The organism is Halomonas sp. PAMB 3232, assembly GCF_031954225.1.
Lineage (GTDB): Bacteria > Pseudomonadota > Gammaproteobacteria > Pseudomonadales > Halomonadaceae > Vreelandella.
In genome coordinates, this window is sequence record NZ_CP134865.1 from 2,807,257 (window position 1) to 2,864,927 (window position 57,671).

The 57,671-nt window shown below is 58.0% G+C and carries 49 protein-coding genes (2 of these 49 only partly in view); 8 read left to right on the forward strand and 41 right to left on the reverse strand.

Going from position 1 to position 57,671, the window contains the following annotated elements:
* Window positions 1-174, forward strand: the 3' end of a protein-coding gene (locus tag RN346_RS12855; RefSeq protein WP_311961327.1) for a PLP-dependent aminotransferase family protein. Its footprint begins 849 nt before the window's first position; 174 of the gene's 1,023 nt are visible here — the last part of the coding sequence; the start codon falls outside the window, past its left edge; it ends in the stop codon at window positions 172-174.
* Here the strand turns inward: RN346_RS12855 and RN346_RS12860 are convergent.
* The 9 genes from RN346_RS12860 to RN346_RS12900 all read right to left on the reverse strand — a co-directional run bounded on the left by RN346_RS12860 (window position 168) and on the right by RN346_RS12900 (window position 9,436).
* Window positions 168-488: a PQQ-dependent sugar dehydrogenase gene (locus RN346_RS12860; protein ID WP_311961328.1), complete on the reverse strand. Its 321-nt coding sequence runs from the start codon at window positions 486-488 to the stop codon at window positions 168-170. The genes RN346_RS12855 and RN346_RS12860 overlap by 7 nt on opposite strands.
* Window positions 489-732: 244 nt before the next feature.
* Entirely contained in the window at window positions 733-1,797 is a 1,065-nt protein-coding gene (locus RN346_RS12865) for an Ldh family oxidoreductase (RefSeq protein WP_311961329.1), read from the reverse strand.
* Between the two features lie 84 nt (window positions 1,798-1,881).
* A complete protein-coding gene (locus tag RN346_RS12870) occupies window positions 1,882-2,559 on the reverse strand; it encodes a FadR/GntR family transcriptional regulator (protein WP_311961330.1) in 678 nt (225 codons plus the stop codon).
* Window positions 2,560-2,705: 146 nt separating this feature from the next.
* Window positions 2,706-3,503, reverse strand: coding sequence for an NAD(P)-dependent oxidoreductase (locus tag RN346_RS12875; RefSeq protein WP_311961331.1), 798 nt, complete (start codon window positions 3,501-3,503; stop codon window positions 2,706-2,708).
* Between the two features lie 51 nt (window positions 3,504-3,554).
* On the reverse strand, window positions 3,555-4,415 hold the full coding sequence (locus RN346_RS12880; RefSeq protein WP_311961332.1) for an amidohydrolase family protein: 861 nt from the start codon (window positions 4,413-4,415) through the stop codon (window positions 3,555-3,557).
* A gap of 44 nt (window positions 4,416-4,459) precedes the next feature.
* Window positions 4,460-5,371 carry a 5-dehydro-4-deoxyglucarate dehydratase gene (gene kdgD / locus RN346_RS12885; RefSeq protein WP_311961333.1) on the reverse strand — a complete coding sequence of 304 codons (912 nt, stop codon included), beginning with the start codon at window positions 5,369-5,371 and terminating at the stop codon, window positions 4,460-4,462.
* Between the two features lie 151 nt (window positions 5,372-5,522).
* Window positions 5,523-6,242 carry an oligogalacturonate-specific porin KdgM family protein gene (locus RN346_RS12890; RefSeq protein ID WP_311961334.1) on the reverse strand — a complete coding sequence of 240 codons (720 nt, stop codon included), beginning with the start codon at window positions 6,240-6,242 and terminating at the stop codon, window positions 5,523-5,525.
* A 141-nt stretch (window positions 6,243-6,383) separates the two neighbouring features.
* The gene (locus RN346_RS12895) at window positions 6,384-8,177 is read right to left on the reverse strand and encodes a sodium:solute symporter family transporter (RefSeq protein WP_311961335.1); all 1,794 of its coding nucleotides are present in this window, start codon (window positions 8,175-8,177) and stop codon (window positions 6,384-6,386) included.
* A gap of 104 nt (window positions 8,178-8,281) precedes the next feature.
* A complete protein-coding gene (locus RN346_RS12900; protein ID WP_311961336.1) occupies window positions 8,282-9,436 on the reverse strand; it encodes a mandelate racemase family protein in 1,155 nt (384 codons plus the stop codon).
* Between the two features lie 1,300 nt (window positions 9,437-10,736).
* Here RN346_RS12900 and RN346_RS12905 point away from each other — a divergent pair.
* The 3 genes from RN346_RS12905 (at window position 10,737) to RN346_RS12915 (ending at window position 15,131) form a co-directional block, all read left to right on the forward strand.
* The gene (locus RN346_RS12905; protein WP_311961337.1) at window positions 10,737-12,965 is read left to right on the forward strand and encodes a right-handed parallel beta-helix repeat-containing protein; all 2,229 of its coding nucleotides are present in this window, start codon (window positions 10,737-10,739) and stop codon (window positions 12,963-12,965) included.
* Between the two features lie 124 nt (window positions 12,966-13,089).
* Window positions 13,090-14,013 (forward strand): alpha/beta hydrolase, encoded by a 924-nt coding sequence (locus tag RN346_RS12910; protein ID WP_311961338.1) that lies wholly within the window; start codon window positions 13,090-13,092, stop codon window positions 14,011-14,013.
* The gene (locus tag RN346_RS12915; protein WP_311961339.1) at window positions 14,010-15,131 is read left to right on the forward strand and encodes a dienelactone hydrolase family protein; all 1,122 of its coding nucleotides are present in this window, start codon (window positions 14,010-14,012) and stop codon (window positions 15,129-15,131) included. The genes RN346_RS12910 and RN346_RS12915 overlap by 4 nt, the downstream gene beginning before the upstream one ends.
* 87 nt (window positions 15,132-15,218) lie before the next feature.
* On the opposite strand, the gene RN346_RS12920 is transcribed toward RN346_RS12915, so the two are convergent.
* From RN346_RS12920 to RN346_RS13055, 28 genes are all read right to left on the reverse strand, one after another.
* The gene (locus RN346_RS12920) at window positions 15,219-15,962 is read right to left on the reverse strand and encodes an ABC transporter ATP-binding protein (RefSeq protein WP_311961340.1); all 744 of its coding nucleotides are present in this window, start codon (window positions 15,960-15,962) and stop codon (window positions 15,219-15,221) included.
* Window positions 15,959-16,804, reverse strand: a complete 846-nt coding sequence (locus tag RN346_RS12925; RefSeq protein WP_311961341.1) for an ABC transporter ATP-binding protein — start codon at window positions 16,802-16,804, stop codon at window positions 15,959-15,961. The genes RN346_RS12920 and RN346_RS12925 overlap by 4 nt, the downstream gene beginning before the upstream one ends.
* 9 nt (window positions 16,805-16,813) lie before the next feature.
* Window positions 16,814-17,590, reverse strand: a complete 777-nt coding sequence (locus tag RN346_RS12930) for an ABC transporter permease (protein WP_311961342.1) — start codon at window positions 17,588-17,590, stop codon at window positions 16,814-16,816.
* Between the two features lie 131 nt (window positions 17,591-17,721).
* On the reverse strand, window positions 17,722-18,738 hold the full coding sequence (locus tag RN346_RS12935; protein WP_311961343.1) for an ABC transporter permease: 1,017 nt from the start codon (window positions 18,736-18,738) through the stop codon (window positions 17,722-17,724).
* Between the two features lie 38 nt (window positions 18,739-18,776).
* A complete protein-coding gene (locus RN346_RS12940) occupies window positions 18,777-20,387 on the reverse strand; it encodes an ABC transporter substrate-binding protein (protein WP_311961344.1) in 1,611 nt (536 codons plus the stop codon).
* Window positions 20,388-20,738: 351 nt separating this feature from the next.
* Window positions 20,739-21,491 carry a FadR/GntR family transcriptional regulator gene (locus RN346_RS12945; protein WP_311961345.1) on the reverse strand — a complete coding sequence of 251 codons (753 nt, stop codon included), beginning with the start codon at window positions 21,489-21,491 and terminating at the stop codon, window positions 20,739-20,741.
* 290 nt (window positions 21,492-21,781) lie between these two features.
* Window positions 21,782-23,062, reverse strand: coding sequence for a TRAP transporter large permease (locus tag RN346_RS12950; protein WP_311958472.1), 1,281 nt, complete (start codon window positions 23,060-23,062; stop codon window positions 21,782-21,784).
* Window positions 23,063-23,065: 3 nt separating this feature from the next.
* Window positions 23,066-23,602: a TRAP transporter small permease gene (locus RN346_RS12955; protein ID WP_311961346.1), complete on the reverse strand. Its 537-nt coding sequence runs from the start codon at window positions 23,600-23,602 to the stop codon at window positions 23,066-23,068.
* A 60-nt stretch (window positions 23,603-23,662) separates the two neighbouring features.
* Window positions 23,663-24,655 (reverse strand): TRAP transporter substrate-binding protein, encoded by a 993-nt coding sequence (locus tag RN346_RS12960; RefSeq protein WP_263586418.1) that lies wholly within the window; start codon window positions 24,653-24,655, stop codon window positions 23,663-23,665.
* 939 nt (window positions 24,656-25,594) lie between these two features.
* On the reverse strand, window positions 25,595-26,605 hold the full coding sequence (gene yiaK / locus RN346_RS12965) for a 3-dehydro-L-gulonate 2-dehydrogenase (protein ID WP_311961347.1): 1,011 nt from the start codon (window positions 26,603-26,605) through the stop codon (window positions 25,595-25,597).
* A 142-nt stretch (window positions 26,606-26,747) separates the two neighbouring features.
* Window positions 26,748-28,325 carry an aldehyde dehydrogenase (NADP(+)) gene (locus tag RN346_RS12970; RefSeq protein WP_263586416.1) on the reverse strand — a complete coding sequence of 526 codons (1,578 nt, stop codon included), beginning with the start codon at window positions 28,323-28,325 and terminating at the stop codon, window positions 26,748-26,750.
* Window positions 28,326-28,482: 157 nt separating this feature from the next.
* Window positions 28,483-29,997, reverse strand: coding sequence for a tripartite tricarboxylate transporter permease (locus RN346_RS12975; protein WP_311961348.1), 1,515 nt, complete (start codon window positions 29,995-29,997; stop codon window positions 28,483-28,485).
* 35 nt (window positions 29,998-30,032) lie between these two features.
* A complete protein-coding gene (locus RN346_RS12980) occupies window positions 30,033-30,539 on the reverse strand; it encodes a tripartite tricarboxylate transporter TctB family protein (protein ID WP_311961349.1) in 507 nt (168 codons plus the stop codon).
* A gap of 94 nt (window positions 30,540-30,633) precedes the next feature.
* Window positions 30,634-31,572 carry a tripartite tricarboxylate transporter substrate binding protein gene (locus RN346_RS12985; protein WP_311958478.1) on the reverse strand — a complete coding sequence of 313 codons (939 nt, stop codon included), beginning with the start codon at window positions 31,570-31,572 and terminating at the stop codon, window positions 30,634-30,636.
* Between the two features lie 68 nt (window positions 31,573-31,640).
* Window positions 31,641-32,981 carry an enolase C-terminal domain-like protein gene (locus RN346_RS12990; RefSeq protein WP_311961350.1) on the reverse strand — a complete coding sequence of 447 codons (1,341 nt, stop codon included), beginning with the start codon at window positions 32,979-32,981 and terminating at the stop codon, window positions 31,641-31,643.
* A gap of 95 nt (window positions 32,982-33,076) precedes the next feature.
* Window positions 33,077-33,994 carry a 5-dehydro-4-deoxyglucarate dehydratase gene (gene kdgD / locus RN346_RS12995; protein WP_263586411.1) on the reverse strand — a complete coding sequence of 306 codons (918 nt, stop codon included), beginning with the start codon at window positions 33,992-33,994 and terminating at the stop codon, window positions 33,077-33,079.
* Between the two features lie 257 nt (window positions 33,995-34,251).
* Window positions 34,252-35,757 (reverse strand): tripartite tricarboxylate transporter permease, encoded by a 1,506-nt coding sequence (locus tag RN346_RS13000; protein WP_311961351.1) that lies wholly within the window; start codon window positions 35,755-35,757, stop codon window positions 34,252-34,254.
* Window positions 35,757-36,257, reverse strand: a complete 501-nt coding sequence (locus RN346_RS13005; RefSeq protein ID WP_311961352.1) for a tripartite tricarboxylate transporter TctB family protein — start codon at window positions 36,255-36,257, stop codon at window positions 35,757-35,759. Before RN346_RS13005 ends, RN346_RS13000 begins: the two co-directional genes overlap by 1 nt.
* Window positions 36,258-36,308: 51 nt before the next feature.
* The gene (locus tag RN346_RS13010) at window positions 36,309-37,274 is read right to left on the reverse strand and encodes a tripartite tricarboxylate transporter substrate binding protein (protein ID WP_263586408.1); all 966 of its coding nucleotides are present in this window, start codon (window positions 37,272-37,274) and stop codon (window positions 36,309-36,311) included.
* A gap of 403 nt (window positions 37,275-37,677) precedes the next feature.
* Window positions 37,678-39,003, reverse strand: a complete 1,326-nt coding sequence (locus tag RN346_RS13015; RefSeq protein ID WP_311961353.1) for an enolase C-terminal domain-like protein — start codon at window positions 39,001-39,003, stop codon at window positions 37,678-37,680.
* Window positions 39,004-39,049: 46 nt separating this feature from the next.
* Window positions 39,050-40,618 carry a galactarate dehydratase gene (garD, locus tag RN346_RS13020; RefSeq protein WP_263586406.1) on the reverse strand — a complete coding sequence of 523 codons (1,569 nt, stop codon included), beginning with the start codon at window positions 40,616-40,618 and terminating at the stop codon, window positions 39,050-39,052.
* Complete coding sequence (locus RN346_RS13025) at window positions 40,599-42,161, reverse strand: tripartite tricarboxylate transporter permease (protein ID WP_311961354.1); 1,563 nt, start codon at window positions 42,159-42,161, stop codon at window positions 40,599-40,601. Before RN346_RS13025 ends, garD begins: the two co-directional genes overlap by 20 nt.
* 19 nt (window positions 42,162-42,180) lie before the next feature.
* Window positions 42,181-42,615 (reverse strand): tripartite tricarboxylate transporter TctB family protein, encoded by a 435-nt coding sequence (locus tag RN346_RS13030; RefSeq protein ID WP_263586404.1) that lies wholly within the window; start codon window positions 42,613-42,615, stop codon window positions 42,181-42,183.
* Between the two features lie 111 nt (window positions 42,616-42,726).
* Window positions 42,727-43,701, reverse strand: coding sequence for an ABC transporter substrate-binding protein (locus RN346_RS13035; RefSeq protein WP_263586403.1), 975 nt, complete (start codon window positions 43,699-43,701; stop codon window positions 42,727-42,729).
* A gap of 388 nt (window positions 43,702-44,089) precedes the next feature.
* Complete coding sequence (locus RN346_RS13040; RefSeq protein ID WP_311961355.1) at window positions 44,090-44,851, reverse strand: metallophosphoesterase; 762 nt, start codon at window positions 44,849-44,851, stop codon at window positions 44,090-44,092.
* Between the two features lie 67 nt (window positions 44,852-44,918).
* A complete protein-coding gene (locus RN346_RS13045) occupies window positions 44,919-46,631 on the reverse strand; it encodes a thiamine pyrophosphate-dependent enzyme (RefSeq protein ID WP_311961356.1) in 1,713 nt (570 codons plus the stop codon).
* A gap of 384 nt (window positions 46,632-47,015) precedes the next feature.
* On the reverse strand, window positions 47,016-47,546 hold the full coding sequence (gene speG, locus RN346_RS13050) for a spermidine N1-acetyltransferase (protein ID WP_263586400.1): 531 nt from the start codon (window positions 47,544-47,546) through the stop codon (window positions 47,016-47,018).
* Window positions 47,515-48,768, reverse strand: coding sequence for an FAD-dependent oxidoreductase (locus RN346_RS13055; RefSeq protein ID WP_311961357.1), 1,254 nt, complete (start codon window positions 48,766-48,768; stop codon window positions 47,515-47,517). Before RN346_RS13055 ends, speG begins: the two co-directional genes overlap by 32 nt.
* Before the next feature lie 133 nt (window positions 48,769-48,901).
* Between RN346_RS13055 and ltaE the strand changes: the two genes are divergently transcribed.
* On the forward strand, window positions 48,902-49,912 hold the full coding sequence (ltaE, locus tag RN346_RS13060; RefSeq protein ID WP_311961358.1) for a low-specificity L-threonine aldolase: 1,011 nt from the start codon (window positions 48,902-48,904) through the stop codon (window positions 49,910-49,912).
* Between the two features lie 30 nt (window positions 49,913-49,942).
* Here the strand turns inward: ltaE and fhuB are convergent, their stop codons facing one another.
* Complete coding sequence (fhuB, locus tag RN346_RS13065) at window positions 49,943-51,922, reverse strand: Fe(3+)-hydroxamate ABC transporter permease FhuB (RefSeq protein ID WP_311961359.1); 1,980 nt, start codon at window positions 51,920-51,922, stop codon at window positions 49,943-49,945.
* Window positions 51,923-52,096: 174 nt separating this feature from the next.
* Here fhuB and RN346_RS13070 point away from each other — a divergent pair, with 174 nt between their 5' ends.
* Window positions 52,097-52,864, forward strand: coding sequence for an ATP-binding cassette domain-containing protein (locus RN346_RS13070; protein ID WP_263586396.1), 768 nt, complete (start codon window positions 52,097-52,099; stop codon window positions 52,862-52,864).
* A 108-nt stretch (window positions 52,865-52,972) separates the two neighbouring features.
* Window positions 52,973-53,740 carry a siderophore-iron reductase FhuF gene (fhuF, locus tag RN346_RS13075; protein ID WP_311961360.1) on the forward strand — a complete coding sequence of 256 codons (768 nt, stop codon included), beginning with the start codon at window positions 52,973-52,975 and terminating at the stop codon, window positions 53,738-53,740.
* Between the two features lie 63 nt (window positions 53,741-53,803).
* Here the strand turns inward: fhuF and RN346_RS13080 are convergent, their stop codons facing one another.
* The 3 genes from RN346_RS13080 to RN346_RS13090 form a co-directional block, all read right to left on the reverse strand.
* Entirely contained in the window at window positions 53,804-55,465 is a 1,662-nt protein-coding gene (locus tag RN346_RS13080) for a multidrug ABC transporter permease/ATP-binding protein (protein WP_311961361.1), read from the reverse strand.
* Between the two features lie 189 nt (window positions 55,466-55,654).
* Window positions 55,655-56,212 (reverse strand): cytochrome b, encoded by a 558-nt coding sequence (locus tag RN346_RS13085; RefSeq protein WP_263586393.1) that lies wholly within the window; start codon window positions 56,210-56,212, stop codon window positions 55,655-55,657.
* 62 nt (window positions 56,213-56,274) lie between these two features.
* Window positions 56,275-57,147, reverse strand: a complete 873-nt coding sequence (locus RN346_RS13090; protein WP_263586392.1) for a LysR substrate-binding domain-containing protein — start codon at window positions 57,145-57,147, stop codon at window positions 56,275-56,277.
* A 130-nt stretch (window positions 57,148-57,277) separates the two neighbouring features.
* Here RN346_RS13090 and RN346_RS13095 point away from each other — a divergent pair, with 130 nt between their 5' ends.
* Window positions 57,278-57,671, forward strand: the beginning of a protein-coding gene (locus RN346_RS13095) for a DMT family transporter (RefSeq protein WP_311961362.1). It continues 485 nt past the right edge of the window; the window shows 394 of its 879 coding nt (coding positions 1-394); the start codon lies at window positions 57,278-57,280; its stop codon lies beyond the right edge, outside the window.

Below are 57,671 nucleotides of genomic sequence, written 5' to 3' on the forward strand. Positions count from 1 at the left end.
AGACCACCGATAAAAAGCAGTGAAGTTCTCGAAGAGCGCGCCCGCGATTGCGGCGTGGCGTTATCGCCAGGCCTGCTTTTTTTACCTGAGTCTGACGGTACACCCTGGCGTCGATTGAACGTAGCCTATATGCAGCACGAGAGCGTTTTGACATTCATTCGCACCTTTCAATGAAGTCGGGCACCCGAAGGTGCCCAATGCGATCCCGATTCCACGTTCGTCATTACTTCAGAGACGTTTTGTGGCTCGATGCGGTAAAGTCCGCCGTTATCTTCATCGGTGAACACGTAGAGAAAGCCGTCCAGGCCTGGATGCACATCCCGGATGCGTGCGCGAGTATCCGCCAGCAGCATCTCCTCATGAATGACTTCGTCATCATTATCGAGCACCAACCGGTACAGCTGCTCGTGCTTCAAAGAGCCTGCGAACAGGTTGTTCTGCCACTCGCTGACATCGCCGGTGTAGAACGTAAGACCTGAGGCCGCCATGAACGCTTCTCAAATTTGGATAGCCGGCGTCATACCACGCCTCGCGCCCAAAATCGATATGCTCATTGGTGGTGTACTCGGTGTCGATGGCGCTAAACGTCCTTCCCCCTTTGGCTCAATCATTCTCTACTCATTTAGATACGATTAGCGCACCTCAAGCGCATCTACAGCTTGGAGGAGCTTTCAGAACGACAAAAATGGCGCTTTGTTAATAAAGAGAATGCCCTTTTTACTTTATAGCGATTCAATTCATCAGCGAGTTCAGTTCGTCAACGAGAGTTTTGGGGAGGCTCATCCCGTATCGCATCGTACGCTCGCGAGCCTCAAAACGCCGCTGAGAGGGTAAGCGCGCTCCTTGACCGAGGATATCGTCGAACAGGGTTTCCGCATGGCGTAAGTGATGATCGGCTTCACTGCCCAGAAAGGCTTGCGGACACAGTGCAACGACGAGTTCGCCGTGTAACGGCTTGCCGGTTCCTTCGGTATTGGCTGGTGTGGTCTCGTGACCTAACACGTCGCCGATCAAGGGCCCGGCCATTAGCTCGATCATGGTGGAAAGCGCTGAGCCTTTGTGTCCCCCGAAGGTGCGCATGGCGCCAGCTAATGCTTTGGTGGGGTCGCTGGTGGGGTTGCCTTCGGCGTCCATCGCCCAGTGAGTAGGAATGGACTCGCCAGCCCGGCGACGCAGCTCGATCTCACCTCGGGCCACTTCGCTGGTCGCAAAATCGAAAGTATAAGGAGGGCTTTCCGGTCGCGGCCAGGAGAACGCTAGCGGGTTGGTGCCCAGAAGTGGCCGTGTGCCGCCGGCTGGCGCCACGAATGGATGAGTCGGCGTCATGGCAATACCGACCAGCCCTTGGCTCGAGATCGCCTCCACTTCCGACCATAGCGCCGAGAAGTGAAAGCAGCGATTGATCGCCATGGCAGCCAGGCCTTGGCGCCGAGCCTTTTCAATCAGCATCGGCAGCCCCGTCTCGAAGGCAAGCAGTGAGCAGCCGCGCTGAGCATCGATTCTCACCACACCGGGGGCTTGATCGATAACGTCAGGCAGCGCATGTGTGTCAACGCCACCGTTGCGCGCCGTTTCCACACAGCCGATCAACCGATACAGGCCATGGGAGTGGCACTCGTCTCGCTGGGCGGCGAGAACACTTCGTGTGATCGCTTGGGCATGCGCCGGACTAAAGCCATTGTGCTGAAGAACGGTCAAACTCAAAGACTGCGCCTCTTCTAGCGAGAGGAGAACTGTTTCGCTCATGCGTGTTTTCTCACGTTCTTGTCGGTTATCAGCATTAAAAAAGCAGGTCATCGACCTGCTCGGTTACTATCTTTTTCAAGGCCAAGGTAGACCTTTCTTCTTTCAGCTCGCACAGGGCGGCGTCTTTAAATACTTCTACTTATAGGAGTAGTACGTCTTGTAGGCCCGCTTCAAATGCCGATGCATGGCGATATTGGCCGCTTTGGCGTTGCGCGCCAAAATCGCTTCCAAAATGTCGTCATGCTCCTGCCCCACTTTTTTCAAATACTGGAAACTGGTTTGGACGTCCGCCTCTACCAAGCCCAGCTTGGCCCGAGGAATGGTGCCAACATCCCATTGTTCGTAGATAGTCACAAAGGCCGGATTATGGGTGGCTCGAGCAATAGCGGCATGAAACGCCAGATCTTCGTCCCGTGCCTGAGTCGTCTTAAGACAGGCCTGAAGAAATGCTTTATGTAGTTCGGTCAAGCGCTCTTGATCCTGCTGATCATATCGGCTGGCCGCCAGAGCGGCCGCTTCCGGTTCGATCGTCAAGCGCAGCTCGAGTATGTTCAGGATATCGTCAATAGTGCGCAGTCGGATCTTTTTTTCTGGCGTGCGATTTTCAGGAGTCGAGCGCAGGATTCGGGTACCGATCCCACGCCGCGTTTCGACCAGACCCTGAGACTTGAGATGGGTGATAGCCTCGCGTATGACGGTTCGACTGACGCTGAACATGTCGCACAGCGCACCTTCGGGAGGGAGCTTTTCCCCGACCAGAATTTCCTGACGGGCAATGATACCTTCCAGTTGCTGAGATACCTGCCGCGACAAGCTCCCTCCGTGCACCAGAGGCTGTATGCCTAAACGTTTCATACGAAACCCACTCTCACTCAGATCGATAACTCAGGGTCTTTAGCGCCCTCCCATGCCTGGTACTATAAAGTATTTACCGAGCTTTTTAATGGTACGTATGACGATCAGTCGTCCGGATGGCCCGAGGAAGCGAACTTGCCACCTTGATAGACCACCTCTGGATCATCAGCTGCGGGAACGTCCCCTCTCGCCTCGACCTCTTCACGCCACTGCTCAGAGCTGTACTTGGGCTTCCAACCCAGAAACGATACTTGTTGGTTATCCCACCACTGCTCCGCATTGTCGGAAACACCGTAAACCACGGTATTACCGAGCTTGGGCGCCAGAAACGCACGCTCGAACAGGCTCATCAGATCTTCTACGTGCAGCCAGGTCGCTAGCATGCGCGTATCCTTGGGCTCGGGGAAACAGGAGCCAATACGCACGCTTAGCGTCTCGATACCAAACTTATCGAAATAGAGGCTGGCAAGATCTTCACCAAAGCATTTTGACAGACCGTAAATGGAGTCCGGACGATGCGGCACTTGTGTATCGATCTTATGAGTACGCTCGTAAAACCCAATGGTATGGTTGGAGCTGGCGAAAATAATACGTGGCTTGCCTGAATGGCGGGCGGCTTCATACAGGTTGTAAGTACCCACGATATTAGCCTGCAGAATTCCCTGCCAGGGTTTTTCAAGTGACACGCCGCCTAAATGAATAATGCCGTCACACCCTTCAACCAGTGCCTTGACACCTTCATAGTCGGCCAGATCGCAGGTCACGATCTCTTCATGCGACGCAGGATTGTCGATATCGGAGATATCGGAAAGGCGAACGTTGTTAGCCAGCTTTTGAAGATAAGGGCGAATTGCCTTGCCTACGCCGCCAGCAGCGCCTGTCACCAGTAATCTATTGAGCATGTTGGTTCTCCTTGGTAAATGTTCTCGTTCGGTGGTGAATCGTTCTGGTCGTTAAAAGTCGTAAAGAAACGCCGGATTATCGACCAGTATTTTCTTGCGAGTCTTTTCGTCGGCCCAATCAAGCAAAACGTCGAGCTGTTCGGCATCGCTTGGATAGTGAGCGCGGTTGACGCCTACATGCGGCCAGTTGGCTCCCCAGATGATGCGATCTGGCGCATGGTCGATCACGCGCTTGGCGATAGGCGCCACATCGGAATACTCCGGCCCGCCGGTCTTGCTGGTTTCATAGGCGCCGCAAATCTTGAACCAGGCGTTACCTTTGTCGATCAGGCGGAGAATATCATCGACGCGTCGATCATCGGCGGGCACCGGATCGATGAACTTGCCAATATGATCGATGATGTAACGACCCTCGATTTTTTGCAGTTCATTGTAATAATCGTCCAGATCGCGGCCGTTGAACTGCACCATCAGATGCCATCCCATGTCCTGAATGACCTTTTCCACGGCCAGCATTCGATCGATACCTACCGCGCCACCGGGCAGTTGCATGATGCGAGCACCGCGCACGCCCTGTTCATGAAGGCGCTCAACGTCCTGACGAGAAGCGTCGGGTGTAATGACCGCAATGGCACGGGCGACCTCAGGGCCAAACTGTTTCAGTGCTTCGACCAACGCCGAGTTGTCAGCTTGGTAAGCATTGGGTTGAGTAACGACCACACGCGACAATCCCAACCACTCCTGCAGTTTGCGATAGTTTTCGACCGTTGCCAGCTCCGCGATGGGCGGACCGCCTTCCTGGGACTCGAACCCCGGTAAGAAGATATGAGCATGACAATCCGTGGCGCCGGCCGGCGCTTTCAAACACGGAGCGGGACCGGTTAACGGGCGAGTGTTTTCGGGTATCGACATCCAGCCTCCTGCTGATTGAATAAGACCGCTTGGCAAGCTTGTGGTTATTTCACCGCATCGATCAATTTGGTTAGCTGCTCACGTTCGGACGCGGTCGGCATCACTAAAGGCGCACGCACGTCTCCAGCGGGTTTTCCAACGATGTTGGCGCCCAACTTTATCAGGCTGACGGCATAGCCCTGTTTTCGATCGCGCAGGTCGACGAAGGGAATGAAGAAGTCCTGCGTGAGTTTTTTTACGGTCTCGTGTTCGCCGGCTCTCAAGGCCTTATAGAACGTCGACGCCATGTCGGGAACAAAATTGAAGACTGCCGAGGAGTACGTATTGACTCCAATAGAGAGGTAGGCTTCGGCAAAAATTTCAGCGGTGGGAACGCCGCCAATATAAGCAAGTCGGTCACCAACGGTTTTGACGATCTTGTTGAGTGCCTGAATATCGCCCTTCCCATCCTTGAGTCCGATAAGGTTCGGGCACGCCTCAGCCAGGCGTTTGACGGACCCAGCATCCATGACGCCGTTACCGCGATTGTAGTAAATAACGTTCAGCGATGTGCTCTCACAGATTTCGCACGCATACTGAACAAGTCCTTCCTGAGGGCACTCTGTCAGATAGGGGGGCATGAGTAGAATGCCGTCGGCCCCGGCTTCTTCGGCGATTTTTGCCTGAGCCTTGGCTTGTTCGACACTTTGGCCAGCACTTGCAACAATAGGTAGCTGGCCGCCGATCGTCTCGACCGCTGTGGTCACCACTTCACGAAAGTCCTCAAGCGAAAGGCTGAAAAACTCTCCCGTACCTCCAGCCACAAACACCGCTGAAATTTCATGACTGACAAACCATTTCAGGCGTTCCTGATAGCTGTCGCGAGCGAATCGGCCCTGATTATCGAAATCCGTAACTGGAAACGACAATAAACCATCCGAAATGGACGCCAGCGTTTTTTCACGTGAGAAGTGCATGAAAGATTTCCTATATGATGTCTGGTTAAAATACATCACACAAACACAAGAGGCAGTCGAAGCTGGATCAATACAAACCAACCGAGTCTGGCAAGGGTTCAGCCTCAGAGCGTTAGCAGGCGGCCAGCTTCGACCAGCGGTAATAATACGCTTAAAAACGGTAGCTGTAGGTCAACTGGACCGCATCGTTGTTTTCGCCCGCATTATAAGTAGCACCATCACGAATTTCGTCCTTACGTTTGTACGTCAGCGCCAGCGTATTGGCTTCGTTGACCCTATAAGCGGCGCCCAATTCATGCTCCCAACGGTCGCTGTTTCCGGTATACATGCTACCTGTATCGCCCAGCACATAGGCATAGCTGGTATTCCATGCCAGACCTATATTGTCGGTCAGCGCATAGCCGATATACCCGTCGAAACGATTCACACGAGAGCGGTCCCCCCCCCCTTCACTGAAGGTCTGATACTCGTAGCGATAGCGTGCACCAACACGCCAGTCATCACTGACTCGGTAATTGAGCCTTACCATAGGCCGCATGGTTTCCGAGCCGGGGTTGAATTTGTACTCGATCTTGGGCTGAATCGACCACCGCTTAGCTTCGTCCAACGTGTAGGTATAGCCTAGACCAAAAAGGTTTTCTGCCAACTCGGGGCGACCACTGATTTCGTCTCGCCAGCGGCGCTGATGTTCATAGGCAATACCGATATCGTTATCGAAAACATGGCCTATTCCAAACTTCACCTTGAAGTCCTGGTTTTCTCTAAAGGTTTGCTCGTACTTGGTTGAAATAGTGGTTGAGCTTGCCTGGCTCAGACTGCAGGAGAACATGGCTAGGGTAGCAAACCCAATTACTAACGTTTTATTTTTCATGAAAATCACCTTGGTAAAAATTTTTGTTATTGCTGATGTGTCTGGCGTATTCAGGGGACCTCACTCCCTTCGTAGTATTTATGACATATGACTTTTATGAAGGTCCCGGCTAACCAAAGCCGGGACCTGCTGTTGTGATGGTTACTTGTAGGCGACTTGCGCCTGGATCTCTTCGGCTTCTTTCATGGCGCGCTTACTGGAGCGTGCGGAAAGGAGCATGAGCATGGCAGGAATCATGAGAAGCGCGCCGCACAGCAGCATGATCAGACGCCCGTTTGTGGAGTTGGGTAGAAGTGAAAGTCCCATGACCATGACGCTACCGATCAGAATCAAACGCCCCAGAATGATCTTCTGCCCATAGTCCACTGCGTCGGCGGCCGGGTCGGCATCGGTGCTTTCCACCGGTGTTTCCCAACGGCGCCACATTTCCTCTCGTTCGGCAGCGCGCTCAGTAGAGTGTGCTTGTGGCTTATAGAACAGGCTACTGAGCAAGAAGAAGCCACCGGTGATAACGGCGTGAGCTCCGATTGCAAAGGCGACGCGAAAATCGGACCACTCACGCGTAGTGATATCCATGCCCATGACGCTGCTCACAAGCTCCGGGCTCAACCAGGCGCCAACGCCGTAGGAGACCATGCAACCCACTACGAGCGTGCCCCACCCCGACCAGTCCGGCGTTTTACGAACGATCAAGCCAAGCATGGCCGGAATAGTGATCGGGAAGGTGATCAACGCGCTGGCCGTCAGCAGGATTTCAAACAGGCTCATGCTCTTGAGCGAGTTGATAAACAGACTGATCCCAATGATGATGGCACCAAAAATCAAGGTGACCATACGCGATACGCGTAGCATTTCCTGCTCGTTCGCATGGGGTTTGATGATCGAAAGGTAGAAGTTGCGTACGAAGAAACCCGCGTTGCGATTCAGCCCCGAATCCATCGAGGACATACTAGCCGCGAACATGGCCGCCATGAGCAGCCCCAGCATACCTGCAGGCATGTATTCACTAACGAAGCCCACGAAGACCGCTTCATTGGCGCTAGCGCCTAACGTGCTAAAGTTCTGAGCGAAATCAGGACTGTATGCGTGCATGAACCATGCAGGGAAGAACCACACAATCGGGCCGACCAGTGCCAGACAAAGCGTGAACAGCGCGCCCAAGCGGGCATTCTTGCTGTTTTTGGCGCACATGTAGCGATAGCCGTTGAGCGTATTGTTCATCATGAAAATCTGCTTGATGATGAGCATGAATACCCAGAAACCAAAGAGCCACGCGTAGCCGTAGCCGCTGCCGGTCAAGAACTCACCGTCGTAGCTGGAAACGATGCTGCCAATGCTTTCGGTGTTGCCCCAGGCAACGATAAAGCAAACGAACGTGACCGACATGATGATCAACATCTGAACATAGTCAGACGCTACTACGGCCCAGGCACCGCCGGTTACCGACATTGCCACCACGGCGATGCCCGCTAGCAAAATGACCGTTTGAAGCGGCACGTCGAATACTGCCGAGGTGATGATAGCGAGAGCGCTCAACCACGTGGCCGCCGATACCAAGCCATCAAACATGCTGAACCAGATAAAGGTCTGTTCGCTTGGCTTACCAAAACGCATTTTCAACGCCTCGGCCGCCGTCACCACACGCAGCTGCCTGAACCGTGGCGCGAAATAGACATAGTTGAGGAAATAGCCAGCAGCATTGGCCATGAACAAGAAGATGATGGCGAAACCACTGACATAGGCCTGAGAGGCGGCACCCGTAAAGGTCCACGCAGAAAACTGCGTCATGAAGGCGGTCGAGCCCACCAACCACCAGAGCATGTTACCGCCGCCGCGAAAGTAATCACTGGTATTGGTGTTGAAGTTTTTGAAAACCCAACCAATAACCACGAGAAAAACGAGGTAAATCAGTATTACCCATACATCGATACTCATGATGAGCCCCTTTTACTTTATTGTTTGAATATCGGCTTTGCCGAAGTGGTGCATCTGGCGCGTCGGCTCATGAATGCTGAAAGAGCCAATCGAATCTGGTTGGTTTAATAGCTCTCCAGTATGTTGTCCTTGATGTAATCGAAATTGATGCTTTCGCCCAATCCCGGACGATCCGGCAGGTGAACGAAGCCTTGCTCGTCCATTTCATCGACGATGACGTTGAGATAGCCAGGCGCTTCGTCGTAATCCATGTGCGGGTGTAACAAGCCGCGCTCGTACCACTGGCAGTTGGTAATGGCGCCCACTACTGCCAGATTGGGTGCACCATTACCATGAATTTCACAGTCCATGCCAAACGCTTCTGCCAAGTGTGCAGCCTTGATACAAGGCGTAATACCGCCGCCATTGGCAACGCCGGCACGCAATATGTCGCAGGCATTGTGCTGAACCCAGCTGGCACGACTCTGATGCTTGCCGCCCAAGGTTTCCGGACCGATGACAGGAACATCTACCTGCTGTGTCAACCAGCGGTAGGACTCCATGGAGTCTTCAGGCATCGGCTCTTCGAACCAGGCGAAATCCAGCCGAGAGAGTGCGCGGCCGATTTTCAGGGCATCCAGTCGGTTGTACCAGTGATAACCGTCCAGCATGAGCGCAATGTCAGGCCCTACGGCTTCACGCACGGCTTCACAGGCGCGAATATCCATCTCCACGCTGGGTGCGAAGCTGACCGGCGGCATCCAGGTATGCAGCTTGATCCCCTGATAACCGCGCGCGACCAAATCCTGTGCGAATTGGGCGTACTCTTCCGGAGTCGATAAGCCTCCCCGGGTTTCATCACCACACATGGTGCTGGCGTACGCCTTGACTTTGTGACGGGCGCCGCCGAGCAACTGGTAAACCGGCACACCCAGCTGCCGGCCGGCCAGATCCCAAAGCGCCTGATCCAGAATGGCCATGGCTCGGTCGGTGAGCTGGGCCCCGCTACCGCGCTGACGAAGCCAAAGATCCTGCCAGATCAATTCCCTGCAGTGGACTGGCTTACCCAGGGCCGCCTTCTTGAAATACTGCTCCACGATGTAAGGGCGGATCAGCTCTTTGGGCGCGAAAGCGTAGCCCTTGTTGCCATCCTCGGCTGTAACGCTGAGCATGGCAATCTGGGCTTCACTGGCCTTACCGGCGTGGGCATGGCCTGCGCTATCCCGCGCTAACCTGGACTCATAGCGGATTACATCTACTGAAATTTTTTCGATCTTCATCGTGTCTGGTCCTGTTTTTGTGTCGGTCGATGTTTAGCCTTACGCGCAAGGTAATACATAATATGTTTAACATTAAAGAGACCTTATCTACTCAACAACATAGACAATGGTATGAAGCAGATCCTAATTTCGTGACAGATACCAACTATCCCATTGAATGAAAAAGATTTAATGACCGAAAACAAACAACCATTTTTCGTTTTCTGCGCGATATATATGAGACTACTGAAACTCTGGATGAGCAATTCCGACACAAGGATCACACATGGTTGCCGTGATTTTTAGAAATCACGTGGTGCCACGTCGCTTCTCCTAAAAAGCCATTTCTTCATTTTCTGTGTCGCAATTGATGAACAAGAAATTTACAGCGCTGTGAGAATACGCTACTTGCTAACAAGCATCCTTATACCGCCACTTTAACAATTGATATCTATTAGCCCTCTCTTTCATCGCTTACCGCGTTTTCATTTAGTATTGGCTAGATCAGTATTGGCCAGAATGGCCACATCACTTCAACCGCTCTGTCAAATTCTGATATCACGAACGCGCATACGCGTTCCACCTCACATTGCTTTGAACTCACGCCAGCCATACCTCTCAAAAACCTTTATATATTAATGACAAGACTTATAAATGGAGCAAGAAGGAAGCGGTTTCAAACCGCTCATGTCGGTTATCGAACACGAGCTTTTAAAGAGCAGCGGACCACAGGATATCGTTTGCCACCCCACTTTACCCATTTCCCGCATGAACGATAAATATAAGGTGTCGATCAATACTGTTCGTTACAAAACTGAGGATTTGACTCTGCTTCTAGTAGTTTTTCTACCGGTACAGAAAATATTTATAAAGCTCGAATATGCATATTTCGTTCGATAGGTACCTTCTTCTCTCCCCTAAAAAGAGAGCCTTGCCAAGACCTTTTTGTGTTCAACGTAAATATCACGCTCACCTTAAAACTTCTTACTGGCTAAAAAACGCTCATAAAAATTCAAAATTCCTACACACAGCGGCTACCTCTTAGCAGCCGTACAATTGCCAGACCATATTGTTAGTTATCGCCTGAATAATCAGACAAGCATTTTTACCACATCGATTTTTTGAGGTAAGCAAAAACCCGGGTCGGGTAGAGACACAACAGGACGGCTTGCAAAAGCGGGAAGACTTATACTTTAAGCTAATATTAGCAGTCAAACATACTATGTATTATTTTTAATCAACAAAGCACATGGACTGCCATAAAGCTATTAGTGGCTTGGCTAAAACAATCATAAATACAGTTATAAACATAAGGTTTTTCATGAAAAAAATCGCAACGCTTGTCTTTACTTTTGTCTCACCTGCACTAGCGACTTCGCTTGTTCATGCCGATGACGTCTCAGAGCTGGTTTGGGAAAGTATTACGTTTGGTCAATCCACCGATTTGAATTTTGGCTCTACCATCCTTCCCGATAAAGTGGGTACCAACGAGGTAACCCATGACGGTGAACCTGTCGCATCGGGTGCTCTGCTCGAGCATGTCACAATAGAGAGTCGCGGCGGTAAATTAGCCAACTCTCATGAGGGGGGAACTTTTTATTATACAACGCTACCGACCGACCAGAATTTCGTACTTAGCGCAACGCTCACGCTCGAGCAGTTAGGTCCCGAGACGGGCGCCACCCCCAATCGACAGGAAGGCGCCGGGATCATCGTGCGCGACGTACTTGGCGCCCCACGCGCTAACCCTCAGCCCGTCGGCCACGAAGAGTTTCCGGCAGCTTCCAACATGGTCATGAATCTGTTGCGCTCGCATAGCCGTGAAAACGATGGCCTGACAAACGCAACAGCAGTGTACCGCGTAGGCATTCAGGACCCTTGGGGAAATCCTGGCAACCTGCTTAGCAAGGAAGATTACGCCGAAGGAATGGAGTATGGGGGCGAACATCGCTATCACATGAGTCTAGCGCGTACCGATGAGCACTTTAGCGTTAGCTTCGATGATGGTGATCAGGTCCATCGTCATGAATTAAGTGACGCCCCCGCCAACCTGGTCAAGATTCAGGACCCGGATCATCAGTACATCGGCTTTTTCGCCGCTCGAAACGCGCGGCTTGGCGTATCGGATATCACCCTCGAGCTTTCCGACGCCGACACCCAACAAGCCAAGGCCTATGAAGCGCCACCGATGCCGCTGGTCTGGTCCGTCGCCTCCCCCGAGCTCGTTACCACGGATGATTACGCGCTTCAGGCGATAGCCAATTACGCTGGAACATATAGCGTTTCTCGAGAAGGAGAAGCGCTCGGCGAGGCGCAAAAGTTAGACGCCGGGGAGCTTTATCGCTTGCCGCTGGAAGTCAACGAGCTTATGGAAGTGGCGCTGACGTTCGACCCTTCGGATGGGCCGGGCACTACACAGGAAATCTCCTTAACGCTCGAACCGGCCAGCGTTGCCGACCCCTACAACCTGTACGTATCGCCGGAAGGCCGCGAAGACCAACCAGGCGATCTTGAGAACCCCTTGGATCTGGCCTCGGCTATTACTCGCGTTGCGCCGGGCGGCACCATTCACATGGCCGATGGTGAGTACGAAGCGATCGAGATTCCGCTTGGCGCCAGCGGCTCGCCCGGGGCATTAAAACGGCTTTCCGGTGAAGGCGCGGACGTACGCTTTACCGGTATGGTGTCGCATAACGCACACTATTGGCAGCTGGACCACTTGGAAGTCGACGGCGAGCGATTGATCGTTCATGGCAGTCATAACGTCTTTGAACATATCGTGACCCACGGCGCGCCGGACACAGGGTTTCAGATAACCTCACCCGATGACGTGGGTCGCGCGCTCTGGGCAAGTCACAACACCGTGCGCTACAGCGAAAGCTATAACAACGAAGACGCCTCGGGTATCAATGCAGATGGATTTGCCGCCAAAATGCGTATTGGTGACGGCAATTCATTCGACCACTGCCTTTCCCACCACAATATCGATGACGGCTGGGATCTGTTCAACAAGGTCGAGGATGGCCCCAACGGCGTTGTTACTATTACCAACTCCATCGCTTTCAACAACGGTCAAACACTGAACAATCAGCAGGCTGGCGGTAATCTGGGTAATGGTTTCAAACTGGGCGGAGAAGGCCTGCCTGTCGCGCACACCGTGGAAGGCAACTTGTCGTTCAACAACGGTATGGATGGCTTTACCGACAACTTCAATTCCGGGCCGCTTACTATCAGCAATAACGTGGCAATCGACAACGCGCGGTTTAACTTCATCGTTCGCCAAAGTCCTTATGGTGATCAGCTCGAGCCGGCCACGCTGACGGACAACGTGTCACTTCATCTCTTGAGCGAAAGCCAGTACCACGATAGCGTCCATGGCGATATCAAAAGCGGTAACTGGTTTATCCAGGAGGATGACGTCTCAGACGCAGACGCCCCGTTCGATAAGCAAACCCTTGATGACATCAAGACATTACTGCAGCGTGATACCGGTACGGTAAGCGAGCAGCGCGAGCGGGCGCTGCAACTACAGCGATTGGTTTTCGATTGAATTAAAAGAGCGCCTGAAGCCTTTGCTTCAGGCGCTCTTTTAATGAGAACCCCGTCAAACTGCGCCCTGATTCTTGCCCATCACGGTGAAGTCCTGGCGCAGTTTGTCCGCTTCAGGAGCCTTCATGAGCAGAACACTTCAACATGAAACCGTACTCCCCCTCTGGAACGAGCCTCCTGCAGGTACGCCAGAAAATCTGCAGCCGAACGTGGAAGAACGCTCAGGCAATCCATTTCGTGCGAACCGAGCGCTTACCGGTGTCGTGACCCCCAGCCTGACAGCCTGGGTACCCGAGCAGCCAAACGGCGCCTCGATCATCATCGCTCCCGGGGGCTCATATCGCCGAATTGTGCTGGATAAGGAAGGGCTCGAACTCGCCCGACTTCTGGCACCGCTGGGCGTGACCTGCTTTCTGCTGACCTACCGTCTACCCGGAGAAGGCCACGCAAACCGCGCCGACGCGCCACTGGCCGATGCGCAGCGCGCGATACGTATGCTCAGAATCCACGCCGACGAGTGGCGTCTGGATCCCAAGCGAATCGGCTTTCTGGGATTTTCCGCCGCGGGCCATCTAGCCGCGTCGCTTGCCACTAACCATGACCGAAACACGTATCCCCTTCTTGAAAAGGAGCAAGGCGTGTCTGCGCGCCCCGATTTTTTGGCACTGGTTTATCCGGTCATCACCATGCAGGACTCGGACGTACATACCGGCTCCCGCGACGCTCTGCTGGGCGAAACGCCCTCTTCCTTACAAAAGGATGAGCGCTCACCGCAACTGAACGTTACCCGCCAAACGCCCGAAACCTTTATCGTGCATGCCGATGACGATCCATCGGTATCACCCATGAACGCCATAACGTTTTACTGCGCGCTCCATCGCGCTGGCGTGAAAGCGGAGCTGCACCTTTTTCGCGACGGCGGCCACGGCTTCGGTATCGCCGGCGCGCAGGCCCTGCCAGTTGCCAAATGGCCCGATCTTTTATCCGACTGGCTGATGCGAATCGGTGCGCTAGCTGTCGGCAATGAATCCTTTGGGAACGACCAATGAAAAGACTTTCGACGATAACGTTGGCGCTGGCGGCCTTGCATACCGCTCAGGCCGACCCACAGGGCGTCACCGAGGACAACCTCCCGCTTTTTCATCAGGCGCTCAAGGAGCGCATGACATTTCCGCTTGCTTACGAGGGCGGCGACCCAAGCACTTGGCGTGAACGTGTGTTGCCCGAGGTACGTGCCAGTATCCTGCCCTACACCGCCTCTCGTCCGTTCGACGCCAAGCTCATCGACGAGGTCGATCGAGGCAGCTTCGTTGCTCGTCGTATCGCCTTCAACGTCACTGATGAAAGCCGTATAACGGCGCTATTGCTCGTTCCAAAGGGGGAAGGCCCTTTTCCGGCAGCGCTGATGCTGCATGACCACGGCTCGCGCTTTGATATCGGCAAGGAGAAGTGGATTGCCCCCTGGTACGACGAACAGCGGCTAAGCTCGGCCACTGAGTGGGCAGCCCGATTCTTCTCAGGCCGGTTTCCCGGCGAGGAATTGGCCGAGCGTGGCTACGTCGTCTTGGCTGCGGACGCGCTCGGCTGGGGAGACCGTGAAGGCAACGGCTATGAGGCACAGCAGGCGCTGGCGGCCAACCTGTTCAACCTGGGCTCTTCGCTGGCGGGGCTGATCGCCCTCGAAGATGTGCGCGCCGCGGCGTTTCTAACAGAGCTTCCCGACACCGACCCGAACCGGGTCGCTGCGGTCGGCTTCTCGATGGGTGCGTTCCGGGCATGGCAAGTGGCCGCGCTCTCTCCGCACATTAGTGCCACCGTCGCCAACGCCTGGATGGCGCAGGCAAAGGGGCTGATGGTGCCGGGCAACAACCAGCTGCGCGGCCAGTCGGCCTTCAATATGCTGCACCCGTCCCTGCTCCAGCTGCTCGACTTTCCCGACGTGGCGGCGCTAGCGGCTCCCGCGCCCATGCTCGTCTACGCCGGTGAAGAGGATACGCTCTTTCCGCCCAGCGCGGTCGAGGGCGCCATGGCGCGCATGCATGACGTCTGGCGCGCCCATGGCGCCGAGGAGCATCTGACGACGCGCCTGTGGGAAGACAAGGGGCACGTCTTCACCGCCGATATGCAGGACGCCGCCTTCGAGTGGCTCGATGCGCAGCTCCGATAACCTCGATTGAGATCGTCAAGGCGCTGGCATGGCCTAGCGTTGACTAAATGATCCAGTGGCCGGCGCCCCACGGGCGCCGGCCTTTTTTCACTCGCGGCTGAAAGCGTGCTCGAGAAGCTCCCGGGTATAGGAGTGGGTCACGTTGCCCTCGACCAGATCATCCCGGGAGACGACCTCGACGATTTGGCCGGCTTGCATGACGGCAACCCGTTCACACAGGTGAGCGATGACGCCCAGATCGTGGGAAACCATCAGGTAGGTGAGCTGATGGCGCTGGTGCAGCGAGGCGAGCAGGTTAAGGATTTCCGCCTGGACCGAGACATCCAGAGCAGAGGTCGGCTCGTCAAGCAACAGGATGCTCGGGTCCATAATGATCGCCCTTGCAATCGCCACACGCTGACGCTGGCCGCCCGAGATCTGATGGGGGTAGCGCGGCAAAAACGACGCATCAAGCCCTACATCCGTGAGCGCTTTCTCGATGCGATCCGCCTTGTCCGCGACGCCCTTGATCGCCAAGGGTTCGCTCAGGATCTTTCGAATCGTGTGGCGGGGATGCAGGGCGCCGAAAGGATCCTGGAATACCATCTGGAGGGTATCGCTGCGCTTTTTGGGCGGCGTCTCAGCGATCGAGCGCCCCTCGATTTCGATTGCGCCCTCCCAACCCTGAAACTGTCCTGCCAGACACTTGAGAATACTGCTTTTGCCCGAGCCTGATTCGCCGACGAGCCCGAAGCACTCCCCCTTTCTTATCTCGAGGGAGATGTCGCTCAGGATGCGCTTGCGCTTGGTGAAGGTCGAGATATCGAAGGAGAGCGAGTCGATGGCGATCATGGCGCGCCTCCTTGGGTGAGCCAGGCGGGATCGCGGGTCATCACCGGAAGTGTTGCCCGGCGGTGGCGCAGGCTCGGCAGCGACTCCATCAGTCCCCGCGTGTAGGGATGCGAGGCGTTGGCGAGATCACTCGCCCTGATCGATTCGACCACCTGGCCGCTGTACATCACCAGCACGCGGTCGCAGAACTTCTTGACCAGGTTGAGATCGTGGCTGATGAAAATGAGGCTGATGTTCTTTTTCTCGATGAGCCGGGTGAGGATATCGAGCACGTCCTGCTGCACAGAGACATCGAGCGCCGAGGTGGGCTCATCGGCGATGATGATGTCAGGCTCGGGAATGACCATCATGGCGATCATCACCCGCTGACCCATTCCGCCGGAGATCTCGTGCGGGTACTGGTCATAAACGTGCTCGGGATCACTGATGCTGACCTCGCGCAGCATATCGAGCGCCGCCTCCCGGGCGGCTTGGCGCGAGATGCGCCGATGCACGCGAAGCGCTTCGGCGATCTGGTCGCCCACGCTCACCACCGGGTTCAACGAGAACTTCGGGTCCTGCATGATCATCGAGATATGCTGGCCGCGGATGGAGCGCATCGCCTTTTCGCTACAGGTGAGCAGGTCTTGATCGCGAAACGCGAGTCTCTCGGCGCTCACTTGGGTGGAGGGCGAGTTGAGGCGCAGAATCGCTTTCCCCACCGTCGACTTGCCCGATCCAGACTCGCCGACGATGGCCAGCTTCTCGTTGTTCAGGATGAACGATACGTCGCGCACCGCGTGCTTGGCGCCATCATCGGTATGAAACGTGACGTTGAGTTTTTCGACTGTCAATACGCTCATGGGTACTCCTCACTCGGTGCGTGGATCGAGAAGATCGCGCAGGCCGTCGCCCAGCAGGTTGAAGGCCAGGCTGACCAGCATGATAGCGGCGCCGGGAAACGCGACCAGCCACCAACTTTCGAGCATGTAACTACGCCCAGTGGAGATCATCGCCCCCCACTCGGGCAGCGGCGGCTGGGCCCCCAGACCCAGAAAGCCGAGCGCGGCGGCGGTCAGAATAACTGTTGCCATGTTCATGGTCAGGCGCACGATCAACGAGGGGAGACACATGATAGCGATGTAGTGAAACAGGATACGTGCGGCGCTGGCGCCCTGAAGCTGCGCAGCCACCACGTAATCTGATTTTCGAAAGGTCATGGTTTCCGCGCGTGCTAAGCGCGCCACCGGTGGCCAAGACGTCAAGGCGATAGCAATCACAGCATGCTCGAGACCCGGCCCAAGCGCGGCCACGAACGCCAGTGCCAGCACCAGACTCGGAAACGAGATAAAGATATCGGTGATGCGCATGAAGACGCTGTCGACCCAGCCGCCGAAGTAGCCGGACATGGTACCGATCAGAAGCCCCACCGGCCCAACGATGACGGTTACGAGAAAGATGATGTAGAGCGTTACTCGTGAGCCGTAGACGACTCGACTGAAGATGTCACGGCCATACTCATCGGTCCCGAACCAGTGGGCCGGCGAGGGCGATGCCAAAACACGCGTCAAGTCCTGAGCAAGCGGATCGTGGGTCGCGATCCAAGGCGCAGCGATCGCACAGATCAAGAGTATGGCGACGATGACCACACCCGACGCACTTAAAGGGTTCTTGCACAACTTTTTGAACGATTTAGTCCACAAGGCTAGCATCGAGTAGCGCGCACTAGGCCGCGCCGCACGCGCATCAAGACGATGCTCCATCGCTTGGATAGTTTTCATTATTGGGTCCTCGGATCGAACAGCTTGTAAAGGACATCGGAGAGCAGATTCAAGAACACGAACACCAGCCCGATGAACAGCACCGACGCCATGACCGCGTTCATATCTCCCATCAAGAGACTATCGGTCAAATACTGGCCAAAACCAGGCCAGGCAAAGACCGTCTCTATCAGCACTGCTCCTTCGAGCAAGCCGCCATATGCGAGCGCCACGATGGTCAGAAGCTGAACGCGAATGTTCTTGAAGGCGTGCTTCCAGATAACACTTCGCTCGGAAAGCCCCTTGACTCGGGCGGTCTTGATATACTCCTGGGAGAGCTGTTCGAGCATGAAGCTGCGGGTCATGCGGCCAATGAAGGAAACCGAATTCAGGCCGAGAATTAGTGCTGGCAAGGCGATATGACGTACTGCGCTAAAGAAAGCCTCGATACTGCCGGAGAGCAGAGTGTCGATCAGATAGAAACCGGTATAGCTCGTGAACATGCCGTCGTAAGCAAAACCGATGCGACCCGCGGCCCCCGCCCAATTGAGCCACGCATAGAAGATAATCAGGCCGACCATGCCAACCCAAAATACCGGTGTTGAATAGCCGAACAACGTGATCAAGCGCGTCAGGTGATCGCCCAAACGCCCACGATGGGTCGCGGCATACACCCCCAGCGGTACCCCCAGCCCAACGCCTACCATGATAGCAATAGTGGCGAGCTCAATGGTGGCGGGGAGCACACGTAGAATGTCATTCACCACCGGGCTTCCCGTCAGAATAGCGCGCCCAAAATCGCCGGACAGCATATCCTGTAGATAATAGACATACTGAACCCAGATAGGGCGGTCGAGCCCCATTTGCTCAAATACCTGCTGGTAAGTAGAGGTATCGGCATCGGGGCCGATGACCGCCAGCACCGGGTCGATCGGCATTAGCCGCCCGATCACGAAGGTCATCGTTAAAAGCCCGAACAGGGTGATGAAAACGACACCCAGTTTTTTCGCAATACTCAGATAGCGTGATCTTGTCATTATTATCTCCTCGCAGTTGAAGCCTTCGACGGCGATTGTCAGCGCTTGGTGATGGATCTCAGGCGCGTCATCGCCGCTGGATCATCGCGATACCCTTCGACCTCATCCCGTACAGCAACGGTATTGACCATCTGCGAGAAGGGAAACAAAGCTCCCACGTCCTCTTCGTAAAGGGACTGGATCTCGCCATATAAGCGATTTTGTACGTCGCTATCCGACTCCGCCACGGCTTGTAAAATCAACTCATTAATACGCTCGTTCTGATAGCCGGTTCGCCAGCCCTGAAAGTTGGTGAGCCGTGCCGCATCGTCGTTGTCCGGGTTAAACAGAAGCGGGGTCAGATTGGAGTCCGGATGGGGCGCCATTCCGCCACCGCCTCGCCCTACGAGAATATCGAAGCGACGATCGCGCATGGCGCCATAAATCTGGTTGCCCGTGCCGGTGATGATCTCGGCATCAATACCGATGCGCTGCAGGCTGCTTTGCAGGTTGATCGCCACATTGATGAAGGGAGACTCGTTGAGCGCACGAATGGTGGTAGTAAAGCCGTTTTCGTACCCTGCCTTGGCCAGCAACGATCGGGCCTGCTCGTTGGAAAGTGAATACATCGGTTCAGGCAGCGTAGCGGGCAAGCCTAGCTTGACTGGGCGCTGATGAAACTCGCCGTAATACGACATGATGCTGTCGTTGACACCCTCGTAGTTGATAGTGCCGCGGATGGCCCGTCGTACATTCTGATCGGCCAGAATCTCGTTTTGCATGCTAACGGCAACGTAGTAAAGGGTACCGCGCTGAGTGGTCTGTAGATCGACGTCCTCTGCGTTTTCTAACGCGCGAATATCGGGAACCGACATACCGATGGCGACATCGAGATCACCTCGTTCGATCATCAGCCGCATGGTCTGAGATTCCTTGAGGTTGCGCATTGCTACTCTGGAAAGCTCAGGCACCTCGCCCCAATACTCCTCATTGCGAGTCATGACGATTCGGTCCTGGGGAATCCACTGTTGCAGAATGAATGCGCCACTACCCGCTGCGTTAGTGGTTAGCCACTGGTTTCCCAGATCGTTTTCCTGTTCATGAGAAAGCACCAGCTTCTTATCGAGAATGAACGCACTGGGACTGGTTGCCAGGGTATATAGCACTAACTTGGGATCGAGCTTTCGGGGAAAGCCGATCACGACCTCATGAGAGCTTGGCATCGACACAAGCTGTGACATGTTCTCTTGGCTGTAACCCAATGCCTTCCAGGTCGTTGCCAGCGCCATGTTGAGTTCCATGACTCGCTCAAGACTCCATACCACGTCTTCAGCGGTAAGCGGGTTACCCGAATGAAAGTTAATGTCGTCACGCAGCGTAAACCTGATCGACATATCATCGTCGGCGATTTCCCAATCACTAGCGATGGCGGGCAAAATCACGGTCGGATCTTCTGGATCCAGCTCGATGAGCATGTCGTAAAGGTTGGCATTGACGAAGGCGATATCGTTGCCCGTAGATGCCGCCGGGTCCAACGAAAGAATATTATTCATCTTGAAGGCGATGATCAGCTGGTCGCTTGGCGTATTGGCGTGGGCCGTAGTCATCCACAGCAACATTAGCAGTGCGCTGACACAACGTGAAAATACGCAACTGGGAAGGAAACTCATACCATACTCCGTCAGGTTAGCGGGAGGTCGTTGTATTTATGCTCGGTAGCGTTTTCCTGGCGCTTACCAACAAAACTGAAAACGCCTTGCAGGTTAGCCCTAGTCATATACTTCAGTAAGTTATAACGAAGCTCCTTATTGGTAATACATAATACGTTTAACAACGTACTGCTATTGCGTTGCGCCGACACTTCCCCATTAGTCTAAAAAGACGTCAGCTTGTACCAGCGCGCTACGCTCGTACAGTTCAGTCATCCATCGCATTAATGAAACTCTCAGGCCAAGAGCCAGAGTTCTTGAACAGTTAAGTCAAATACCCTACAGATCCGGCTCGAGAAAATACCCGCGGGCTCAAGGAGTGCTAGTCACGTACTGGGCGTAGGTATCGCGGGCGCGCTCAAGGTGCTGCTTCATTGACTTAAAGGCCGCCTTGCTGTCGCGCTTGAGAATGGCTTCCAGAATGCGCGCATGCTCACCCTGAACCCCCTCAAGATAGCGCTGAGAAGAGAGCGGGTTGATTTCGCTATTGGACAGTTTGGCTCTGGGAATGACACCCTGACTCCAGTGCTCGTAGAACGACTGGAAGAAAGGATTTTTGCTCGCCTGAGCGATGGCAAAGTGGAACAGATAATCCTCTTCACGCGCCTGTGAGCGTGCCACATAAGCGCTGGTGAAGGCGTGATGCTGTTGTTCGAGCCGCGCTTGATCGTTACTGTCGTAGCGCAGCGCCGCATGCTCCGCCGCCGCCGGCTCGATCGCCAAGCGCAGCTCAAGCAAGTGAAGAATGTCCTCGACCGTAGTCGGATTGATCTGCTTTGCTGGCAACGCCTCGATCTTCGCGGCGCGCAGCACTGAAGTTCCGACCCCACGACGGGTTTCGACCAAACCCAGCGATTTCAAATGGGTAATGGCTTCACGGATGACCGTGCGGCTAACGCCGAAGGAGTCACACAGGCTGTTTTCGGTGGGCAACCTCTCCCCCACCTCCACCTTGCCTTCGGTGATGAGTGTCTCCAACTGATCCGCCACATGAACCGAAAGGCTGCCCCGTTGGGTCACCCGATTCACCTTGAACGCTTTCGTCCGGGAAGTTTGACTGACCATACACGCTATCCATTCCTTATACTTGGGAAGTACCTTTATAGTAAAACCGATGAAGCGTGAGCATTCATGCACCGCTGGGGGTAGCCGAGAAGAGGGCAGTAAACTTGCTGCCCAAATACCCTGTCTTATGATCGCGTATCAACCGGGTCAAGGCTCTCAGCTTTCGGATCACCTCAACCCGTTTAAACGACTTCCTCTTCGAGCTTTACGTTTTCAAGCGGCGCAATACTGGAAAGCCTGGCCCAGTTGTCAAATGTAGAGTCGCTGCCTCTCGTCGAGGCTCCCGAATGTCATCTAAAAAGACCGGGAAGCGTCAGCGACACTGCCGGAATATAGGTGACCAACATCAGCGCCACGAACAGCGCCAGAAAGAACGGCCAGATGGTGCGTACGGCGTGCTCGATCTTGATCTTGCCAATGACGCAGCCGACGAACAGGCACGACCCGACTGGTGGCGTACACAGACCAAGCCCAAGGTTCATCATCATGATGATACCAAACTGAATCGGGTCCATGCCGAACTGCATGGCCACGGGCAAAAAGATCGGCGTACAGATCAGGATAAGCGCCGCCATATCCATGATCATGCCCAGAATCAGGAGGATGATGTTGAGCATCAAAAAGATGACCAGCGGCCTGTCCGAAATGGAGACCAGCCCCGTGGTCAGCATTTCGGGCACGTTGTAAAGCGCCAGCAGATACGAGAAAGCAGATGCACACCCCACCAGAATCATGACCAGTGACGTGGTCTTGACCGACTGAATGACGGCCGCCCTGAAGGACGCCCACGTTAGCTCACGATAGACCAGTGCCGTCACGACAATGGCGTAGATCGCTCCAAAAGCGCCGGACTCGGTCACGGTCAGAATACCCGATAGCACGCCGCCCACAATGATCACTGCAGTCATCAGCCCCGGAAGCGACGCCACCAGACTCAGAAACAGCGCCTGCCAACCCGGAAAAGCCTCACCTCGATAGCCACGCTTCACCGCGACGATATACGCCGCGACGGCCAGGCTCAAACACATCAGAATACCCGGTACGATCCCGGCGATGAACAGCTGTGTCACCGAGATACCGCCACCGGCGGCCACGGCATAAAGGATCATGTTGTGACTGGGAGGAATCACCACCCCGGCAACCGACGAGGTGACGGTCACGTTAACCGCATAATCGGCGTCGTAGCCTTTCTCCTTCATGACCGGAATGAGCAGCGAGCCCAGCGCTGACGTGTCGGCTACCGCCGACCCGGAGATACCGCCAAACAGCATCGAGGAGCTGATATTCACCATCCCGAGGCCACCGCGCATCCGCCCCACCATGGCCGAGGCCAGCCGCACCAGCCGCGTCGATATCCCACCGTGGAGCATCAACTCGCCGGCGAATATGAAAAACGGGATCGCCAGCAGCGAAAATACCGAGATACCGGACAGAATGCGCTGAAAGGCCACGAACAGCGGTAACCCTTCATAGAGAAAGGTCGCCACCGCCGCCAGGCCTACAGCGAAAGCAACCGGCGCCCCGGCGATCAGGCCCAGAAAGAAAAGTCCAAACAGTATCAGAAGCCCCATGGCTCAGGTCCTCTCAGTAGAGCGAGACATCAATCGTTTGCCGATATCGGCGGCGGCGAATAAGGCAATCAGCACGCCGCAGATCACCAGGGGGGCGGCGCGATAACTTTCCGGCAGTCCTATCATGGGAATGGCACGCTGCGTGTTGGTCATGACCAACTGCCAACCTTGAACCGTCATGAACGCACCAAACGTCAGTACGAACAGATCAGAGATGTGGTGCATCAGCCCACGCAAAAGCGGCGGAAAACTCTCACGGATAAAATCGATATTAAGATGGCTTCGATACCGTACCCCGGCGGCAGCCCCCAGGCAGGTGATGTAGACCACCAGCACCAGGGACGTCTGCTCGACCCAGGTCGGAGTATCGTTGAGCACGTAGCGCCCGAACACGAGCCAGCCGAAAATGAAGATCAAAACGACCAGCATGAGGCCGGCCACGCCGACGCAGAGACCGGCCACTCCATCCAGCGTGCGATCGAGTGAGCCTTTTGAAGCCCGGACCTTCTGATCGCTCGGCGTTTCAGTTTCTATACTCACGGCACCGTTCCTTTTATCTCCCGGCGGCGCCTGGCCGCCGGAAAACGATTCAACGAAAGATTACTGAGCGGCGCGAATCTCTTCGATCAGCTCGCCGGTGCCGGGGTTGTTGGCGATGAACTCTTCGTACATCGGCTCCATCAGCGTCTGGAAGGCCTGTTTGTCGTCGACTTCATTGATCTCGACGCCGGCATCCAGAACGATCTGACGGCTCTCTTCAGAGCTTTCGACCCACAGCTCACGCTGCATCTCGGAGGCTTTCATGCCTTCGTCGCGAACGATCTCCTGGTCTTCCTCGGAGAGCGCGTCCCAGCTCGCCTTGGCCACGCACAGGCACTCGGGAATGATCAGGTGCTCGGTGAGCGAGAAGTAGCCGGCGGCTTCGTAGTGGTTGCTGGATTCAAACGACGGGTAGTTGTTCTCGGCGCCGTCCAGAACGCCGGTGGTCAGACTCTGATACACCTCGCCGTAGGCCATCGGGGTCGCGTTGCCGCCGAGCGCTTCCATCATCTGCACGTAGAGGTCATTGTTCATGACCCGAACCTTCAGGCCGCGAACGTCTTCCGGCGTACGGATGGGACGCTGGGTGTTATAGATGCTGCGAGCGCCGGAGTCGAACCAGGAGAGTACGACCAGGCCCTTGTCCTCGAGCGCATCCGCGAAGCGCTCACCGATTTCGCCATCCATGACCGTGTGCATGTGATCGACGTCGGTAAATAGAAACGGCAGCGAGAAGACGTTGGTTTCGGGCACGATCGGCCCCATCGGGCCCATGTTGAAGTTGGCGAAATCGAGCGCGCCGTTGCGGGTTTGCTCGATAGCGTCGGACTGATCGCCCAGTACGCCGTTGTTGTAAACACGCGGTGATACGCGCCCTTCCGTGCGCTCGTCGACGGCCTCGGCGAACGCTTCAAGCGCCACGGTGTTGGGGTAGCCATCCGGGTGAATATTCCAGCCGCGCCAGTCATCGGCCTGAGCTGAAACGGCGGCGGCCAGAAGGGTCACGCTGGTAAACGCCATGACCGTTTGACGACGGATTGATGCTGTTTTCATCGCTTGAAACCTCTTTTTATGTCGTTGGTTTTACAGCTTCCATTGAGCGAGCTGACTCATCAGACGCTCGACGCAGGCAGGGGGTATGTCCACTTGCCTATCGATGCAGACGGCTTGCATCGACTATACTTGCGAAATCGTGATGGCATCTGGCGTCATGCCTACAAAGCCTTTTGCGAGTATTTTTTGGGGAGGTTTGGTAAACACTGCCCAAATTTCGTTATTCTTGGAAAAAGGTTTACCAATCAAATCATTGTGAGAGGCTTTTGTAGTACATCATACAAAGAACATGAATCAAATTAGCCAACATATTTTTTCGCGGCAAGTAGAAAAAAGTCTAAATAGACTAAAGTTTCAAGGTTCTCCCCCCCTACCAAAGTAGACTCCTTTGCCCCAATCAAGAGTAAGCGCTTTTTTTAAGGTTTAATGCCAAGCCCCTGATTTGTGCTATCGCTTTTAACCAGTAAAAAGTGATCGATCAAAACCGATATTAAAAATTCGGCGAGCGTAACGAGTCGCGATCACCGCCGATTAAAAGAGAATTTTTATAGCGCTCCCTAACGTCGAGATATTTCATTCAACAGGATGAAGGTCGTAGCAAATCTACAAGTACTCTGCTTCGTTAAAACGTGGCCGCGTAAAACATAAACGATCGATCAGGCATAAAAGCGCCTTGATTCAATCGTCTTTTTTAAAACAGCGTCGATCTGAAAACCGGCTCGCCCGCACGCGGGTTATATATCAAAGCGAACGACCCGGTTTGGATCTCAGACACAATGTGAGTTAAAGCGTGGATTAAAACGTGAATTAAAAGAGTTGCCTACTATTACCGAAAACGATCGAGTCGCCGTAAGCGACTCGTCCAACCGGTTTAACGTCTTGCTCGACGGTGCGGATGTAGGTCAAAAGCCGGGGCCGCCCAACGCCAGGTTCTGTCTGCTACTTCGCCAGCTGACACACACGCTGCCAGATGTCCTCGTCCAGAGAGAGCGTTACCGATGAGGCCTGGCGGCGACGGTAAGTCGCCTCGCCGGGCCAGCGTACGGAGGTGCCAGGCCTGGCCGGAGTCGCGTCACCCAGATGCGCCTTGATGCTCGCCACAATCGCCTCGCAGGTCGCTTGACCGGACATTTGAGCCGGGTCGAACACCATGAAAATCTGGCAGCTCCCTCCCCCGCTTCCTTTCTCGACTCGATCGATCGCAGGCGTTGCTCGCCCGTTGGACAGCAGCGCCGCGAGGGCATCGAGCAGAACGGCAAGCCCGGATCCTTTCCAGTAGCCAGTGGGGAGCAGTCTGCGCGTGGCAGCGATCGCGGCCGGGTCGCGACTCAGCTCGCCGCGTTCATCGAAGCCGCCGTCTACCGGCAGGAACTCGCCGGCCGAGGCCAGCGTTTGAAGCTTGCCATAGGAGAACTGGGACATTGCCATATCGAGCACCAAGGGCCCTTCTGCGTGGGGCACGCCCATGACCAGCGGGTTGTTACCGATGGAGGGCGACGAGGCGCCCCAGGCCGGCATGCAGGACTCGGTATTGGTCCACATGAGGCTCGCAAAGCCCTGCTCGACGGCGTGCCAACCGTAGCTGCCGCCGCGCATCCAGTGGGTGGTGTTACGCAGCGCCACCAGCCCCATTCCGTGCTCTTTAGCCAGCGCAATGGCCCGCTCGGTGGCGTATAGCGCATTGATGACGCCGATGCCCATGTGCCCATCCAGCACCTCGATCGCGCCGAGCGCATGCACTTTCTCGGGTGATGCGTTCACGTCGACCCAGCCTTTTCCCACGTACTCGATGAACCGGGGAATACGGCCAATGCCATGGGAGTGGACGCCGTCTCGCGTGCTCTCGGCGTGAAGTCGCGCGCAGACCCGGGCATGCTCGGCCTTGAGCCCCGCCTTCAACAGCGCTTTTTCGAGCGTATCGCGCAAGGTATCGAAACTGACGTCGGCCATGACGGCTCTCCTGTATCCTGTAATCGTTGTTTTGTCGTCAATCAAGGCATGGCTTCGCGCCTGTTTCCGCTCGATATGACCTAAAAAGGCCACCCGAAGGTGGCCTCGATGACATCAACGCAACATCCAGCGAGTGCGTTGATTACTGCTCGCGCTTACCGTCTACCAGACGACGCAGCTTGAGCGGGTTGTCGTTTTTGATGGCTTCGGGCAGCAGACCTTCCGGCAGGTCCTGATAGCAGACCGGACGCAGGAAGCGGTGGATCGCAGCGGTACCCACCGAGGTCGTGCGCGAGTCGGACGTGGCCGGGAACGGGCCGCCGTGAACCATGGCGTCACACACTTCGACGCCGGTCGGCCAGCCGTTGACCAGAATACGGCCCGCCTTGCGCTCGAGCGTGGGCAGCAGCTTGCGCGCTGCGTCCAGATCGGCATCGTCCATCTGAAGCGTTGCGGTCAGCTGGCCTTCGAGATGCTCTGCGACCTTCATCAGCTCAGCTTCATCGGCACACTCGACCACCAGCGACGTCGAGCCAAAGACTTCGCCCTGAAGCGCTTCGCTTGAGAGGAAATCCTGAGCGCTGGTCTTGAACAGACCCGGCTGGCACTGGTTGGGGCTTTCGCCCTTCTGACCACGCGCCACTTCCTGCGCCTTGCCGCTCTCCTGCAGGCTCTGAACGCCCTGCTCGTAGGCTTCGAAAATGCCGGGCGTCAGCATGGTTTGCGCGCCGCTTTGCTCGACCGCCTCGCCTGCCGCTTTCAGGAACGCGTCAAGCGCCGGGCCCTTGAGTGCAATGACCAGACCCGGGTTGGTGCAGAACTGACCCGCGCCCATGTTGAGCGAGCCAACGAAGGCCTTGCCCATCTCCTCGCCGCGCGCCTTGAGCGCCGCCGGCAGCGGGAACACCGGGTTGATCGAGCTCATTTCCGCGTAGAAGGGAATGGGCTCCGGACGCGACTGAGCGGCCTTCCAAAGCGCGATACCGCCGCTGCGCGAACCGGTGAAGCCGGCCGCCTTGATGCGCTCGTCGCTGACCAGCGCGGTGCCGACTTCACGGCCCGAGCCGAACATCAGCGAGAACACGCCTTCCGGCAGACTGCACTTCTTGACCGCGGCCTGAATGGCGCGGCCGACCAGCTCGCCGGTACCCGGGTGAGCGGCGTGCGCCTTGACGATCACCGGGCAGCCCGCAGCGAGTGCCGACGCGGTGTCACCGCCGGCCACGGAGAAGGCCAGCGGGAAGTTGCTGGCGCCGAAGACCACGACCGGGCCCAGCGCGATGTGACGCTGACGCAGGTCGCCACGCGGCATCGGCTGACGATCCGGCATGGCCGGGTCTACGCGAACGTCCAGCCACTCGCCGGCGCGAACGGTTTTAGCGAACATGCGAAGCTGGCCACAGGTACGGCCGCGCTCGCCCTGAATACGTGCCTGGGGCAGTCCGGACTCCGCCACGGCACGCTCGACGAGTGCATCGCCCAACGCTTCGATTTCGTCGGCGATGGTTTCGAGAAAAACGGCGCGGTCTTCAAGCGACGTTTCCCGATACGCATCGAAAGCATCCCATGCAAGCTGGCAGGCTTGATCTACCTCTGCTTGCGTACCGCCAGCATAGCCAGGCTCCAGCCGCTCATTGGTAGCCGGATTGATGGCCTGAATGGGATCACGAGAGCCCTTGACGGCTTTCTGTCCGATCAGCATTTCACCTGTTAGATTCATCTTGCCTCCTGCGATGAGAGTGGTTTTTCTGGCTGTCTGACGCATCCGTCAGACAACCCAAGCGAGCTCATGATCCTTCCCGAAGACGAAAAGTGTAGCTCACAATCGAACGCGTGTAGTTTAACAAACCCGCACGCGGGTAATTGGCATTGAGTGACTAATCGCCGCCCTGCTCGGACGCCACGCGTGCCTGGCTCGAGCGATAGTTTTGCCACAGGGTCAGCGCCAGCAATCCAAGCGCCACGACCAGAAACGCCAGACTAATGGGGCGTGTGAAAAAGGGCGTCCAGTCCCCCTGGAAGGACTGCAGCCCACGGCGCAAATTGGCCTCGGCAATGGGCCCCAGAATGAGCCCCAGAATCACCGGCGCGGTACCAAAATCGTAGCGATTGAGAAAATACCCCAGCACGCCAAAACCAAGCATCAGATAGAGATTGAAAACATCGCCATCAACGCCGTAAACGCCGATGAAACAGAACACCAGAATGGCCGCCAGCAGCTGTTTTCTAGGCACCATCAGCACGCGAATGAACAGCTTGATGCCCAGACACATAATCAAGAGCATGAAGATGTTCGCCGCCAGGTACGCCAGGAAAATGCCGTAAACGGTGCCACTTTGATCGGCAAAAAGTAACGGCCCGGGCGTAATGCCCTGGATCATCAGGCCGCCCAGCAGCACCGCCGTGGCGGCTTCGCCGGGAATCCCCAGCGCCAGCGTCGGAATGAGTGCCCCGCCCAACAGCGCGTTATTGGCGCTTTCGACAGAGACGATGCCCGGTGCGTGCCCGGTGCCGAATTTATCCGGCGTTTTCGAGAACCGCCGCGTTTGATCGTAGGCGACCAGCGAGGCAATACTGCCCCCGGCGCCGGGTATCGGCCCGACCACCGACCCCGAAACGATGCCCACCAAAACCGCTTTCCAGTGCGTCAACGTTTCGATGAACCGCGGGCGGGCAATATCGATCCGATGGGTGCTCTGCTTCATTCGCTCGTTCGGGTCGTACTCGAAGGTATCCTTGAGCACTTGGGACACCGCGAACAAGCCAATCAAGGCGGGCAGCAGATTGACTCCGGTCAGCAGCGAGAGCTCATCGAACGTAAAGCGCCCCACGCCGGTGATGGGGTCGGTGCCGATCGTCGAGATAAAAAAGCCGATGATACCGGCGATCAGCCCCTTGATCAGCGACTTGCCCGCCACGGACGCGATGATGACGAGACCAAAGATACTCAGAGAGAAGTACTCTGCCGGCCCGAACCGCAGGGCGAATTCGGCGATGGGCGGCGCCAGCAGGCTGAGAATCACCATGCTGGCAACACCGCCAAAGAAGGACGCCACGATCGCCAGACCCAGCGCCCGCCCTGCTTCGCCTTTTTGCGCCATTGGAAAACCGTCGAAGGTGGTCGCCACCGACGAAGGCGTTCCGGGAATGTTGAGCAAAATGGCGGGGATCGAGCCGCTGGCCCCTGCCCCACAGAGCGCGCCCAGCAGCATGCCGATTCCCGCAACCGGCGGCATGCCGAAGGTCACGGGTAACAGCAGCGCGATCGCCATTGCCGAGGTCAACCCGGGTAGCGAACCCATGATGATGCCCAGCAGCGTGCCGCCGGCGATCGCCAGCAAGGTGCTCAGCTGAAGCACCATGCCCAGGCCTTCGAGATAACCGGAAATCATGTAAGCCTCCTAAATATCAACTCGAGGATGTCCGGTCACGTCGGGAGCGGAATTTGGAAAAGATCGGTAAAGACGTAAAAAATACAGCCCGCCAGTACGACCGAGAAAATCAGTGCGAACAAAACCGACAGCCCTTTTTTCGGCGCCGACAGCGTCGTCCAGGTACCGCTAATCACGGTCAGCCCCATCACGCATAAAAAGATGAATAGCGCTGTGCTGGCGATGTAGCCAAGCCGTTCGAACGTATAGATATACGCAACGAGCGCGGCAATGATGAACCCCCACTGGGCCACACCGCGCGCCGGAGAAGTGGCGCTGGAAGATGGCTCGGCGCCACGTTTGCTCCGCCACTGCCGGGTATCCTTGATCAGGCAGGGAATGGCCAGAATAAACACGAGGGCAGACAGAAACTGCGGAAAAAAAGAGGCCGACAGATCGCCGGGTATGTCGACGTTGGGCAAGGCCGACGCCGCGACGAACGCACTTGCCGACACGATCAGCAGGAAAATATCAAACAGCGGCTTTCCAATATCACGTTCCATACGATTACCTGGCAACTTTTATACCCAAGCGAGAAACGCCTGGTACAGCCACGCTGTCAGGCACGGGGTGCCCAACAGCGCATGGGGGTCGCGATTACTGAGCCAGATCACCCGCGGCTTCGCGCATGATAGTGGCCGATTCATCGATAAAGGCGTCGAGTTCTTCACCATAAAGCGGTGCAAGCTCTGTCCCCAGATTGTTCGCCGTTTCTTCATAGGAGCCGTCTTCGACGATCTGCTGAATGGCGGCGACCCACGCCTCTTCCACTTCATCCGGCAGACCTTTCGGGCCTACGATGCCGCGCCATACGGTCAGCGTCAGGTCATAACCGGACTCCTGGAACGTCGGCACGTCTGGCAGGTTGTCGCTGCGCTCGGCGTAGGTGGTGGCGAGCGCGTTCAAGCGGCCTGACTCGAGCGCGGAGCGAAGCTCGGCACCGCCCAACACGACGGCTTCGACGTGCCCGCCCATGGCAGCGGAAATGGCTTCCGAGCCGCCCGGGTAGGGAATCAGGTTGAACGTGGTATCCGTACGATCGGCGATGGCGTTGGCGGTGATATAGGCCGACGAGCCAACGCCGGAAGAGCCAACGCGAATGGACCCAGCCGAAGCCGCTTCTACCAGGCTTTCGAGATCCTGGTAGGGGCTGTCGCTGCTGACCGCGACCAGGTAGGGCTCTTCAACGATCTTGGCGATGAAATCGAAATCATCGTGGGTGAACGCCACGTTGCCCATCGCCTCGAGTGTGAGCATCGCGTTGCTGGCTGCCAGCAGCGTGTAGCCGTCCGCCGGCGAGGCAACGGCGCGCGACATGCCGACCGCACCACCGCCACCGGCGATGTTACGAATCACCAGCGTTTGGCCCAGCTGCTCTTCGATCAAGGGCTGAAGCGCACGCACGAACGTATCGTTACCGCCGCCGGCAGAGAACGGTACGATCATGCTGATGTTTTTGGTGGGGTAATCCGCAGCCGCCTGGCCTGCGGCCACCATCGTGATGGCGAGCGTGACACTACCGAGTAGCTTTTTCATTGTTGATTGACCTCTTACTCAGGTTGAAAAACCCGGATAGTGAGCGAGTCATATCCGGGCATCGACGGTTAGCGAACCAGCGCTGGGCGCTTGGGATCGAACGTCCATCCGTCGATCAGGTACTGCATGGCCGTGGCATCGTTGCGGCCACCGGCGGGTAGGCTGCGATAAAGCGCGTGGGCTTTCTCGATTTCGGCCATGTCGATGTCGATGCCAAGCCCTGGCGCATCGGTGACCGCCACCTGGCCGTTTTTGATTTCCGGCGGATTGTGCGTCAAACGCGCATCGCCTTCCTGCCAGATCCAGTGCGTATCCAGCGCCGTCGTGCGCCCAACCGCGGCGGCACCCACGTGGGCAAACATGGCCAGCGAAATATCGAAGTGATTGTTGGAGTGGGAACCCCAGGTCATGCCATGGTCCTGGCATAGTTGCGAGACGCGCACCGCGCCAGACAGCGTCCAGAAGTGTGGATCCGCCAGCGGAATATCGACCGAGCGCAGCATCAGCGCGTGCGCCATTTCACGCCAGTTCGTCGCCACCATATTGGTGGCCACCGGCAGGCCCGTTGCATGACGGAACTCGGCGAGAATCTCGCGGCCCGAGAATCCCTGCTCCGCTCCGCACGGGTCTTCGGCGTAGGCGATGACGCCATGCAGGTTCTTGCACAGCGTGATCGCTTCCTGAAGTGACCAGGCGCCGTTGGGATCGATCGTGGTGCGCGCTTCGGGAAACGCGTTGTGTAGCGCGGTGACCGCCTCGATCTCCTGCTCGCCGGGAAGCGCCCCGCCCTTGAGCTTGAAATCCTTGAAGCCGTAGCGGTCATGAGCCGCTTGCGCGAGTTCGACGACCCCCTGCGGGGTCATGGCCGCCTCGTCGCGCAGGCGATACCAGTCGTGGTTAAGCCCCTGCGTACCCCGCCGGAAATCCAGCGGTGTCGAATGCCCTTCTCCGATAAAGAAGAGATAGCCCAGCACATCGACCGCGTCGCGCTGTTTGCCGTTGCCCAATAGCTCCGCCACGGGCACGCCCAAGAACTTGCCCATCAGGTCAAGCAGCGCGGCTTCAAGTGCCGCGACGGCGTTGATGCGAAGCTCGAACGTCCAGGATCCCTTGCCAAAATCCTCGAAGTCAGCGCTCTGGCCATCACGGTTGAGTGAGGCGACCAGCGAGCGCAGCTTGCCAAGGGACTGACCCACGACCAGCGCGCGCGCTTTCTCCAGCGACTGTTGAATCGTATCGCCGCCGGGCGCTTCACCCACGCCAACGTTGCCGGCGCTATCCGTGAGGATAATCAGGTTACGGGTGAAATACGGGGAATGGGCGCCACCGATATTGAGCAGCATGCTGTCACGTCCGGCAACGGGAATGACACGCATGTCGGTGATAGTGGGCGTATTGGGGGTGGGCATACACGTCTCCATCGATCCATGCGCGCATGAACCATCATTTGCATTCGCCGGGCAACGACGGGCAGGCCGCGCTACCCGGCGATTTTTTCAAACGCTTAGAGCGACTTGGCGTTCTCGACGAGCTTTTTCAGCTGACCGACTTGATCGCTGTTGGGCATGGTCAACGGCGCGCGTACGCGGCCACCGGGGTAGCCCACGATGTCAGCGCCGGCCTTGATCAGGCTCACCGCGTAGCCAGGCGTGGTGTCGCGAAGCGTGACGAACGGAATGAAGAACTCGCGCGTGGCCTTGGCAACGAACTCGCTGTCGCCCTGACGCAGCGCCTTGTAAAACTTGACGGCCATGTCGGGTACGAAGTTGAAGACCGCAGACGAGTAGGTGCTCACGCCGATCGCCAGGTACGCTTCGGCGATGATTTCGGCCGTCGGTACGCCGCCCACGTAGCCAAGGCGGTCGCCCAGCGTCTTGATGGTGATGTTGAGCGCCTGCATGTCGCCCTTGCCATCTTTCAAACCGATCAGATTGTCGCACTGGTCGGCCAGCGACTTGACGGCGTTGACGTTCAAATAGCCGTTGGCGCGGTTGTAATAGATAACGCCCAGGTCCGTCGACTGGCAGACGCTCGCCGCATACTCGACGATGCCTTCCTGAGAGCACTCGGTCAGGTAAGGAGGCATCAGCAGGATACCGTCGGCGCCGGCTTCCTGAGCGATCTTCGCGTGCTGCTGGGCAAGCTCGGCGCTTTGGCCGGCACTGGCGATAATCGGCACGTGGCCACCGATCGTTTCGACCGCAACTTCGACGATTTCGCGGAACTCGTCCAGGGTGATGTTGAAAAACTCGCCCGTACCACCGGCGACAAACAGCGCAGAGACTTCATACTCCTTCAACCACAGCAAGCGCTTGCGATAGCTGTCGGCATCGAATTTGCCATTGGCATCGAAGTCGGTCACCGGGAATGACAGCAGGCCATCGGTAATGGAGGCTTTAAGCTCTTGTTTAGAAAAATTCATTACAAATCCTCTTGTTAGTTTAGCAAGCTAACGTAGCTGACGATGGTGCAATGCCCCAACGCAGGGCGCTCGAAACGAGGGCAGCAGCAGTATATTGGTGCATATTGTCATACATCATACAAATACACCTCTAGACTTTAGGCTAATCCTTCATGAACTCAAAATGAGTCCTGGTATTTTCCCTGGCTAACCGGCCGATCGCTTCATAATACGGCTGTAGTAGCTCGACAAGGCGCTTTTCATGGAACACCTAAAGGCTAATACTCGGCGCTTACGGGTACCCGCTTCTTTCGAAGCGCTGACACGATCGACCAAACGATCAATGCAGCGATCATGGCGAAGAAAGTGGCGCTCACCGGCCTCTCGAGGAAGACCATCAAATCGCCACGGCTAAGCAGCATGGCGCGACGGAAGTTCTCCTCCATCAGCGGCCCCAAAATGAACCCGAGAAGCAAGGGCGCCGGCTCGAACCCCAACAGTAAAAACAGACATCCCATCACGCCAAACAGCGCGACCAGCACGATATCCATGTTCGAGTAATTAATGCTGTAAACGCCGATAACGATGAAAAGAATGATCGAGGGATAGAGAATCGGATAGGGTATCTTCAAAAGCCTTACCCACAAGCCGACCATCGGGATATTGAGAATCAAAAGCAGCACGTTCCCAATCAAAAAGCTGATGACCAGCCCCCAGAAAAGATCCGGACTATCGGAAATCACGTTGGGTCCAGGCGTAATGCCATGAATCAAAAGCGCCCCCAGCATCAGCGCCATGACCGCATCGCCGGGTATCCCCAGCGTCAGGGTAGGAATGAACGCTGACTGAGCGGCGGCGTTGTTGGCGCTCTCCGGCGCCGTGATTCCTTCGATGGCGCCCTTGCCAAATTTTTCCGGGTTTTTCGAAATTCGCTTTTCCACGGCATAGGCGATGAACGACCCTATCGAGGTGCCGGTTCCCGGCAATATACCGATGCCCGTTCCAATGCCCGTTCCCCTCAACATCGGGAAAATGCTCTCCTTGATATCGCGTCGAGTCGGCAGCAGCGATTTGAACGTGATCTTTTTGTCGTCTTTTATCTGGATCACTTTGCCAACGTTGGCCACCACCTCGGTGACGCCAAAAATGCCCATGGCAATGGCAACGATATTCAGGCCGTCATAAAGAAACGTGAAACCAAAGGTGTAGCGCTGAAGCCCGGTGCTTACATCGGTCCCCACCACGCCCAGGATGAGGCCGAACACGACCGCAGCCAGCCCTTTTGCCGGATTGCCCTGTACGAGAATCGCGGCCGCCACCAGCCCTAAAAGCATCATGGCGAAGTAATCGGCCGAGTTGAAAGCGACGGCGAAGTTGGCCAGCGGCGGGGCGAAGGCGGCCAGCACGATCACGGTAATAAAGCTTCCCACGAACGACGCGATCGTCGTCATGAATAGCGCAACGCCGGCCCGCCCGTCCTTGGTCATGGGATACCCATCAAGGCATACCACCGACGAAGAGGGCGTACCCGGCAGGTTCAACAAAATAGCGGCCGTCGACCCTCCGTATTGAGCGCCGTAATAAATACCGGCCAGCATGACCAGAGCCGTCGTGGCGGGCACGTAGTAGGTGAGCGGTAGCAGCATCGAGATGGCGGCCAGATGCCCCACCCCGGGAATGACGCCGATCAGCATCCCCACGGTGACGCCCAGCGCGCAGTACATGAGATTTTCGATGGTAAAAGCAACAGAGACCCCGAGCGCCAGGTTATTTAAAATTTCCATTAGAAACTCCAGGGAAACAGGCGAATGGGCATGTTAAGGCTCAGGATAAAGACGAGGTAGGAGATCAAACACAGCACCAACCCCAGCGCGGTGAGCTTGATGGGCTTGAAGGTTTTTTCACTAAGACCGCATAGATACACCAGCATCATGGTCGCCAGGAAAAGCCCCGCCGGCCTCATGAGCAAGGCGAAGACCACGATCGCCACCGTGATGCATACCAACGCTCTCACATTGAGTTTGGGAAACGCGGTTGCCGTTTTAGCCGACATTGCCATGGTGACAAGCCCAAGAACACAAAGCGACATGCCAAGAAAACGGGGAAGATAGCCGGGCCCCATGCTCCTTAGACTGCCCATGTCATACGCCTGCGCCTGCCAGAGAACGAGCGCCGATATGAGCAGGCAAACGAGCCCTGCCAAAAAATCGCGGTTGGTAAATATATGCATGGCGCGCATCTCGTATCCAAAAGAACGTAGCCAAAGAACGTAGCCAAAAAACAATGCCCTGCTCTTTCAAGCAGGACATGTTTGAGTCAGTTCACAGGAACACGATTATTGACCGATACCCGCGCTTTCAATGAAGCTTTCAAGCTCGCTTTTCTGCGCCGTCATCCACGCTCGCAGCTCGTCAGGTGACTCGGACGGCCTGGCTTGGCCACCCTGCTCGGCGATTTTCGCTTGAAGCTCTTCGGTCGACAGGATGGCAGCAAGCTCGGCTTGAAGGCGCTCGGTGATATCGGGTGGGCTACCGGCCGTTATGAGAATGCCCTGATAGGTTCCATCAAGCTCGCCTGGAAGGCCCAGCTCTCGAAACGTAGGCACGTCGGGCAGCTCTTCAAGCCGCTCTTCCCCGGTGACCGCCAACGCATGCATCTGATCGTTCAGGACAAACGGCAGCGAAGCGGTCGTGCCGTTTAGCAGCATATCGCTTTCACCGGATACCACGGCGCGAGTCGCATCAGAGCCGCCTCGGTAAGCGATAACGGTCCAGTCCAATCCCAGCTCCTGGATCAACCGTTCGGTCGTAATATGGTTGTTGGCGCCAACGCCCGACGTGGCAACGGCGAGTTCGCCGGGATTGGCGCGGGAATACTCGACCATGGCATCGAAACTTTCGAACTCGTGATTGGGTGAAACACCCAGTACGTAGGGCGAGTACGACACCATCGTCACGGGGTCTAGGTCCGTTTCGATATCGTAGGCAACGCTTTGCAAAACACTGGGGGCGGCCAATAGCGCGGTCAAATCGGAAAGCAGTAGTGTATGGCCATTGGGGTCGGCCTTGGCAACGAAGTCGGCGCCAATATTGCCGCCCGCGCCCGCCTTGTTCTCGACGATAACGGGCTGACCAATCGCATCGGAGAGCTCCGGCGCTATATAGCGCGCGAGAATGTCGGACGTACCGCCTGGCGCAAAAGGCACAATGATCCTGACAGGCCCCTGAAAATCCTGAGCCATGGCAGCGCTTCCCGCCAGCAGTAGCGACAGCGACGCTGCGCCCACGAATAAACCGTTCATCTTGTTCATTATTATTGCCCCAGTTATTGGCTTTTGATTTTTAGATATTTGCAACCAACATCGTTTTTAAAGTCATATGTATTTAATCATACAGCTACAAGCTAGCCGCAGTTTCAGCGTTTGAACATACGACCAAAGTCAGTGTTTTAAACCACCCGAAAGCGGCGCACCACTAAGCGGTAACTTTTAAATCTCGATAGCCAACGAATCAAACTTTTCAGAAGAAATGACAAGCGGTATTGCAAGTTAAAAACGCAAAGTGTCCGGCTCTGAAGATAGGCTAAACCGTGGAGGGAAAATATTACCCGGCCCTCTCTTTTATTAATGATGCCAGGCCAAAAAAAGGGCCAAACAGGCGTTGAACGCCTGATGGCCCTTACCACTTTCTGATAAAACTCGTGTGTTAGCGAACCAGCGCCGGGCGCTTGGGATCGAATTCCCAGCCCGCGACCAGGTACTGCATCGCCATGGCGTCGTTGCGCTGGGTCACGTCCAGCGACTTATAGAGTCGATGCGCGGCCATTAACTGCTCTTCGTCGAGCTCGACCCCAAGGCCTGGCGTCGACGGTACCTTCAGCTTGCCGTCGCGAATCAAGAACGGCTCTTTGGTGATGCGCTGACCATCCTGCCAGATCCAGTGCGTGTCGATCGCGGTGATCTCGCCCGGACACGCCGCGGCCACGTGGGTCATCATGGCCAGCGAAATATCGAAGTGGTTGTTGCTGTGCGAGCCCCAGGTCATGCCCCACTCGTTGCAAAGCTCACCCACCATGACCGCACCCTGCATGGTCCAGAAGTGACAGTCGGCCAGCGGAATATCGACCGCGTTGAGCTGAACGGCGTACTGCAGCTGTTTGAAATCGGTCGCGATCATGTTGGTCGCGGTGGGCAGGCCCGTGCGCTTTTTGAACTCGGCCATGGTTTCGCGGCCGGAGTAGCTCTCTTCCTGACCGCAGGGGTCCTCGGCGTAGCTCAGAAGGTGCTTGATCGGATCCAGCACGCGAACGGCCTCATCGAGTTTCCAGGCACCGTTGGGGTCGAGCGTCAAGCGCGCCTCCGGGAACGCGTCGTGCAGCGCGCGGATGCAGTCGGCCTCTTCCTCGCCTCTAAGCACCCCGCCCTTGAGCTTGAAGTCCTTGAAGCCGTAGCGCTCATAAGCGGCCTTGGCCAGGTTGGCAACCGCGTCCGGCGTGAGCGCTTCCTGGTAGCGCACTTCGTCCCAGGCGTCTTTCGGGTCGGTCGCTTTCGGGTAAGGCAGGTCCGTCTTGCCCGGGTCGCCCAGCAGGAACAGATAGCCCAGCGCCTCGACTTCATCGCGCTGGCGGCCGTACTGCCCCAACAGATCCGCCACCGGCAGGCCCACGGCCTGGCCGTAAAGATCCAGAAGCGCCGACTCGAGTCCGGTGATGACGTGAACCGCCACGCGCAGATCGAAGGTTTGGCGACCGCGCTCTTCGCGCCCGTTTTTTGCAAGCGCCACGCGGGCGCTGTTCAGCGTCTGTTTGAACGCGTTGATGGTCGAGCCTTCGACGATATCGCGACACTGCTCCAGTCCCTTGAGAATGCCTTCGCTCGAAGGAATCTCCCCTACCCCCTTGTTGCCCGCATCGTCTTCAAGGATGACGACGCAGCGAATGAACCAGGGCGCGTGGCCACCGCTCAGGTTAAGCAGAAAACCGTCGTAGCCGGCAACGGGAACGACCTTCATTGATTTGATTTTGGGAAACATGGCGATTGACTCTCTTGTTGAAACCAGTGAAAGCGATAAAAGGTGTTCAGGTAACCGGCGCTGGATTGAAAAGCACCAGGTCGTTGTGAATGCCCAAACGGTCCGCAGCGGCCTGTTTACGGCCGCTGGCGATATCGAGGATAAGATGGAAAAGCTCCCAGCCAAGATCCTCGATACTGGCCTCGCCGGTGGCGATACGCCCGGCGTCCAGGTCGATGATGTCGTGCCAGCGCTTGGCCAGGTGCGAGTTGGTCGCCACCTTGAGCACGGGCACCATGGCAAGCCCGTAGGGTGTACCGCGCCCGGTGGTGAAGACCTGCAGGTTCATGCCGGCGGCCAGCTGGAGTGTGCCGCAGATGAAGTCGCTGGCCGGCGTGGCCGCGAAGGTAAGTCCCTTGCGCCGCAGGCGCTCGCCCGGGCCGATGACGTCGACGATCGGCGAATTGCCGGACTTGATGACCGAGCCCAGCGCCTTCTCGACCACGTTGCTCAACCCCCCCTTCTTGTTACCCGGGGATGGGTTGGCGCTACGATCGGCCTGGCCTTGCAAAAGATAGTCATCGTACCAGGCCATTTGATCGATCAGCGCCTGGCCGACGTCACGATCGATGGCTCGCGGGGTCAGCAGATGAATGGCATCGCGCACTTCGGTCACTTCAGAAAACATGACGCTGCCGCCGGCACGCACGATCAGATCCGTGGCAAAGCCCACCGCCGGGTTGGCCGTCACGCCGGAGAAAGCGTCGCTGCCGCCACACTGCATGCCGACCGCCAATTCCGAGGCCGGGCAGGTTTCGCGGCTTCGCTTGTTCAGGCGCTCGAGATGGCGCTCGGCCATGGCCAGAATGCCGTCGACCATCTCGCCAAAGCCTTCGAAGCTCTCGTCCTGCAGACTCAGTACGTTGGCTTCGGGATCGGCGGCTTCGGTATTTTCGTAAATCTTCACCGGGCGGTCTTCGAGCAGCGTCGAGGGCTGGAGTTTTTCACAGCCAAGCCCGATCACCATGATCTCGTTGCCGAAATTCGGGTTGAGCGCGATATTCTTGAGCGTGCGAATGGGCACGATCGCCGCCGGCGCGTTGATCGCCACGCCGCAGCCATAGCTGTGATTGAGCCCGACCACGTCATCGACGTTGGGAAAACGCGGCAAAAGCTCGCGCTTGATCCGCGCGACCACGTACTCCACGGTGCCGGCCACGCACTGAACACTGGTGGTAATCCCCAATACGTTCTTGGTGCCAACGCTGCCGTCGGGGTTGCGAAACCCCTCGAAGGTGTAGCCTTCGAGCGGCTCCTGCGCCGGGGGCTGGCGGGTTGCCAGCGGCAGCTCCTCGAGCGCCGGGGCAACCGGCAGGCGCACGTTGTGCTCGTTGACGTGCGCGCCGCGCTCGATGGCCACGACCGCGGTGCCGATCACCTCGCCGTAGCGCACAATGTCATCGTTTTGCTCGATCGGCTTGAGTGCCACCTTGTGGCCCTGCGGGATCGGCATCGTGGTCGTGCAGTCGTCGTTGATCGTCACCCCCGCTTCGAGGCCGCCATGCTCGATCACGATAGCAACGTTGTCGCTCGGGTGTACCTGAATAACGCGTGAATTAGTCGTTACGTGAGTCATGATGCGCTCCTGAATCGGTGTGCGAAGGGTCATGCATTTGACTCAGCTCCATCTTCTGCCGAGCGCGGGACTTGAAGCCCATCACGATGGCAAACAGCACGGATGCGGCAATCAGCCCCCAGAGCACCATGGCGATCGGGCTCTTGGTGAAGAAAATGCTATAGGTGCCGAAGGATTCAAGGCTCTTGACGAAGTAGACTTCCGCCTGGCTACCCAGAATGAACCCAATGATCAGCGGCGCGACTTCAAGCCCGATTTTCTGAATCAGATAGCCCAGCACCCCAAAGATCAAAAGCGTCCAGACATCGAACATGATGCCGTAATTGATCGCGTAAGCGCCCACCACACACATCATGACGATGAGCGGGTACAGAATGTGCTTGGGCACCATCACCACCTTGGCGATGTGCTTGATGGCAAAGAACATCAGTCCGAACATGATGAAGTTCGCCAGCACCAGCGCCGTCATCATGACGTACCAGGTGTCGTGGTTTTCCGGAATGAACAGCGGCCCGACCTGTATGCCCTGAAGGGTGAACGCGCCGATCAAAACGGCCGTGGTAGAGTCTCCCGGAATACCCAGCGACAACAGCGGAATCAAGGCGCCGCCAGTCAGCGCGTTGTTGGCCGACTCTGACGCGATCAACCCTTGCGGGGCGCCCTTGCCCATCTGCGAGGAGTCCTTCGCCAGATTCTTTTCCTGGGTGTAGGCGAGCACGGATGCCGCACTGCCACCCACGCCTGGCAGCATGCCGACGAAGGTCCCGATGAACGAGGAGCGCGTCAGATTGGTGAAGCTACCCTTGAAAATCGAGAACGAGAAACTGCCTTCCTTGCCGATCTTGATACGCTCACCGGCCATGTCGCGCTTCACGCCCTTTTCCGCCTCGAGCAAAATGGTGGAAATACCAAAAATACCGATCAGCACGGGCAGCAGTGAAAAGCCTTCGAACAGATAGGGTTCCATGAAATCGAACATCAGCCGGGTATGGCCGTTGCCGCCATCGGAGATGCTGTAATCACCGATCAGGCTCAGCCAGATGCCGATCACGCCGCTGAAAATGCCGATCAGCATGCTGCTGGAAAGCGAGGCGATGACGGAAAGTGCCAGCAAAATGATGAGAAACTTCTCCACGTAGGAGAACTTGATCGAAAAGTCGGCCAGAAGCGGCGCAAACAAAAACAGTACCAGCGCGCTGACCAGCCCGCCCACCAATGAGGCGATCACGCAGACGCGCAGCGCCTTTTCGCCTTCCCCCTTCTGGGCCATGGGGTAGCCGTCAAAGGTCGTGGTAATCGAGGACGGCGTGCCGGGAATATTCAACAGCACCGCCGGCACCATGCCGCCGGAAATACCGCCGACGTAGAGGCCCAGCAGCAGCGCAAGCCCGTGATTCAAGCCCAGCGCATAGGTCAGCGGCAAACACACGGCCACCGCCATGGTGGCGGTCATGCCTGGAATCGCGCCAAAGATGATACCCACGAGGGTGCCAAAGCTGACGAGCATTAAAAAGGAGAGATCGATAAAGGTTAGAAATTCCATGGCGATATACCCGCTCCGGTCACGGCAGAGTAATGGTGAAGAGCTTGGCGAGCACGAACCAGGCAAGCGTCGGTGCGACGATGGCATTGATCACGACGATGATGAGCGCTTTTTTCGTCCACTCGTGGAGATACATCAGTGACATGACCAGCACAAAAGCCATCGACACGAACAAAAAGCCATACCCGGTATAGGGGAACAGATCGCCAACCACGGCCATCAGGTAGAAGTAGGCACAGATCAGCGCCAGCGTGCCGAAAAAGCGCGCGGAATCTCTCGACTCACCGATGATGGGCAGAGTGCGTTCTCCGCGTTTGACCGCGGCCAAAAAAGGCACCACTTTCGTTACCAGAATGAGCGCGAACAGCCCAGCCAATACCCAGTGAACGATGTGGGGGAAAAACAGGTGCGACGTTTCGAAATCGATCGAAACGCTCAACGGATCTGACGCCATAACGGCTCCAAGAACGTAAACTCGGCGCGCGCCGGGCTCTCGGGAGAAAGTCCGTCACGCGCCTAGTTGGGGATGAGCGACCGATGGGCAGGCCCACCGGTCGCCGTTTGCTTAATCAAGGTTGCTGATGATCTCTTCGTAGCGCGACATTTTCTCTTGCAGATACTCGGAGGCTTCAGCGGAAGGCTTGAAATCGGGGATGAAGAAGGCGTCCAGTTGGGCTTGCTGAATCTCACCTTCGTCGTAGATCTCGGCCAGCGCCTCGTCGATTTGATCGACGATGCCCTGATCCATCTCCTTGTTATAAAGGAAGAAGAACTCCTTATCGAAGGTGAAGTTTTCGTCATCGCCCATGGTGACCGTCACGTTAGGCTCGACGTATTCGAGAAGCTGCTCGCGGCTTGTCTGACCCAGCCCCTCTTCCGGCGCCTGTTCGATGGTGTCCTGGCGCGCGGTCAGCCAGATAAAGCGCATGGCCTTCTGGTCGTCTTCCGGCAGACGCGTGTACTGCTCGTTGGCCTGGACACTGCCGTTGATGATATCGGCCTGGCCGTCGAACAGCTGCTGGTTCTTGTCGGACTGAGAGCCGGTATTGACGGCCACCAGGTTCTCTTCCTGGCCCGGATGCTCGATGGCAATCGCATTTTTAAGCGCGCTGTAACCGATCTCCGAAACGCCGCCAGGCTGAATGGCCACGCGCACGGTTTCGCCATTGCCTACCGCGGCGACGACATCGTCGAGCGTCTGGTAAGGCGAGTCCATGGGCACCAGGTAAGCATTGCCGGGGTTGATGGCGATCGTCGGCCCAACGGTGTAGTTCTCGAAAACGTCGTCGTAGCCTTCGACGCCGTAAAGATGGCCAAGATAGGACTGATCGTGGAAAATCATCAGGGTATTGCCCCGGGAATCCCGATCCAGCGTGCGAAACGCAGAGCTTGCGCCCACGGCATCGACTTTCATGTTCAAACCGAGATGCTCGGCCAGACGGTCTACCACGATGCTGGCATTCTGGTAGGTATCGCCGCCGGTCGAGGTCGACCCGATCACGACACGGACGTTGCCGCGTAGCTGGGCATCCTGCGCCATGACGACACCGGAACTCAGGGCGAGCCCTGTCATAAGACCAGCGACACTAACACTCATCAGCGTTTTTTTGGTTAGCATAAGCGTACCTTTTGCGTTCATAGTGAGTTGTTGCTTTAAAGAGAACGGCTCTTCGTCTCAAGGCCCTTGGCGACCTTCCACCACCTGATGGTTGACAACGTCTGGCGCACTGCAGGCGGTACTTTAGAAGTTATTGATAATACATCATACAAGTAGGAGATTAAGAACAAGCGCTGTACGGGGCAAGCGTAAAAACCGAAAACGCGACCAAAGTTTAATCCTTGATCAACGTTGAACTGTAAAAAACGGGTGTTTGTTCTCGAAACCGAATCAAGCTTTATGTCATGACGGCATCAAGACGATCGCAACGTTAAAGGTGCAGAACCAGATCCTCGCGAAAGCGATAACGGCCCACCTCCTCCGGATACCCGCCCGGATTGGCCACCACCCGCGTTCCCTCCTGCACCAGATCCACCGGCTCGTGCACATGGCCGTGAATCCAGAGATCCATGCGCCCCATCAGCGGTGCCAGGTGCGAGGCGAACGCCGGGGAGAGCACATCGCCGACGTATTGCAGGGGAATGCAGTCGCGAAGTGGCGCGTGGTGGCTGATGACCACGCGCGGGCCCTCAAAAGGTTCACTTAGCGCCTGGGTCAGCCAGCCGAGCGCCTCGCGATGAAGCGCCTGACTCGCCTCAGGGGTGAAAACCTCACCCTGCCCGTCGGTGATGATCTGATAATCCGGCATCAGCCGGCGGGCTTTCCGAGCACACGCCTCAAAACTGCGGGCGGGATCTTCGGCGTACAGGTTGAAATCGGTCCAGAGCGTAGTGCCATAAAAACGCACACCTCCCAGGGTGAGTGCGCGGTTGTCCAGAAGCTCGATACCCAGGCGCCTGGCTTCACGGGCCAGTGTTTGGCGTTGCTCGGTCAGATGAGTGTGGTAGAACTCATGGTTGCCGGGGACGTAGAGAATGGGCAGGTCGGGAAAGCGCGCCCGCGCCCAGCCAAGGCCCTCGGCGCCACGATGGATGTCGCCGGCGAGCACCAGAGCGTCCGCCTCGACATCGGGTATCATTCGCCCGCCGGGAAAGTGTTCGAGGTGCAGATCCGACAGTACGTGCAGGCGCATGGCATCTCCTTGAACGTCACTGCCCGCCCGTTGTGCGCGGGCGAGCCTGATGCTAACTACCTGATCACTAGCGTTTCAGGAAGTTGCTTTTCACCAGGTGGACGACTTCATCCATACGCCCACTGAGCACCGCCTTGGCGGAGTAAAGCGCGGTGGCAGCGACCTGGCCGGTTTCCACTTTCGGTGGCATGACCAGCTCCATCGGGTTGGTCATCACGTCCAGAAGCGCCGGGCCCGGCTGGGCCAGCCACTCGGTCACCGCGGCGTCGAGCTCGTCCTCGCGCTCGACGCGTTTGCCCCAGAGCCCGATGGCACGAGCGACATCGCCAAAGTTAGGGTTTTGAAGCTCGGTGTAGGCGTCGAGCATGCCCTCCACCTTCTGTTCGAGCTCGACGAAACTCAGCGACTGGTTGTTGTATACGGCGATTTTCAGCGGAATCTGGCGCTGCACCAACGTCAAGAGATCGCCCATGAGCATGGAGAGCCCGCCGTCGCCGCACAGCGCGATCACCTGGCGGCCAGGGTAGGCGAGTTGAATACCCATTGCTTGAGGATAGGCGTTGGCCATGGTGCCGTGCTGCAGGCTCGAAAGCGTCTTGCGCTGTGCGCCGGTGTGGATATGGCGCAGCATCCAGACGTTGACGCTGCCGGTATCGGCGGTGAACAGCGCGTTGTCATCACTTAGCCGGTCGATGGCGAGCGTCAGCTCCTGGGGGTGAATCGTCGTGTTGCTCTTCGTATCGTGCGCCGACTTCTCGAGGGATTTTTTATAGCGTTTCAGGCATTTATCGAGCCAGCTCGTGTGCTCGTTGGCCTGGACGCTTTGCACCAGCGCCTCGCAAGTTTCGGCGATGGTGCCAACGATGCCGACATCTACCGGATAGCGCTTGCCGATCTGGGTCGGCTCATGGTCGACCTGGATGATGTTCGCTCCGTCCGGATAGAACTGGGCAAACGCGAAACTGCAGCCGAGCAGCAGCAGCGTGTCGCACTCCGCCACCGCGTGGTAGCCGCCTTCCAGCCCGTATACGCCGGTCATGCCGACCTGGTAAGGATTGTCGTACTCGATGTAGTTCTTGGCCCGCGAGGTCCAGGCGATCGGCGCCTTGAGCTTTTCGGCCAGCGCAATCACCTGATCGCGTGCGTCCTCACAGCCGGCGCCAGCGAAAATGGTGATCTTGCCGCCCTTGTTGAGCTCGCGCACCGCCGGTACCAGCGCCTGGGCGCTGGGGCGAATCGAGTAGTCGAAGGTGTGAGCCTTGAAGCTCAGCTCGCCGGACGGTTTTTGGGTCATGACGTCGCCGGGCACGATCAGCACCGCCACACCGCGCTTGGCAATCGCCGCCTGGGCGGCCATGGCCGCCGTGCGCCCGGCCTGCTCAGCCGACACGATGGTTTCGCAAAACACGCTGTACTGCTTGAAGATCGCGCTTTGATCCACCTCCTGGGGAAAGTGGTTACCGACCTCGCCCAGCGCAATTTGACTGGCGATCAGCACCACCGGTGCGTTGTTACGGTGGGCGTCGAACAAGCCGTTGACGAAGTGCAGACTGCCCGGCCCGCAGGAGCCTGCACAGAGCGCAAGCTCGCCAGTCATGTACGCCTCGCCGCCAGCGGCAAAGCCCCCGACCTCTTCGTGGCGCACTCCCACCCACTCGATTTCGCTCGTCCTGAGCGCATCAGTGAAGTGGTTGAGCGAATCGCCTACCACGCCGTAGCAGCGCTTGGCGCCGGCGTCTTGTAGGGTATCGATCAGGATTTCAGCTACGTTCTTGCTCATTTGGCGACTCCGTTCGCGAAAGGGAAAACCTCCCCAAGCCTAGCTCCTGCTGCGCCGGTTTGCCGGATTAAAGCGCCGATACGGATAAAAATCGCTTAATGCTGCAGCGCAGCAAAAAAGCGACTATACTGTGAGTGTTCGCACACAAGGAGCACGCGAAAATGTCTACCATGTTGCAGGACCTCGGCCGTAACGAGGTATGGAACTTCTGGGAAGAGCAGGCCAGATGGCAGCGCTTGGCAGCGGAAGGATTCGCCGCTCACGTTGGCTAACGCAGGTCCTCTTAAAAGCGACCAGCATCGGCGCGAACATTGTTACCTACACCGCCACAAACACAGAGCCAGCGCCTAGCGCTGGCTTTTTAGTGTGGCGTGCTAGCGCTTTCTAATCGCGGGAGCCAAGGCGCTTTAGATAGGCGTCCTGGAGCACGTACATGCGCTTGACGTCACGGTAGCGGCCGTTGATGAAAAACTCCTGCACCAGATGTCCCTCCTCGATGAAGCCACAGTCGCGGTAAAGGTGCACCGCCCGGGTGTTCTCGACGGCGACGATCAGGTACACCTTGTGCAGGTTCAAAATGGTGAAGGAGTAGCCGAGCGCCTGATGGATCATCGAACGCGCGTAGCCACGCCCCTGATGCTCCGGGGCGACGATGATCTGAAACTCGGCGCTTCGATGGATGTAATCGATTTCGATCAGCTCGACCAGGCCGATGGCCACGCCAGCGGCATCCTGCACGACGAAACGGCGCTCGGCGTTGTCATGGATATGCTTGTTGTAGAGCTCCTCGAGCTCATCGAAGGATTCGTAGGGCTCCTCGAACCAATAGGACATGACGCTCTGGTTGTTGTTGAGCTCATGAATAAAGCGCAGATCGCTTCGCTCAAGCGCGCGCAGGTACAGAACCGGGGTCATCGTCGGACTCGCTGAGATGGCGTTCAAAGGAGAAAAAGTCGGCTAGTGGGTGTGGCGTGCCTTCGATCAGCGCGCGCAGAAGCGGTGCGCCCATCATCGAGTAGCTAATGCCGTTGCCGCCGTAAGCCAGGGCGAAGTAGACGTGCGGCCCCCACCGGTTGCAGGCGCCAAAATACGGCAGCCCATCCTCGGTTTCGGCGAAGGTGCCCGCCCAGCTAAAGGTCGGGTTGATCTCTAGATCCGGCCACAGGGCCTCGACCTTGCGGGCCAAACCATGGGCCTTGTCCATGACCCGTTCGTCGCGCCGCGCCGGAATATCGGTGTCATCGTCGTCGCCGCCGACCAGAAGCCGCCCTTCGTCGGTGGCGCGCATGTACAGATAGGGTCTGGCCGATTCCCACACCATCGTATGGCGCAGCTTGCCGAGCTTTTCCGGTGCAATGGGGTCGGTCACGAAGGCGTAGCTGCTGCGATTTTTCGCCACCGGCGTGGGAAGCCAGCGCTGCGACTCATAGCCCGCCGCGATCACTACCTTGCTCGCCTCGAGCGTGGCGCCGTTTTTGAGGCGCACCCGCACGCCGTCGGCGGTAGGGTCGATCGCATCCACTTCGGTGCGATCGAACACCTCGCCGCCTAGGCTCTGCAGGCGCTCGAACAATCGATACGCCATGAGATAAGGGTCGAGACTGGCGGCCAGCCGCGACAGGATCGCGCAGGGCGCCTTTATTCCGTAGGCAGTATAAAGCGCCTCGCGATCGAGCCACTGCATGTCGAAGCCGTGCTTCTCGCGCAGGGCGAACTCGGCCTCAAGCGCCGGCACGTCCTCTTCGCTGGTGGCGTAATAAAGGCTTTCGTGGCGCTCGAAAGAGACGTTACCGAGCTCTCCGGCGAGGCGCTCGAGCGTCAAGATGGCGTCGGCACAGCCCTGATACGCCATGACCGCGTGGCGCTCGTCGTAGCGCTGGGTCAAGTCGACCAGATGAGTATCGATTTCGTACTGTAAAAGCGCGGTGCTCGCCGCCGAGCTGCCCCAACCGATGTCGCGGCGCTCGACCACCACCACGTGGTGGCCGTGCTGGCAAAGCTCATCGGCGATCAGCGCGCCGGTGATGCCGCCGCCGATGACGAGCACATCGCAGGCATGGTCGTGCTCCAGTTGAGGAAAAGAGACAAGCAGGCCATTTTTCACCGCCCAGAACGGATAACCGCTTTTGAGATCCATTTCATCGCCTTTACGTGGCTGTACTGTGAACCATTCTTTTGTTACCTATGGTTCTGTTAACCATAGCGGCTGATGATCGTCTTGTCCGTAGCCTACGGAAAGTAAAGCGCCAGCCATGAAAGGAGCCAGCCCCGTGATCGATCTACGCAGCGATACCGTCACCCGACCAAGCCCGGCCATGCGCGAGGCGATGCTCGCCGCCGCCCTGGGCGACGACGTCTGGGGCGACGACCCCACCGTCAACGCCTTTCAGCAGGACCTGGCCGAGCGTGCCGGAAAAGAAGCCGCGCTGCTCTTTCCAAGCGGCACTCAAAGCAACCTGGTAGGTCTGATGGCGCACTGCGAGCGCGGTGACGAGTACATCGTTGGTCAGAGCGCCCACACCTACCGCTATGAAGGCGGCGGCGCGGCGGTGCTGGGCAGCATTCAGCCCCAGCCGATCGAAAACGCCTCGGACGGTACGCTGCCGCTTGAAAAGATAGACGCCGCGGTCAAGGCCGACGACCCCCACTTCGCCCGCACCCGCCTGCTGGCGTTGGAGAACACCATCGCCGGCAAGGTGCTGCCCGCGGACTACCTTCAAGAAGCCACCGCGCTCGCCCGTCAGCATGGCCTCGCCACCCACCTGGACGGCGCGCGGCTATTCAACGCCATGGTGGCCACGGATAGCTCGCTCGAGGCGATGTGCCGGCCGTTCGATAGCGTGTCGCTCTGTTTCTCCAAAGGGCTCGGCGCGCCAATCGGCTCGGCGCTGGTGGGCTCCCACGCGTTCATCAAAAAGGCGCGGCGCTGGCGCAAGGTGGTCGGCGGCGGCATGCGTCAATCCGGGCTCATCGCCGCGGCCTGCCAATACGCGCTCGATCACCATGTGGAAGGGTTAAAAGACGACCACCGCCGCGCGGCGCGACTGGGCGAGGGTCTGGCGGCGATGCCCGGGCTCACGGTGACGTCTCAGGCGACCAACATGGTGTTCACCCAGGTCGAGAAGGGCCATATCGCCTCGCTCGCCGCGTGGCTCAAGGAGCACGATATTCTGCTCGATCTGGTCTACGCCACGCGTTTTGTGGTGCATCGTGATATCAACGATAGCGACATCGAGCGCGTGATCGAGGTGATAAAAGCGTATTTCGACCGCCAGGCGTAAGTACTGGACGTAAGCACTAGACGTAAGTGCTCACAGCCGACGTAGCCCCCACATGAAATAGGCGCCGCCGATGAGCGAGGCGACCAGCCCCGCGGGAATGTCGTAGGGGAACATCACCTGGCGGCCAATGAGGTCCGCCAGCACCATCAACAGCGTGCCGATCAGGGCCGCACCTAAAAGATGCCACCAGGCGCGGGAAAAGCCCATCAGCCTCGCCATGTGCGGGGCCAGCAGGCCGATGAACGATAGCGGCCCGACCACCAGCGTTGCGCAGGCGGTGAGCACCGCCACCAGCAGCAACAGCGCCAGCCGCGCGCGGTTGAGCGCGATGCCGAGGCCCTGCGCGGTCGCCGCCCCCAGCGGCAGAATGTCGAGCCAGCGGGTGAAAGGCAGCGCCAAAAGTAGAAGCCCCGCCGCCGCCGCGCCAACCAGTGCCGCACTTGGCATATCGACGTAATAGGTGGAACCGGCAAGCCAGGCGATCACCTGCTGGCCGCGCGGGTCGCCGCCGGCCAGAATGACGCCGCGCACCGCGTCGAACAGCGCCCCGATGGCTACGCCGCTAAGCAGCAGCCGCTCCGGCGCAAAACCGCTTTTGCGATTGACCAGAATCAAAACCCCAAGTGTCAAAAGCGCCCCCAGCGTGCCCACGGTGACCAGCAGTGCGCTACTCGACGCCGGCAGCCAGTAGATGCCGAGAATCAGCGCGATCGCGCAGCCGCCGCTGATGCCCAGTACCTCCGGGCTTGCCATTGGGTTACCGGAGAGCCGCTGCAAGAGCGTACCCGCCACCGCCAGCATCAGCCCGCTGGCCGCTGCCGCGATCACCCGGGGGGCGCGCCACTCCATGACGGCGGCGTCGAAAGGCGACACCATGCTCACGCCCTGCCCGCTCTGCCCCACCATCAGGGCCAGCAGTATCGCGCCGATCAGCGTTACCAAAAGCTGCGCCGCCAGCCGCGCCGGCGCTTTGTGGCGGCGCAGCGCCACGTGGGACGCCTGGGGCGGGCGGTCGCTTCCAAGCTTCAAGCGTGGAATCAGCCACAGCAGCAGCGGCGCACCCAGTGCGCCGGTCACCGCGCCGGTGGGCAAGAGCGTTGTGAGCTGGCCAGAGAAGCGCTGCAGCAAAAGATCGGTGGTGGCCAGCAGCACCGCCCCCAGAAGCGCTGAAAACACCAGCCGCGGGCCAAGGCGCCGGGCACCGGCCATGCGCACGATGTTCGGCGCCGCCAGGCCGATAAAACCGATGATACCCACCACGCTGACCACGCTTGCGGTAATGAATACCGCGACGCCCAGCCCACCCAGGCGCAGGTACTTGAGCGAAAACCCCAGGCTTTTGGCACTGGCGTCGTCGAGTTCCAGCACCGCCAGCGGGCGTATCAAAAGCGCCGCGGCCACCGCGCTGAAAGCGAAGCGGATCGAGAGCGTGGCCACGCCCTCCCAGCCGTTTTGCGCAAGCGACCCCGCCCCCCAGATCAAAAGTCCCGCCAGGGTTTCATGATTGAACAGCAGCACCGCGGTGGCCAGCGCCCCCAGGTAGAGATTGACGACCAGCCCCGCCAGTACCACCACGACCGGCGCCAAGCGGCGCCGCCAGGCAAGCCCGAACACCAGCGCCATGGCCGCCGCACCGCCGCCAAGCGCCACCCACTCGCGCCCAAACGCCAAAAGCCCCGGCGCCAGCAGCGTGGCCAGCATCAGCGCCAGGTTGGCGCCGCTGGCCACCCCCAGGGTGGTCGGTGAAGCCAGCGGGTTACGCAGCACCTGCTGCATCAACACGCCGGCCAGCGCCAGCGCCGCACCGGCCAGTAGCGACACCGTAAGCCTCGGCCACCACGCAAAATGCAAAAGCTGCGACTCGACGCTTGCAGGATCGGACGCAAATAGCGCACGAAGACTAACGCTCAAACCGCCCTGGGCGGCGATGGCAGTGGCGAGCAGTACAAGAAGTGGTAGAGCCAACAGGCCGCAAGCCACTTTTGGCGGGATACGCGATGTCGACAGCACGGCTACCAAACGCCCGGTAAAACGAAAAAAACGAAATCAAGCGCAGTCATGGAAAGCCAGTCACAGGAAAAGAAGGAAACGATGAAAAGAAATAATTCGACGCCAGGATTCTAAATGATAAGTATTAACACTACAATTGGACGATTCATTTGCTCATACCCTTGGGAGCCGCGCATGTTCGACGTCCTGGACGCCCGCTTTACCGTCGCCGGCAAACCCTTGCTTCACCCCATCGCGCATACGTTCGAGCAAGGCAAGGTCGTCGGACTCATCGGCCACAACGGTTCGGGCAAGTCGACCCTGATCAAGCTGCTGGCCCAGCAGAACGCGCTATCCGGCGGCGACATCCTGTTCGACCAGCGCCCGCTCGCCCAGTGGGGGCACCGCGAGTTCGCCCGTCAGGTGGCCTACCTGCCCCAGCACCTGCCCAGCGCCGAAAACCTGACCGCACGCGAGCTGATCGGTTTTGGCCGCTACCCGTGGCACGGGCTTTTGGGCCGTCATACCCAGAAGGACCGGGACGCCGTTGAGCGCGCCATCGCCTTGACCCATACCGATGCCTTTGCCGACCGGCTGGTGGACACGCTCTCCGGCGGCGAGCGCCAGCGCGTTTGGCTCGCCATGCTGCTCGCCCAGGGCAGCCGCTTTCTGCTGCTCGACGAGCCGCTGGCCGCACTCGACATCGCCCACCAGATCGAGGTGCTGGCGCTAACGCGAAAGCTCTGCGACGAGCTCGACTTGGGCGTGATCATCGTGCTGCACGACATCAACATGGCTGCTCGCTACTGCGACGAGCTATTGGCACTCAAAAGCGGCCGGCTGCTGGCGCACGGCACGCCGGAGGAGATGATGCACGCTCAGACGCTGGAGGCGATTTACGGGCTGCCCATGCAGGTGATCGACCGCCCCGGCGGGCGCTCCCCCATCGCCGTGGCCCACTAAACGCGCCGATACGCTTGAAGAATTCGTCGGAAGCGGTTTAACTGATAACCATTATCGATTAATCTGGGCGCTGACAGGTCGATGTCTCGATGCCCCTGGAGTGCGACAATGCCCCTGGCTTTCTGCGAACCCGACATTCTACGCCCCACCACACTCGCCGAGTGCTACACCGACCGGCTGGCGCACCTGACACCGCCGCGCATCGGCGGTGCTCCGCCTGCGGGCGCCATCAAGGCATCGCGCTGGCGCAACCCGGCGCTTTTGGAGCAGAGCATCGCACCTTACGCGGCGAGCCTTCCCGGCGGCGATCGCCGCGCGGTCGCCTCACTCTGGTCCAAGTGGCTGTTTAGTTCGCTCACCGTGCCCACCGTTGTCTCTCACCTGCTGCTCGACCGAAACCTGCCGGTGTCGCTGGATGACGTATATGTGCTGCCCAACGAGCAGGGCTGCGTGACCGGGCTTTGGCTTGCCCATGAAGGCGAACGCATCACCACCCGCGATCCGGTCGAGCGCTTCTCGACGCTGATCGACGGGCATTGGGCGCCGCTGATCGAGCGTCTGTCGACGCTGGTAGGACTGGCTCCACGGGTGTTCTGGAGCAACGCCGGCGGCTATCTCGACTACTATGTCAACCTGCTGGCCGAGCACCCCGGCGTTCGCCCGAACGCCCTGACCGCTGCCCGCGCTCTTCTGGAGTCGCGCACCCTGGACGGCCAGCGCAACCCGCTCTACCAGCCGGTACGAAGCTACCAGCCCAAGGGATCGACAGAGGTCAAGCAGGTGCGCAAGCTCTGCTGTTTGCGCTACCTGCTCGACGAGTTCGAGGTCTGCAGCAACTGCCCGCTCGAAGGGTGCGATCGCCGCGCTCGGCGCTAATCGCTCCGCCTCCCACGCGTTTTTGCACTGTTGTTTTTAACTGTTGTTTTTAACTATTGCTTTTCACTGCGGCGTGATCTGCGCCACCGCGTCCAGGCTTGCCCGGGCGCGCTGCTCGCCTTCGAGCTCGAAAAGATGGCCTGCCGACATTTCCAGCAGCCGGTCGGCGTGCACGAAGTAGCTGTCATCGTGGCTGATGGCAAAAACGGTCGTGCCCATCGCTTTCAGGTGGGGCAACAGCTCGCGATAGAAAAGCCGGCGAAACTGCGGGTCCTGATCCGCCGCCCATTCGTCGAGCAGCAGCACATCGCGCTCCTCGGCAATGGCGAGCAGCAGCGCCAGCCGCTTTTTCTGCCCCTGGGAGAGCTGGATATTGGTGACGCGTGCGTCCGCCCACTCGAGCTTTTGCGCCATCTGCAGCCGCTCGAGCCAGCGTTCTACCAGTACCGGGTCTGACGGCCCGCCGCCTGCGCCCATGAGCTGATCAAACGCGTGAAAATCGGTGAATACGCTCGAAAAGCGCGCGCGAAAGGCGTCCCAATTGTGCGCATCGATGCGCGTATCGTCGATCTGGATGTAGCCGCCTTGCGGGCGGTAGAGCCCGGACAAGAGGCGCGCCAACGTCGACTTGCCGCTGCCGTTGCCGCCGATCAGAAACACCTGTTCGCCGCGGTGAAGGGCCAGGTTCACCGGGCCGACCTTGAATGCGCCCTGCCCGTGTGCGTCGCCCGGGTAGGCGTAGGTTACGTCCACCAGGCGGATGCACTGCCAGTCGCGCAGCGTGTCCTTGACGGCGAAGTCGGCGCGGTACTCGGCGAGTTCCAGGCTCTTGAGCTTGTCGAACGCGACCTGAGCGCTAATCAGTGTCGGCCAAGCGCCGATCGCCTGGATCAGCGGGGTACGCAGAAACAGAAGCGTCAGCGCGAAGGTGGCCGCTGCCGCCGGACCCGCCCAGCCGAGCACGTTGGCCATGAAAAACACCACGCCGATGGCGCCGAGCATCATGATGTTCGACCAGTTGCCGGCGCTCAGGTGATAGGTATCGGCGCGAATGATGTGATAAAGGTAGGTTTTGGCGTTGGTCGTGTAGGTTTCATCAAAAAAGCGCCGGGCGCGGTCGCGGTTGAGGGTGAGCTCCTTGCGCCCTTCGATGGCGGTCTGATAATCGCGGTACAAGAGATCCTCGCTTTCGCGCACCAAATGAAAGTGACGATACACCCTGGACACCAGCCACCAGCCGACCGCCATGGTCGCTGCCATCCAGAGCACGGTGACCAATACCATCTCCGGCGAGAGCCACGCCAGATACGCCACGCACGCCACGGTCATCACCACACCCTGCACGAGCTCCGGCAGGCGCACGAAGCCAATGGTGATATTGCGCACGTCGCTCGAAAGGCTTGCCAACAGCGTGGCGTTACCCACCCGCTCGATGCGCTCGATATCGGTATCCAGAATGCGCTTCAATAGCCGGCTGCGCAGGTTATAGACGAAGTAGTGACCCAACAGCGTCAGCGCCAGCTGAGTGGCCAGCGTCACGGCCAGCAGCAGCGTTAGAAGCCCGAGAAACGGCACCAGCACCGACAGCGTACTGTCGGCGACGATCAGGCGCTGATTGATGAACGCGATGACCCCGACGCCCAATCCGGCACTGAAAAGGCTCAGCCCGATGGCGCCTAAAAAGGGCCACCGGTAGTGCGTGAAGACCACCCGCAGCAACTCCATTCTCACCTCCCTCATTGGCTGGACGACGAATTGTGACGCACTCGGGCCCCAAGTCAATAAAAGTGAGTGATTTTCATTTACACCGACGCTCGAACGCTTGCGCCAATACCCCTGGTCCTGGTCGCCATAAAAAAGGGACCGGCCGCTTACGTGCCGATCCCTCATGGTTACTTCTTTACCGCGAATTCGTCAGTCGAAAAGACTCATCCGCTTGACGACGTTGTCGCGCTTGATTCGCCAGTGAAAGAGCGCCCCGCCCACGTGGAGCACGATCAGCACCAGAATCGTCCAGCCCAGCACTTCGTGCCAGCCAAAAAGCGTTCGGGAAAGTGCCGCATTCTCGCTCAAAAAGCCCGGCAGGTGCCAGACGAAGAACTCGACCGGATAGCCGCCGGTGGCGGTGGCCGCCCAGCCGATCAGCGGCATCAGCACCAGCGCGATATACAAAAGATGGTGCACGCTTTTACTCACCACCCGCTCGAAGGCGTTCAAGGGCGGGTCGTGATCCGGCACCACGAAAGCCGCCCGGGTGATGATTCGAAGCGTCATCAGCAGCAGGATCGTCACGCCCAGCGTCTTGTGGCCGGTGTACATCACGTTGGTCAAGGTGGTGCCCAACGCGTCGGCGGTGCGCTCGAACCCCCAGGTACCCAGGGTCAGCCCCGTGGCCAGCGACACGAGTACCGCCGCAGCGACCAGCCAGTGCAGCACTCGGTGAGGATAGATGTAGTGGTCCAGCTCATGCATCGGTGGCTCCTGACGCCCAGGTTCTGTCTGAAAAATGCGTGTGGGTAAAACTGCCTTTAACCTTATAACGCTTCGCCAATTGCCGCTAGCTGTTCGCGAATTAACTCGCCCAGCCGCTTGGCGGGTTCCGTTGGCCGATGCGGCGCCCGGTGCAGCGCCAGCTCAATCATCGGTAGCGCAGGCAATCCGCTGGCCTCGTCCAGCGGGCGCAGCGACGGCGTGAGCATACTGCGCGTGATGACCACCACGGCAAGCCCGGCGGTGACGATCGGCGCAAGCCCAGCCATCGACTGGCTGGTGTAGGCCACGCGCCAGTCGCGCCCGGCGGCCTGCAGCGCCTGCTCCGCCACTTCGCGAAACACGTCGGCGCCTGGCGAGTAGAGCGCCAGCGGAATCGGGTCGCTCAAAAGCGGCTGCTGATTCATGCCCACCGCCCATAACAGCGGCTCGCGCCGAATCACTTCCCCGCCTGGCGAGTTGCGCTGGCGCGTGACCAGCGCCAGATCGATATCGGCGTTCTTCACCTGCTCGACCAGATGCGCGCTGGTGCCGCAAATCACCGTCAGGCCGACCGCCGGGTAGAGCTGATGAAAGTAAGCGAACACCGACGGTAAAAGCGACGCGTAGTCCTCGGGGATCCCCAGAGTCAAATCGCCGGTCACCTGGCGCGCCTTCATGTCGCTGAAAGCTTCGTCGTTTTGCGCCAGCAGTCGACGGGCGTGGGCCAGAAGGCGCTCGCCTTCCGGGGTGAAGCGAAGCCGTCGACCTTCGCGCTCGTGCAGCGTGAGATCCAGCTGCGCCTCCAACCGGTTGAGCTGCATACTCACCGTGGATTGGGTATAGGAGAGCCGCTTGGCGGCGGCAGTTACGCTTCCAGTATCGGCGATGGCGACCAGCGTTCGCAAAAGCGAGAGGTCGAAAATCGGTGCGCGCATATATCACCGTTGTTGATAGGTATCATCATTAAAGATCGATATTGTGATATGTCACGAGCGATTATGCTGACCTCCACTTAAAGAAAGCAAGGTTTGTCTATCCGCATCGATCGTTAGTGAAGGAGCCATCATGTATCGCGTTCATCTCCCTACCCTGCCCGCTCGCGGCTACAGCATCGTAGCCGCCTCGATCGCGGTGGCGCTCTGGAGCGTCGCTCCGCTGTTGGCGGGCATGGCTCAGACCTCGTCGCCGCTGCAGCTGACCGCGCTGACGCTGCTGGCAGGCGCTTTGGCAACGCTGCCGCTGAGCCGCAAAACGGGAGTGAACACGATGCGCCCACTCTGGGCGATGAGCGTCTGGCTGGGGGTGCCGCTTTTGATTACCGGCGCGGTCAGCAGCTACTTCATCGGCATGCGCCTGGCGCCGGCCGCCGACGCGGCACTGATCACCTACACCTGGCCGGTACTGTTCGTACTGTTGAGCCAGTACAGCCGCCACAAGCGGCTGCGCCTTGAAGGCGTGA

Bases quoted from the DNA above. Each gene is read 5' to 3' on its own strand.
- RN346_RS13080 (WP_311961361.1), bottom strand. From the start codon at position 55,465: ATGGAGTTGCTGCGGGTGGTCTTCACGCACTACCGGTGGCCCTTTTTA.
- RN346_RS12950 (WP_311958472.1), bottom strand. From the start codon at position 23,062: ATGGGGCTTCTGATACTGTTTGGACTTTTCTTTCTGGGCCTGATCGCC.
- RN346_RS12860 (WP_311961328.1), bottom strand. From the start codon at position 488: ATGGCGGCCTCAGGTCTTACGTTCTACACCGGCGATGTCAGCGAGTGG.
- RN346_RS12945 (WP_311961345.1), bottom strand. From the start codon at position 21,491: ATGGTCAGTCAAACTTCCCGGACGAAAGCGTTCAAGGTGAATCGGGTG.
- RN346_RS13025 (WP_311961354.1), bottom strand. From the start codon at position 42,161: ATGGAATTTCTAACCTTTATCGATCTCTCCTTTTTAATGCTCGTCAGC.
- speG (WP_263586400.1), bottom strand. From the start codon at position 47,546: ATGACCCCGGTTCTGTACCTGCGCGCGCTTGAGCGAAGCGATCTGCGC.
- RN346_RS12985 (WP_311958478.1), bottom strand. From the start codon at position 31,572: ATGAAAAAGCTACTCGGTAGTGTCACGCTCGCCATCACGATGGTGGCC.
- RN346_RS13040 (WP_311961355.1), bottom strand. From the start codon at position 44,851: ATGCGCCTGCACGTACTGTCGGATCTGCACCTCGAACACTTTCCCGGC.
- RN346_RS12980 (WP_311961349.1), bottom strand. From the start codon at position 30,539: ATGGAACGTGATATTGGAAAGCCGCTGTTTGATATTTTCCTGCTGATC.
- RN346_RS12935 (WP_311961343.1), bottom strand. From the start codon at position 18,738: ATGACAAGATCACGCTATCTGAGTATTGCGAAAAAACTGGGTGTCGTT.
- RN346_RS13000 (WP_311961351.1), bottom strand. From the start codon at position 35,757: ATGGAAATTTTAAATAACCTGGCGCTCGGGGTCTCTGTTGCTTTTACC.
- RN346_RS12940 (WP_311961344.1), bottom strand. From the start codon at position 20,387: ATGAGTTTCCTTCCCAGTTGCGTATTTTCACGTTGTGTCAGCGCACTG.
- RN346_RS13085 (WP_263586393.1), bottom strand. From the start codon at position 56,212: ATGCATGAGCTGGACCACTACATCTATCCTCACCGAGTGCTGCACTGG.
- RN346_RS12990 (WP_311961350.1), bottom strand. From the start codon at position 32,981: ATGCCCACCCCCAATACGCCCACTATCACCGACATGCGTGTCATTCCC.
- fhuF (WP_311961360.1), top strand. From the start codon at position 52,973: ATGCCCCTGGCTTTCTGCGAACCCGACATTCTACGCCCCACCACACTC.
- RN346_RS12875 (WP_311961331.1), bottom strand. From the start codon at position 3,503: ATGCTCAATAGATTACTGGTGACAGGCGCTGCTGGCGGCGTAGGCAAG.
- RN346_RS12865 (WP_311961329.1), bottom strand. From the start codon at position 1,797: ATGACCTGCTTTTTTAATGCTGATAACCGACAAGAACGTGAGAAAACA.
- RN346_RS13090 (WP_263586392.1), bottom strand. From the start codon at position 57,147: ATGCGCGCACCGATTTTCGACCTCTCGCTTTTGCGAACGCTGGTCGCC.
- kdgD (WP_263586411.1), bottom strand. From the start codon at position 33,994: ATGAATTTTTCTAAACAAGAGCTTAAAGCCTCCATTACCGATGGCCTG.
- RN346_RS13030 (WP_263586404.1), bottom strand. From the start codon at position 42,615: ATGGCGTCAGATCCGTTGAGCGTTTCGATCGATTTCGAAACGTCGCAC.
- RN346_RS12900 (WP_311961336.1), bottom strand. From the start codon at position 9,436: ATGAAGATCGAAAAAATTTCAGTAGATGTAATCCGCTATGAGTCCAGG.
- yiaK (WP_311961347.1), bottom strand. From the start codon at position 26,605: ATGGCCGACGTCAGTTTCGATACCTTGCGCGATACGCTCGAAAAAGCG.
- RN346_RS12970 (WP_263586416.1), bottom strand. From the start codon at position 28,325: ATGAATCTAACAGGTGAAATGCTGATCGGACAGAAAGCCGTCAAGGGC.
- RN346_RS12920 (WP_311961340.1), bottom strand. From the start codon at position 15,962: ATGATCGCCATCGACTCGCTCTCCTTCGATATCTCGACCTTCACCAAG.
- RN346_RS13035 (WP_263586403.1), bottom strand. From the start codon at position 43,701: ATGGCGCAGGATGCCCAGCTACGCGGCAACGTCCGTGTCGTGATCGGG.
- RN346_RS12925 (WP_311961341.1), bottom strand. From the start codon at position 16,804: ATGAGCGTATTGACAGTCGAAAAACTCAACGTCACGTTTCATACCGAT.
- garD (WP_263586406.1), bottom strand. From the start codon at position 40,618: ATGACTCACGTAACGACTAATTCACGCGTTATTCAGGTACACCCGAGC.
- RN346_RS12905 (WP_311961337.1), top strand. From the start codon at position 10,737: ATGAAAAAAATCGCAACGCTTGTCTTTACTTTTGTCTCACCTGCACTA.
- RN346_RS12975 (WP_311961348.1), bottom strand. From the start codon at position 29,997: ATGATTTCCGGTTATCTCGAAGGCCTGGGCATGGTGCTTCAGCTGAGC.
- RN346_RS12895 (WP_311961335.1), bottom strand. From the start codon at position 8,177: ATGAGTATCGATGTATGGGTAATACTGATTTACCTCGTTTTTCTCGTG.
- RN346_RS13055 (WP_311961357.1), bottom strand. From the start codon at position 48,768: ATGGATCTCAAAAGCGGTTATCCGTTCTGGGCGGTGAAAAATGGCCTG.
- RN346_RS13045 (WP_311961356.1), bottom strand. From the start codon at position 46,631: ATGAGCAAGAACGTAGCTGAAATCCTGATCGATACCCTACAAGACGCC.
- RN346_RS12890 (WP_311961334.1), bottom strand. From the start codon at position 6,242: ATGAAAAATAAAACGTTAGTAATTGGGTTTGCTACCCTAGCCATGTTC.
- RN346_RS13070 (WP_263586396.1), top strand. From the start codon at position 52,097: ATGTTCGACGTCCTGGACGCCCGCTTTACCGTCGCCGGCAAACCCTTG.
- RN346_RS13015 (WP_311961353.1), bottom strand. From the start codon at position 39,003: ATGTTTCCCAAAATCAAATCAATGAAGGTCGTTCCCGTTGCCGGCTAC.
- RN346_RS12915 (WP_311961339.1), top strand. From the start codon at position 14,010: ATGAAAAGACTTTCGACGATAACGTTGGCGCTGGCGGCCTTGCATACC.
- RN346_RS12960 (WP_263586418.1), bottom strand. From the start codon at position 24,655: ATGAAAACAGCATCAATCCGTCGTCAAACGGTCATGGCGTTTACCAGC.
- RN346_RS12880 (WP_311961332.1), bottom strand. From the start codon at position 4,415: ATGTCGATACCCGAAAACACTCGCCCGTTAACCGGTCCCGCTCCGTGT.
- RN346_RS12910 (WP_311961338.1), top strand. From the start codon at position 13,090: ATGAGCAGAACACTTCAACATGAAACCGTACTCCCCCTCTGGAACGAG.
- RN346_RS13010 (WP_263586408.1), bottom strand. From the start codon at position 37,274: ATGAACGGTTTATTCGTGGGCGCAGCGTCGCTGTCGCTACTGCTGGCG.
- kdgD (WP_311961333.1), bottom strand. From the start codon at position 5,371: ATGCACTTCTCACGTGAAAAAACGCTGGCGTCCATTTCGGATGGTTTA.